This is a genomic window from Delftia sp. NA_296.1 (assembly GCF_052692095.1).
Genome location: NZ_JBQZGF010000007.1, coordinates 225,593 through 281,593, shown reverse-complemented (window position 1 = coordinate 281,593; position 56,001 = coordinate 225,593). Strand labels below are relative to the sequence as shown.

At 64.9% G+C, this 56,001-nt stretch carries 50 protein-coding genes (2 of these 50 only partly in view); 25 read left to right on the top strand and 25 right to left on the bottom strand.

What is annotated here, in order from left to right; genetic code table 11:
• Positions 1–2,037 carry the 5' portion of an elongation factor G gene (gene fusA / locus ACUTR7_RS19090; protein ID WP_244386616.1) on the bottom strand. Its footprint begins 66 nt before the window's first position, so only the first 2,037 of its 2,103 coding nucleotides appear in the window; its start codon is at positions 2,035–2,037; the stop codon falls past the left edge of the window.
• A gap of 350 nt (positions 2,038–2,387) precedes the next feature.
• On the opposite strand from fusA, the gene ACUTR7_RS19085 reads away from it, so the two are divergent.
• A complete protein-coding gene (locus ACUTR7_RS19085; RefSeq protein ID WP_016453857.1) occupies positions 2,388–2,738 on the top strand; it encodes an ArsR/SmtB family transcription factor in 351 nt (116 codons plus the stop codon).
• A gap of 37 nt (positions 2,739–2,775) precedes the next feature.
• On the opposite strand, the gene ACUTR7_RS19080 is transcribed toward ACUTR7_RS19085, so the two are convergent.
• Entirely contained in the window at positions 2,776–3,159 is a 384-nt protein-coding gene (locus ACUTR7_RS19080; RefSeq protein ID WP_445609546.1) for a hypothetical protein, read from the bottom strand.
• Positions 3,160–3,300: 141 nt separating this feature from the next.
• Here ACUTR7_RS19080 and ACUTR7_RS19075 point away from each other — a divergent pair, with 141 nt between their 5' ends.
• The 4 genes from ACUTR7_RS19075 (at position 3,301) to ACUTR7_RS19060 (ending at position 8,290) form a co-directional block, all read left to right on the top strand.
• Positions 3,301–3,612, top strand: coding sequence for a helix-turn-helix domain-containing protein (locus tag ACUTR7_RS19075; RefSeq protein WP_445609593.1), 312 nt, complete (start codon positions 3,301–3,303; stop codon positions 3,610–3,612).
• Between the two features lie 784 nt (positions 3,613–4,396).
• Positions 4,397–5,719: a dsDNA nuclease domain-containing protein gene (locus ACUTR7_RS19070; protein WP_445609545.1), complete on the top strand. Its 1,323-nt coding sequence runs from the start codon at positions 4,397–4,399 to the stop codon at positions 5,717–5,719.
• The gene (locus ACUTR7_RS19065) at positions 5,709–6,263 is read left to right on the top strand and encodes a hypothetical protein (protein ID WP_445609544.1); all 555 of its coding nucleotides are present in this window, start codon (positions 5,709–5,711) and stop codon (positions 6,261–6,263) included. The genes ACUTR7_RS19070 and ACUTR7_RS19065 overlap by 11 nt, the downstream gene beginning before the upstream one ends.
• On the top strand, positions 6,260–8,290 hold the full coding sequence (locus ACUTR7_RS19060; protein WP_445609543.1) for a hypothetical protein: 2,031 nt from the start codon (positions 6,260–6,262) through the stop codon (positions 8,288–8,290). The genes ACUTR7_RS19065 and ACUTR7_RS19060 overlap by 4 nt, the downstream gene beginning before the upstream one ends.
• Positions 8,291–8,671: 381 nt before the next feature.
• Here the strand turns inward: ACUTR7_RS19060 and ACUTR7_RS19055 are convergent, their stop codons facing one another.
• From ACUTR7_RS19055 to ACUTR7_RS19045, 3 genes are read right to left on the bottom strand one after another with little or no spacing between them, the layout of a single operon-like run.
• Complete coding sequence (locus tag ACUTR7_RS19055; RefSeq protein WP_445609542.1) at positions 8,672–10,285, bottom strand: type I restriction-modification system subunit M; 1,614 nt, start codon at positions 10,283–10,285, stop codon at positions 8,672–8,674.
• Positions 10,282–11,502, bottom strand: coding sequence for an AAA family ATPase (locus ACUTR7_RS19050; protein WP_445609541.1), 1,221 nt, complete (start codon positions 11,500–11,502; stop codon positions 10,282–10,284). The genes ACUTR7_RS19055 and ACUTR7_RS19050 overlap by 4 nt, the downstream gene beginning before the upstream one ends.
• Entirely contained in the window at positions 11,499–12,725 is a 1,227-nt protein-coding gene (locus ACUTR7_RS19045; protein WP_445609540.1) for a restriction endonuclease subunit S, read from the bottom strand. Before ACUTR7_RS19045 ends, ACUTR7_RS19050 begins: the two co-directional genes overlap by 4 nt.
• A 419-nt stretch (positions 12,726–13,144) precedes the next feature.
• On the opposite strand from ACUTR7_RS19045, the gene ACUTR7_RS19040 reads away from it, so the two are divergent.
• On the top strand, positions 13,145–14,269 hold the full coding sequence (locus ACUTR7_RS19040) for a sterol desaturase family protein (protein WP_445609539.1): 1,125 nt from the start codon (positions 13,145–13,147) through the stop codon (positions 14,267–14,269).
• Here the strand turns inward: ACUTR7_RS19040 and ACUTR7_RS19035 are convergent.
• From ACUTR7_RS19035 to ACUTR7_RS19025, 3 genes are all read right to left on the bottom strand, one after another.
• Complete coding sequence (locus tag ACUTR7_RS19035; protein WP_099735187.1) at positions 14,223–15,155, bottom strand: LysR family transcriptional regulator; 933 nt, start codon at positions 15,153–15,155, stop codon at positions 14,223–14,225. The two genes, ACUTR7_RS19040 and ACUTR7_RS19035, sit on opposite strands and share 47 nt — an antisense overlap.
• A 40-nt stretch (positions 15,156–15,195) precedes the next feature.
• Positions 15,196–15,969 carry an SDR family oxidoreductase gene (locus ACUTR7_RS19030; RefSeq protein ID WP_445609538.1) on the bottom strand — a complete coding sequence of 258 codons (774 nt, stop codon included), beginning with the start codon at positions 15,967–15,969 and terminating at the stop codon, positions 15,196–15,198.
• Between the two features lie 468 nt (positions 15,970–16,437).
• Complete coding sequence (locus tag ACUTR7_RS19025) at positions 16,438–17,682, bottom strand: class I SAM-dependent methyltransferase (protein WP_445609537.1); 1,245 nt, start codon at positions 17,680–17,682, stop codon at positions 16,438–16,440.
• A gap of 236 nt (positions 17,683–17,918) precedes the next feature.
• Between ACUTR7_RS19025 and ACUTR7_RS19020 the strand changes: the two genes are divergently transcribed.
• The 7 genes from ACUTR7_RS19020 to arsH all read left to right on the top strand — a co-directional run bounded on the left by ACUTR7_RS19020 (position 17,919) and on the right by arsH (position 22,592).
• Complete coding sequence (locus ACUTR7_RS19020) at positions 17,919–18,053, top strand: hypothetical protein (RefSeq protein WP_279613701.1); 135 nt, start codon at positions 17,919–17,921, stop codon at positions 18,051–18,053.
• The gene (locus ACUTR7_RS19015; protein WP_016454708.1) at positions 18,044–18,871 is read left to right on the top strand and encodes a hypothetical protein; all 828 of its coding nucleotides are present in this window, start codon (positions 18,044–18,046) and stop codon (positions 18,869–18,871) included. Before ACUTR7_RS19020 ends, ACUTR7_RS19015 begins: the two co-directional genes overlap by 10 nt.
• A 58-nt stretch (positions 18,872–18,929) precedes the next feature.
• Positions 18,930–19,862, top strand: a complete 933-nt coding sequence (locus ACUTR7_RS19010) for a DUF4349 domain-containing protein (protein ID WP_445609536.1) — start codon at positions 18,930–18,932, stop codon at positions 19,860–19,862.
• A 53-nt stretch (positions 19,863–19,915) separates the two neighbouring features.
• Entirely contained in the window at positions 19,916–21,013 is a 1,098-nt protein-coding gene (locus ACUTR7_RS19005) for a DNA glycosylase AlkZ-like family protein (protein ID WP_445609535.1), read from the top strand.
• An 89-nt stretch (positions 21,014–21,102) separates the two neighbouring features.
• The gene (locus tag ACUTR7_RS19000; protein WP_096915629.1) at positions 21,103–21,432 is read left to right on the top strand and encodes an ArsR/SmtB family transcription factor; all 330 of its coding nucleotides are present in this window, start codon (positions 21,103–21,105) and stop codon (positions 21,430–21,432) included.
• 25 nt (positions 21,433–21,457) lie between these two features.
• On the top strand, positions 21,458–21,889 hold the full coding sequence (gene arsC, locus ACUTR7_RS18995) for an arsenate reductase (glutaredoxin) (RefSeq protein ID WP_096915628.1): 432 nt from the start codon (positions 21,458–21,460) through the stop codon (positions 21,887–21,889).
• The gene (gene arsH / locus ACUTR7_RS18990) at positions 21,876–22,592 is read left to right on the top strand and encodes an arsenical resistance protein ArsH (protein ID WP_082848205.1); all 717 of its coding nucleotides are present in this window, start codon (positions 21,876–21,878) and stop codon (positions 22,590–22,592) included. The genes arsC and arsH overlap by 14 nt, the downstream gene beginning before the upstream one ends.
• 125 nt (positions 22,593–22,717) lie before the next feature.
• Here the strand turns inward: arsH and ACUTR7_RS18985 are convergent, their stop codons facing one another.
• From ACUTR7_RS18985 to ACUTR7_RS18975, 3 genes are all read right to left on the bottom strand, one after another.
• Positions 22,718–22,876 carry a hypothetical protein gene (locus tag ACUTR7_RS18985; protein ID WP_445609534.1) on the bottom strand — a complete coding sequence of 53 codons (159 nt, stop codon included), beginning with the start codon at positions 22,874–22,876 and terminating at the stop codon, positions 22,718–22,720.
• Positions 22,877–23,278: 402 nt separating this feature from the next.
• Complete coding sequence (locus tag ACUTR7_RS18980) at positions 23,279–23,785, bottom strand: BRCT domain-containing protein (protein WP_445609533.1); 507 nt, start codon at positions 23,783–23,785, stop codon at positions 23,279–23,281.
• A gap of 28 nt (positions 23,786–23,813) precedes the next feature.
• Positions 23,814–24,386 carry a helix-turn-helix domain-containing protein gene (locus tag ACUTR7_RS18975; protein WP_445609592.1) on the bottom strand — a complete coding sequence of 191 codons (573 nt, stop codon included), beginning with the start codon at positions 24,384–24,386 and terminating at the stop codon, positions 23,814–23,816.
• A gap of 81 nt (positions 24,387–24,467) precedes the next feature.
• On the opposite strand from ACUTR7_RS18975, the gene ACUTR7_RS18970 reads away from it, so the two are divergent.
• The 5 genes from ACUTR7_RS18970 to ACUTR7_RS18950 all read left to right on the top strand — a co-directional run bounded on the left by ACUTR7_RS18970 (position 24,468) and on the right by ACUTR7_RS18950 (position 30,371).
• Complete coding sequence (locus ACUTR7_RS18970; protein ID WP_198818540.1) at positions 24,468–24,644, top strand: hypothetical protein; 177 nt, start codon at positions 24,468–24,470, stop codon at positions 24,642–24,644.
• A gap of 74 nt (positions 24,645–24,718) precedes the next feature.
• A complete protein-coding gene (locus tag ACUTR7_RS18965) occupies positions 24,719–25,483 on the top strand; it encodes a hypothetical protein (protein WP_445609532.1) in 765 nt (254 codons plus the stop codon).
• 319 nt (positions 25,484–25,802) lie between these two features.
• On the top strand, positions 25,803–28,391 hold the full coding sequence (gene mutS / locus ACUTR7_RS18960) for a DNA mismatch repair protein MutS (protein ID WP_445609591.1): 2,589 nt from the start codon (positions 25,803–25,805) through the stop codon (positions 28,389–28,391).
• A gap of 55 nt (positions 28,392–28,446) precedes the next feature.
• The gene (locus ACUTR7_RS18955; protein WP_096915613.1) at positions 28,447–29,505 is read left to right on the top strand and encodes a proteasome-type protease; all 1,059 of its coding nucleotides are present in this window, start codon (positions 28,447–28,449) and stop codon (positions 29,503–29,505) included.
• Positions 29,502–30,371: an alpha/beta hydrolase gene (locus ACUTR7_RS18950; RefSeq protein ID WP_445609531.1), complete on the top strand. Its 870-nt coding sequence runs from the start codon at positions 29,502–29,504 to the stop codon at positions 30,369–30,371. The genes ACUTR7_RS18955 and ACUTR7_RS18950 overlap by 4 nt, the downstream gene beginning before the upstream one ends.
• 234 nt (positions 30,372–30,605) lie before the next feature.
• Here the strand turns inward: ACUTR7_RS18950 and ACUTR7_RS18945 are convergent, their stop codons facing one another.
• On the bottom strand, positions 30,606–31,433 hold the full coding sequence (locus ACUTR7_RS18945; RefSeq protein ID WP_088166789.1) for an undecaprenyl-diphosphate phosphatase: 828 nt from the start codon (positions 31,431–31,433) through the stop codon (positions 30,606–30,608).
• Between the two features lie 193 nt (positions 31,434–31,626).
• Between ACUTR7_RS18945 and ACUTR7_RS18940 the strand changes: the two genes are divergently transcribed.
• Positions 31,627–31,905 carry a PsiF family protein gene (locus tag ACUTR7_RS18940; RefSeq protein WP_043781210.1) on the top strand — a complete coding sequence of 93 codons (279 nt, stop codon included), beginning with the start codon at positions 31,627–31,629 and terminating at the stop codon, positions 31,903–31,905.
• Positions 31,906–32,081: 176 nt separating this feature from the next.
• Here the strand turns inward: ACUTR7_RS18940 and ACUTR7_RS18935 are convergent, their stop codons facing one another.
• Positions 32,082–33,323, bottom strand: coding sequence for a PepSY-associated TM helix domain-containing protein (locus tag ACUTR7_RS18935; RefSeq protein WP_445609530.1), 1,242 nt, complete (start codon positions 33,321–33,323; stop codon positions 32,082–32,084).
• Positions 33,324–33,341: 18 nt separating this feature from the next.
• Entirely contained in the window at positions 33,342–35,507 is a 2,166-nt protein-coding gene (locus tag ACUTR7_RS18930) for a TonB-dependent receptor (RefSeq protein ID WP_445609529.1), read from the bottom strand.
• A gap of 322 nt (positions 35,508–35,829) precedes the next feature.
• Between ACUTR7_RS18930 and ACUTR7_RS18925 the strand changes: the two genes are divergently transcribed.
• Genes ACUTR7_RS18925 through ACUTR7_RS18910 form a run of 4 tightly spaced genes read left to right on the top strand, consistent with a single transcriptional unit; the run spans position 35,830 to position 38,525 of the window.
• On the top strand, positions 35,830–36,240 hold the full coding sequence (locus tag ACUTR7_RS18925; RefSeq protein WP_013803596.1) for a DUF2306 domain-containing protein: 411 nt from the start codon (positions 35,830–35,832) through the stop codon (positions 36,238–36,240).
• Positions 36,241–36,275: 35 nt separating this feature from the next.
• The gene (locus ACUTR7_RS18920) at positions 36,276–36,593 is read left to right on the top strand and encodes a 2TM domain-containing protein (RefSeq protein ID WP_445609528.1); all 318 of its coding nucleotides are present in this window, start codon (positions 36,276–36,278) and stop codon (positions 36,591–36,593) included.
• Positions 36,594–36,622: 29 nt separating this feature from the next.
• Entirely contained in the window at positions 36,623–37,711 is a 1,089-nt protein-coding gene (locus tag ACUTR7_RS18915) for a sensor histidine kinase (protein WP_445609527.1), read from the top strand.
• A 1-nt stretch (position 37,712) separates the two neighbouring features.
• The gene (locus ACUTR7_RS18910) at positions 37,713–38,525 is read left to right on the top strand and encodes a LytR/AlgR family response regulator transcription factor (protein WP_445609526.1); all 813 of its coding nucleotides are present in this window, start codon (positions 37,713–37,715) and stop codon (positions 38,523–38,525) included.
• A 37-nt stretch (positions 38,526–38,562) separates the two neighbouring features.
• Here the strand turns inward: ACUTR7_RS18910 and ACUTR7_RS18905 are convergent, their stop codons facing one another.
• Positions 38,563–39,249 carry an ABC transporter ATP-binding protein gene (locus ACUTR7_RS18905; protein ID WP_445609525.1) on the bottom strand — a complete coding sequence of 229 codons (687 nt, stop codon included), beginning with the start codon at positions 39,247–39,249 and terminating at the stop codon, positions 38,563–38,565.
• Positions 39,250–39,341: 92 nt separating this feature from the next.
• Between ACUTR7_RS18905 and ACUTR7_RS18900 the strand changes: the two genes are divergently transcribed.
• Positions 39,342–39,707 carry a hypothetical protein gene (locus ACUTR7_RS18900; RefSeq protein WP_012204183.1) on the top strand — a complete coding sequence of 122 codons (366 nt, stop codon included), beginning with the start codon at positions 39,342–39,344 and terminating at the stop codon, positions 39,705–39,707.
• A gap of 3 nt (positions 39,708–39,710) precedes the next feature.
• On the opposite strand, the gene ACUTR7_RS18895 is transcribed toward ACUTR7_RS18900, so the two are convergent.
• The 4 genes from ACUTR7_RS18895 to ACUTR7_RS18880 form a co-directional block, all read right to left on the bottom strand.
• Positions 39,711–41,210 carry an efflux transporter outer membrane subunit gene (locus ACUTR7_RS18895; protein WP_445609524.1) on the bottom strand — a complete coding sequence of 500 codons (1,500 nt, stop codon included), beginning with the start codon at positions 41,208–41,210 and terminating at the stop codon, positions 39,711–39,713.
• A 23-nt stretch (positions 41,211–41,233) separates the two neighbouring features.
• Positions 41,234–44,395 carry a multidrug efflux RND transporter permease subunit gene (locus ACUTR7_RS18890; protein WP_063326866.1) on the bottom strand — a complete coding sequence of 1,054 codons (3,162 nt, stop codon included), beginning with the start codon at positions 44,393–44,395 and terminating at the stop codon, positions 41,234–41,236.
• 348 nt (positions 44,396–44,743) lie between these two features.
• Positions 44,744–47,881, bottom strand: a complete 3,138-nt coding sequence (locus ACUTR7_RS18885) for an MdtB/MuxB family multidrug efflux RND transporter permease subunit (RefSeq protein ID WP_099752847.1) — start codon at positions 47,879–47,881, stop codon at positions 44,744–44,746.
• Positions 47,882–47,927: 46 nt separating this feature from the next.
• A complete protein-coding gene (locus tag ACUTR7_RS18880; protein WP_445609523.1) occupies positions 47,928–49,553 on the bottom strand; it encodes an efflux RND transporter periplasmic adaptor subunit in 1,626 nt (541 codons plus the stop codon).
• Between the two features lie 421 nt (positions 49,554–49,974).
• Here ACUTR7_RS18880 and ACUTR7_RS18875 point away from each other — a divergent pair, with 421 nt between their 5' ends.
• Positions 49,975–50,361, top strand: a complete 387-nt coding sequence (locus ACUTR7_RS18875; protein WP_096915601.1) for a nuclear transport factor 2 family protein — start codon at positions 49,975–49,977, stop codon at positions 50,359–50,361.
• Here the strand turns inward: ACUTR7_RS18875 and ACUTR7_RS18870 are convergent.
• The 6 genes from ACUTR7_RS18870 to ACUTR7_RS18845 form a co-directional block, all read right to left on the bottom strand.
• On the bottom strand, positions 50,358–51,428 hold the full coding sequence (locus tag ACUTR7_RS18870; protein ID WP_445609522.1) for an XdhC family protein: 1,071 nt from the start codon (positions 51,426–51,428) through the stop codon (positions 50,358–50,360). The two genes, ACUTR7_RS18875 and ACUTR7_RS18870, sit on opposite strands and share 4 nt — an antisense overlap.
• Before the next feature lie 129 nt (positions 51,429–51,557).
• Positions 51,558–52,289 (bottom strand): CoxG family protein, encoded by a 732-nt coding sequence (locus ACUTR7_RS18865; protein ID WP_445609521.1) that lies wholly within the window; start codon positions 52,287–52,289, stop codon positions 51,558–51,560.
• Positions 52,290–52,328: 39 nt separating this feature from the next.
• Positions 52,329–53,576 carry a vWA domain-containing protein gene (locus tag ACUTR7_RS18860; protein WP_445609520.1) on the bottom strand — a complete coding sequence of 416 codons (1,248 nt, stop codon included), beginning with the start codon at positions 53,574–53,576 and terminating at the stop codon, positions 52,329–52,331.
• The gene (locus ACUTR7_RS18855; protein WP_445609519.1) at positions 53,573–54,511 is read right to left on the bottom strand and encodes an AAA family ATPase; all 939 of its coding nucleotides are present in this window, start codon (positions 54,509–54,511) and stop codon (positions 53,573–53,575) included. Before ACUTR7_RS18855 ends, ACUTR7_RS18860 begins: the two co-directional genes overlap by 4 nt.
• Positions 54,512–54,519: 8 nt before the next feature.
• A complete protein-coding gene (locus ACUTR7_RS18850) occupies positions 54,520–55,311 on the bottom strand; it encodes an FAD binding domain-containing protein (RefSeq protein WP_034391301.1) in 792 nt (263 codons plus the stop codon).
• A gap of 10 nt (positions 55,312–55,321) precedes the next feature.
• On the bottom strand, positions 55,322–56,001 hold the 3' portion of the coding sequence (locus ACUTR7_RS18845) for a xanthine dehydrogenase family protein molybdopterin-binding subunit (RefSeq protein ID WP_445609518.1). It continues 1,711 nt past the right edge of the window; 680 of the gene's 2,391 nt are visible here — the last part of the coding sequence; the start codon falls outside the window, past its right edge; it ends in the stop codon at positions 55,322–55,324.

Below are 56,001 nucleotides of genomic sequence, written 5' to 3'. Positions count from 1 at the left end.
CTCCATGGAGTAGGTGGCACGGCCTTGCGTTTGCGAGCGCAGGGAGGTGGCGTAGCCGAACATTTCGGACAGGGGCACTTCGGCCTTGATGGACTTGCCGCCGCCGGCCATGTCGTCCATGCCCTGCACCATGCCGCGCCGCGAGGACAGGTCGCCCATGACGGTGCCGGCGTAGTCTTCGGGCGTCTCGACTTCCACGGCCATCATGGGCTCCAGGATGACGGGGCTGGCCTTTCTCGCCGCTTCCTTGAAGCCGAAGATGGCCGCCATCTTGAAGGCCATTTCGTTGGAGTCCACGTCGTGGTACGAGCCGAAGGTCAGCGTGACCTTGACGTCCACCACGGGGTAGCCGGCCAGCACGCCGCTGGTCAACGCCTCGACCACGCCCTTTTCCACCGCAGGGATGTACTCGCGCGGCACCACGCCGCCCTTGATGGCGTCCACAAACTCGAAGCCCTTGCCGGGTTCCTGCGGCTCCACCGTGAAGACCACGTGGCCGTACTGGCCCTTGCCGCCGGACTGGCGCACGAACTTGCCGTCCACATCGGTGACTTTCTTGCGGATGGTCTCGCGGTAGGCCACCTGGGGCTTGCCCACGTTGGCTTCCACGTTGAACTCGCGCTTCATGCGGTCAACGATGATTTCCAGGTGCAGCTCGCCCATGCCGGCAATGATGGTCTGGCCCGATTCCTCATCGGTACGCACGCGGAACGACGGGTCTTCGGCCGCCAGGCGCGACAGGGCAATGCCCATCTTTTCCTGGTCGGCCTTGGACTTGGGCTCCACGGCCTGGGCGATCACGGGCTCGGGGAAGACCATCTTCTCCAGCACGATGGGCGCGGACGGGTCGCACAGGGTCTCGCCCGTGGTCACGTCCTTCAGGCCCACGCAGGCGGCAATGTCGCCGGCGTGGATTTCATCGACCTCCAGGCGTTCATTGGCATGCATCTGCACGATGCGGCCGATGCGCTCCTTCTTGTCCTTGACGGAGTTGAGCACGCTGTCGCCCTTGTTGAGCACGCCCGAGTAGACGCGCACAAAGGTGAGCTGGCCCACGAAGGGGTCGGTCATCAGCTTGAAGGCCAGGGCAGAGAACTTCTCGCTGTCATCGGCATGGCGCACGATGATGGAGCCGTCTTCCGCATGGCCTTCCACGGGCGGCACTTCCAGCGGGGAAGGCATGAGCTCGACCACGGCGTCCAGCAGGCGCTGCACACCCTTGTTCTTGAAGGCCGAGCCGCACAGCATGGGCTGGATCTCGCCCGCAATGGTGCGCAGGCGCAGGCCGCGCAGGATGTCGGCCTCGGGCAGGTCGCCCTCTTCCAGGTAGCGGTTCATCAGGTCTTCGCTGGCCTCGGCAGCCGCCTCCACCATGGACTCGCGCCACTTCCTGGCGTCTGCCACCATGGCTGCGGGAATGTCCTGGTACTCGAACTTCATGCCCTGCGTGGCCTCGTCCCAGATGATGGCCTTCATCTTGAGCAGGTCCACCACGCCGGTGAACTGCTGCTCTGCGCCAATGGGCAGCACGATGGGCACGGGGTTGGCCTTGAGGCGGTCGATCATCATCTGCCGCACGCGCAGAAAATCCGCGCCCGTGCGGTCCATCTTGTTGACGAAGGCCAGGCGCGGCACCTTGTACTTGTTGGCCTGGCGCCAGACCGTCTCGGACTGCGGCTGCACGCCGCCCACGGCGTCATAGACCATGACGGCGCCGTCGAGCACGCGCATGGATCGCTCCACCTCAATCGTGAAGTCCACGTGGCCCGGGGTGTCGATGATGTTGATGCGGTGCTGCTCAAAGCGGCCGTCCATGCCCTTCCAGAAGCAGGTGGTCGCCGCCGAGGTAATGGTGATGCCGCGCTCCTGCTCCTGCTCCATCCAGTCCATGATGGCGGCGCCTTCGTGCACCTCGCCCAGCTTGTGGCTCACCCCGGTGTAGAACAGGATGCGCTCGGTCGTGGTGGTCTTGCCGGCATCGATGTGCGCGGAGATACCAATGTTGCGATAGCGTTCTATGGGGGTATGGCGGGCCATGAAAGGACTCCTGGGTGCTACGAAAGCGTAAGTGCGTGATCTGCCGGTTCGAAGGGTCGGATTCTCGCGGGGGTTGAATGAGGGTTGATGACAATTTGAATGTACGAAGACAATCGTACTATCTTCCGCAACTTCTTGCAGAACGATTCATGTTTTCACCACGCCATGCCCCTGTCTGCCAGATAACTGCCCGCGCCACGCCGCATCAGCGACGTGCGGCATTGCTTCCATGGCACAGTGGCGCCCCATCGACAGGATTGCGACTTGCGCAAGAAGGAACGCAACCAGTGTTCTTCCACAGGGCGCAGCGCGTTGCTGCCACCTGTTTGCACAAGTCCTGAGGACGATTCATGCTTGCCAACCACCCCGACCGCGAACAGATACGCCTGGAAAACCTGCTCAACGCCTTGGGCAACCCCCTGCGCCTGGCCGTGGTGCGCGCGCTGGCCGCAGGCCATGAGCGCGCCTGCGGCTCGCTCTTGCAGGGCCAGTCCAAATCCACCATGACCCACCACTGGCGCGTGCTGCGCGACAGCGGCGTGATCTGGCAGCGCCCCGATGGCCGGGAAAACCTGCTCTCCCTGCGCCGCGAAGACCTGGACGCGCGCTTTCCCGGCCTGCTGGACGCGCTGCTGCAGGCCCTGGCCGAAGACCCGCTCACCGAACAGGTCACGGCAGCCCACCTCAAACCCTGCCCTTGAAGCCCCGCCCCCGCAACGCAGGCGGCAGCCCTGCGCCCTACCCCTTCACGGTAAGCCCCGCCGCCACGCCCTCATCCGCAAACCGCTTGGCCGCCTTGAGCAGATAGCTCACGGCATAGAGGATGGGGTCATCGGCCTCGTCGCCATTCAGATGGTCCACCACCTCGATGGCATAGCCCAGGTCCACCGCCGTGTCGTGCAGCAGGCCCAGCAGCTCCTTGTCCTGCGGCTCAAGCGACTGCGCCTGATCGGCCTTGGCGTAGTAGATGCGCAGCAGGTCGCGGCAGACGCAATTGATGGCTGTGATGTTGTGGCGGGCGTGCAGATCCAGAACGTCCAGCGCGGCGCCAAGGTGCAGGACGGCGTCTATGGCCAGGTCGTCGAGTTTGGGTTCGGAAATGGTGCAGATGTCTTGATCCATCGAAGCCTCCTCTGATGATTGAAGCCTGCGTCTCGGCCTCGTACCAAGCTGTGCCGGATGCAAGGCAGCAGCAGCCCAAGATCAACAAAAGAGTTAAATATAACGTGGTTTAAATTGAATCAAAAACTGACGCTCTTGCCCATGCAAAAGCGTCCTGTCAAACGCGGCCGTCCAGTCGGCGCCACTTCATTTGATGCAGACATCGCCCGGGCTTTCGGCGCGGCCGTGCGCGCCCTTCGCACCGAGCGCGGAATCTCCCAGGAATCACTGGCCAACCTCGCCGATATCGAGCGTTCTCACATGGGCAAGGTGGAGCGTGGGGAGCACATGCCGACCTTGGCTATCGTGTTCAAGATTGCGCGGGGGCTGGGGTGCAGTGCGGCGGAAGTGATGGGGAGGGCGGAAGGGGTGTTGGGGGCGGGGATTCAACCTGCGAAATCAGGAATTCAGTGATTTGCATGAAGCTCGCGATGCTGGCAAGGAGTCAGAAGTTGCCGGTCGCAGCGGACTTCCGAGGGACGGCCTAAGGCAATAGATTCAACCGGTCGGCTGCGCCCCTCGGAGCGCAGCTTAGCGCCCAACGGAGATATCCAGGACGCCGTCTCTGAGTATCGTGACGGTCATTCGGCAACCTCCTACGGTTAATTGTTGGGGCTCGGTAGGTACGCAGCTTGCCATGGGATCCTCAAAAATTTGTAGCGATAACCGCGAAATTCGGTCCGGCCGACCCTATGATTTCGATCCTTATGAGGCCTCTCAGGTATGCGCGCAAAATGCTCAAGAGCCAGCAAATCAACGACGCTCGACCTATGGTTGCTTCGGCTCATCGTGCTCATGAACATCTTTGAGAACGTCGCGGCAGAGCCATACCCGCCCTTGGCTCCAACACATGCAGGCCTCCAGTAGCACCATTCGCAAGCTCATAGCTTCGGCCTCGAGCTTTCTACTGAGTGTTGGGCCACAGATGCCCGGCGGCTCCTCAAATTCTTAGGGCGGCCAATCTTGAGCTGGGCCACCTGTGTCAAGCTTTCGCACTTGCGCCGCCAATGTCGGCCTGGGAAGCGGAGCAGCGCAGTGTTCGGCCCGAGCCCTGCAACCTACAAAAGCAATCGACTATGCTCTGTAAATTGCTTCGTTACGACTGTAGTGTCCCCATCATTCGAGCAGATGGGCACGCAGAGGCCTCGGCGTTGGCCCGAACGAAGAGACGTGTGTTGCCAACCATCGGAGTTCAGCAATGTCGAAAGACGGTAGTACGTCATTCTCCATATTAGTGAAGTCTCATTCTGTACCGCTAGGCCTACCTGGCCAAATACACGGTAGGCCTACCGTTCAGGCCGACAAAGGAGACGACACTCAACTTCAATACTCATACCAGTACATTGCGGGCGTAGTGCTCCTATGTGGAGCGATTGCAGGCAAAAATGACTACAACGCCATATGGATGGAGCATCACGACGACCTGCTGGCCGACTGCGGCGGGGGGCAATATGACGCCATCCAGTCCAAGACGACCCTAAATGCAGGGGCCCGCTGGAAATGCACTCACGAAGGTTTTATCGACGCAGTAAGGAAGCAATGCAAACTAGAGCATGAGTACGGCGACCAAATCCGTCACTACGTTCTTTTCTCGAATATCAAGCCCTACGTACCGACGGCCAACACCAAGAAGCCAGAAACGTTCGCATCCAGCCCAACGCACCTCATCGACGAGTGCAAAAAGAAGTCATCATTCACGCGATTGAATGAGCCGTACAAGACGGTGCTAAAGACGCTGAGCGATGCCGTCGGCTACGCACCTGATGTGGTGTTTCGCGTAATGCAGAAGTTATTGTTCCAGAAGGGACCACAGCTGGAGGCTTTTAGGGACCAGCTTGCAACCATAGTTTCTGAAGTACCGGAATGCGAGAACCTTCCAATTTCTCGGCTTCGCGAGGCCGGTAAGCAAGTTTACCAACGTATGCATTACGCATCTATCAAAGATGCTTCGACGCTATCGCTATTGGCGTGTCCATTAGCTCCTGACGGTCGCGAGCTCGCTTCAATCGAGGCAAAGAAGATTACAGCAGATGAGGTGAGGCAGATTTTGATGCGGCACCCAGGCGAGAACTTCCTCTACGACGCCCAAGGACAGCTAAAGCTCGGAAAACTATCAGGACAAAAGGCAGTGCTTCGCCAGAAGATGGAGCTTGGCGGAGTGGGCGGTCAGTTCAGCAGTATTTGGCTGCAGGCAATTTCTGCGGAAAAGCATCTTATGGAGGAAATGCATCTAGACCCAAAGCGAGGTTTGCAGAAGCTCAATCAGTTAGAAGCAGTGATGATTGTAGAGTGCCAAAACGCCGAGGCTGAGTTCAGTGATGACCCAGAAGAAACTCGAGGTCCAAGAATTTTCAGGCGAATCCTTGCACGAACGGAACAGCTCAGTAGCGGCGATGGCGAACAGGTTTTCAACGTTCGGGTCGAAACGCTGCGAGGTATGGCAGGACTGCTTTCTGGTAGTTGCTACTTTGCATGGGGCAAGTCTCTTCCGTTCGATTTCGGGGTAGTCGATGGCGTTTGAGCTTGTACGTGCGCTCGCCTATACAGAGCTTGATGACCACCTCCATATGGCGAGACTGCTATTGCTGCTAACAGCAATAGGGGGCAAGAACGCAAAACCGCTAGATGGAATTACGAAGCTTGCGAAGCTGGACTTCTTACTTCGCTATCCGACATGTTTAGAGCGCTCGCTTAAAGCCATTGGGGTGAACTCAGACACTGCAATCGTTCAACCTTTTGAGCGTACTACTATCGAAGCGAAGATGGTCAGATTCAGATATGGACCATGGGACCCTTTGTATAGAAGATGGCTTGCTCTACTAGTAGCAAAGCGTTTAGTACATATATCTGCGCATGGCCGCACGGTTATCTTGCATGCTACGGACCTTGGACGGCTCGCAGCCGAAGCATTGGCACACGATGCAGCCCTTGGAGATATGGCGCAGCGTGCGCGATTGATTGCCAACGCGTTCGGCCACCGAAGTGGCAAGGCACTCTCGTTATTTTTTCAGCAGACTTTTCCTGAAATTGAAACCATGAAATGGGGAGACCCCATAGGAATATGAATCTCTATTTAAAGTCACTCCATCTAGTGTTCAGGCATTCAACCGAAACTATTGAGTTCGGCAGATTTAATTTCTATTGGGGCAAAATTGGCGCTGGCAAATCCAGCATTGCACGGCTTATCGATTATTGCTTTGGCGGCAACATTGAGTGGACTTATGCATTGCAAAGTGAGTTTTTAGAAGCGGCGTTGTCCCTTGAGTTGGCCGGCAAAGATTTAACCATTCACCGCCAGAAGGGAAGCACCACGGTCATAGCGACTTGGCAAGAAGGAGAACAAATCGAGCAGGTACTACTCCCTACTCGCCGTCCTGACGGGGTGGTCATTGACGAATCGAAAATTCAGGTTCTATCCGATCTATTGTTCTTTCTAGCCGAAATTCCGCCACCAATGGTTCGTAAGGGACGAGGGAGCGACCGTCAACGGCTGGAAAGATTAAGTTTCCGCGACATTTATCACTTCTGCTATCTCGACCAAGATCACATTGATAGTGATTTTTTCAGACTAGAAGCAACTGCAGATGCTTATCGACGCGCTAAGAGCGTTGACACGATGAGACTGCTTCTTGGGTATCACCAAGACCGTGTTGCGGCGCTAGAAGCACAGATTCAGGGCCTTCATGAGCGACGCCTGGCCGCTAAGCAATCGGCTCATGCGCTCGCGACATTTTTGAAGGATGAAGGATTTGAAACAGAAATCGAGATAGATACACGAGTTGAGGAGCTCAAGGCAGAGGCATACCGAATTAGGGCCGACGCCCTTAAGACTCGGTCCGATGCCAATGCCCTACTGCATCAAGGACAGCACGCTGTCGATACCTTACGGGAGGAAGCGCGCGCGCTTGCACATGAAATTGCAGGCCATGAGGCTCAGCTCGATTCTGTTCACAAGCGTTTGCAGGAAACGGAGTCGCTCATCAGTGAGTTGAAGATGCTGACCATCAGATACAGCCGAACTAAGTCGGCAAGAGCAATATTGGCAGCCGTGGACTTTCAAGACTGTCCACGCTGCAATCAACATTTGCCGTCAAGACCCTCCAGCCATTGCGCCGTTTGCGGCCAAAAAGAATCCGCTGGCACGGGCACACACGAACATCTGGATGAGCAGGTTCTTCAAGTAGACCTTCGGGCTCGTCTCAACGAGCTTATGGAAACTCATGCAGGCTTGGACATCCAAAAAGGTCGTACAACCAGCCGCCTGGAAGATGCTATTCGGAGGAAAGCATCGGTGGACCATGGCCTAAGCCAGCGCATGCGAGAGTACGATTCAGCATACCTGTCCCGCGCCGTCGAAACCGAACGCCGCGCCACAACCGTCGAACAGAAGATCAACACATTGTTGAGGCTTCGAAGGCTGCCTGAAAAGCTAGCGACCTATCTTGAAGATGCCGATGCCCTGGCGAGAGAAGAAGCGGAACTGCAGACTCAGTTGAACGGCCTGAGAGCGGAAGCGTACAAGGACCTGAGGAGCATTGAGCAGTTAGAGACGTTGTTCCATGACTGCCTACTTCGGGCCAGGTTTCCTGGCATCACGCCCACGCATATGGTCAAGATTGACCGGAAGAGCTTCTGGCCAGAGGTTATGCAAGATGGGATTGAGGACATCGCAGTAACGTCCTTCGCCAACATGGGCAGCGGCGGGATGAAATGTATCTTCAAAGCATGCTTTGTCATCGCACTTCATCGTTTCGCAGCAACCCGCGCCACAGCACTTCCGACGCTGCTGATAATCGACTCAGCGATGAAAAATTTGAGCGAACGGGAGAACTGGGAGATATTCCAATCATTCTTCACAATGGTCTATGAACTTGCGAAGACTGAACTCGCAAAGACACAGTTCATCTTTATTGACAAAGAGTTCCCCGAGCCTCCAAATAAATCGCAGTTAAAAGTCAAGAGTCGGCATATGGCTCCGGGTGATACAGAAAATCCACCTCTTATTCCATACTTCCAGATGCCGATTTCTCCGCCAGTATCAGATGGCACGGCAGACTCTTCGTCTGATGACGAAAATCTGCCCATTATCTAAAGAAAATTTATGCGAAGCATATTTACAAAGACACAAGATCAGGATTGAGCAGGTCAAAGATTTAGCTGCCGAACCGGGAGGCAACAGTAGGCTATCGTATTCATTATTGCGCTGGGGATAGGGTTCGGCACGGCGGAGGTGATGGGGACTAATGAGGAGGAGTTGCAGTCCAGGACTGAGTCTGCAGAATCAGGAGTTCGGTGATTTTCCCTAAGCTCGAAACGGATTCATCTCGTCAATGCCGTATCGACTTACGAAGCAAGCAAGCAAGCGAACATTAGTAGACGGTAACAACGATAACTTGGTGCAACACATCGCCTCGGCGTTCTCAGAGCAGGCTGAAGCCGGAACCTGCGCGGAAGACCCAATTAGCTTGAACGACTATGGCAACGGCTTCAAACCAAGTTCTCTCAGGAAAGCATTGTGCTTTTCCTTCGCAGCAGTAATTGCCTTTTCAATCTCCACCAGCTGTCGGTGCGTCTCATCCAGAATAATTTCTGTCTCGTTTACCGTTGTACTGATATAGCGTGAGATATTCAAATTGAAATCGTTCTTTTCAATCTCAGCCATTTCCACCTTGCGTGAGTAGTGCACCTCTTGCTCACGAAACTGGTAGGTCTTGATTATCTTGGCGATGTGCTCTGGCTTGAGCTGGCTCTGCCGCTTGCCTTTTTCAAAGTGCTCAGCGGCGTTGATGAACAACACGTCGTTCAGCTTCTTGTCCTTCTTCAGCACCAAGATGCAGGCGGGGATACCGGTGGAATAAAACAGATTGGCGGGTAGACCGATCACCGTGTCGATGTGCCCGTCCTTCAGCAACTTAGTGCGGATACGTTCTTCCACCCCCCCCCGGAACAGTACCCCGTGAGGTAGGATGATGGCCATCACGCCCTCGTCTTTGAGGTAGTGAAAGCCATGCAACAAGAAGGCGAAGTCAGCAGCGGACTTTGGTGCAAGACCGTAGCTCTTAAAGCGCACGTCGTCGGCCACCGCGTCCGTCGGTTCCCAGCGGTAGCTGAAGGGAGGGTTAGCGACGATGACGTCAAAGCTCGGCTTTTTGGCTGGGCTCTGCTCTCGCATCATGTCCCACTCATTGAGCAAAGTATCGCCGTGGAAGATTTCAAACTCCGTGTCTTTTACCCCGTGCAGAAGCATGTTCATGCGCGCGAGGTTGTAGTTAGTAAGTTTCTTTTCTTGGCCAAAGATCTTGCCAATTGTGCCGCCCGCCTTGGCAACATGCTTGCTCACATTAAGCAATAGTGAGCCTGAGCCGCAAGCAAAGTCCAACACGCTTTCCAACCGCTTCTTGACGCCTTTTCTTGGTTCTTGGCTGTCCATCGTGACGATAGCGGCAAGAATTTCGGAAATCTGCTGTGGAGTATAGAACTCGCCCGCCTTTTTTCCGGCCCCAGCAGCAAACTCTCCAATAAAATGCTCATAGGCATCAACCAGTGCGTCGCCGCTAACCGAGAAATTGGCCAGACCTTCGTCAATCTTCTGGATGAAGACGCAGAGTTTAGCATTACGATCGATATAAGTTTTTCCAATTTTTGAGGAGCTCAGATCGACCGCGGAAAATAAGCCCTTAAAAGTGCTCGCGAAAGATTTGGTTTCGATATACTCAAAGCTGGCATACAGCGTGTTGAGCAGCTCTGCATTTTTTGCGCGAGCAAGGTTCGCGATGCTACTCCAAAGGTACTCGGGCTTGATAATATAGTGCACCGTGCGGCGCATTTTCTTTTCGAACGCTTGGATGTCGTCCAAATTTCTCCTATACCACAATACCAACGGCAAAATACATATATCACTTTCCATCTCGGAGTAACCCTCGCCCAATTCCTCCTTGGCCGCCTTCTCGTAGTTGTCAGACAGGTAGCGCAGGAACAGCAAGGAGAGAATGTAGTCGCGAAAATCGTCTATATCCATCGCGCCACGCAGTTGGTCAGCGATGCTCCAAAGGGCTTGGTTGAGCTGTTTTTGGTTGAATTCGCTCATGGTATCTGCGGCAATCCCGGATTATTTACAATAATATTTGATGCAGCTACAGCCTCCAGACGAAATGAATAACGATCCAAAAAGACCTTGAGAATCTCTCGGAACATTTTCTTGTCATTAGTGGTGAGCAACTCGGATTCAAAGACGGAATATTTTGCGTGACTCCTAACATTCAAAAAACGCGAGTATAGGCTCTTTTTTGCATGCCCGTCAAAGCATGTAGATATATGTTGACGGCCAAAAAAAATAGCCGTCTTTTCAAGGATACTTCGAAGCGAGTTGAAATGATATTGCGAAATATCCCCCGATCTCGCCACCTTTCGCAGTTCATCCAAAGCCGCGACATGATGCAAAAATGGAGATTCCCCTGTATCTTCGAGAGTGTATGTCTGCGCTTCATTGAGCCGATGCAAAATATATGCTTTTTTCTTGATATTGTCTTTTCCCCCAATAGTCCGCTTACCCGTCAGCTCGTTGAACATCACGTTGAAAAACAAGCCATGGTGCGTAGAAATTACTACCTTCAACTTATTGCTTTCATTTTTCAACAATGAACCAAGCCCTGCCGCAACGGCAATTGTATTTTGCTCATCCAATGAAGAAATAGGGTCATCAATGTAAACATACTTTACCCAATCGTAAGGCGATCCCTTTTCAGCCTCAATAGTGAGCTGGAGAATGGCCAAAAAGAAGCACCAGATAAAAATATTCTCCTCACCTCGAGAAATTTTTATATCCTCAAGCCGTTTTCTATTTCCTGCCACGACCACATTACGATTGAAGCGAATCTCTGCTTCAGAGTAATTGATCCGAAAATCAAAATCAGCATATTGATGAAGAATCGGTCGAATTAGGTCTTCGATACCTATCCCATCAAGGCCATCAAAGAAGCGAGACTCTGCCTTAAATTTGATTTTTCGATCTCTATCCTCATGAAGATCGTTATCCCAATCAAACAGATCTTCAGTGAACGCATTGAAATACAGCGTATCTCGCCTATCTTCCCTCTTACCGAGATCTTTAAATTGCATCGAAAGGCGTGTTTTCCCCACACCATTGTGCGCAAATATCAGAATAAAATCATTTCCTGAAACTGGCGTGGTGCCCTTTCTATTGGCAGTTTTCTTGCGCTTACTCACTCCCTTCAAATCCCTGCGAAGCTTTTTTGTCAAGGACTCCAGCGACCTAAATTTCGCAATGCTTGTTGCTTTACTCATAACTTAATTACATCAAGAGATGGGAATATCTGCCGCATCAAACCTTCCTTATGGATCTTGAGGGCATCAACCTTTTTAATTTCAGCAGAGATAGAATCTTCGAGGCTTGCGAGACACCCGACTATCTTTTTCTGCTCTGCTATAGTCGGAAATGTGCTTATCCATTTTTCCACCCCACCTTTATTGATGCGCATGACGCCAAGACCACTTGTAGTCTTAGCTCTCATATTTTCTGTTTCTTTTTCAAGGATATTGAAAATAAATTGCTTATCGATTCCAAATTCCTCAATAACTTTACAAATTTGATAGTGATAGATAGATTTTTTTCCGCGCCAAATGCGAGGACCAAAGGGCATGGACAACGCATAAAGAAGATCGCCACTCTCACAATACTTATCATCATCCAACTCAAGGTTTGAGTAATACCATATGTCGCTGCCAGAAAAATTTCCGACGCGAAGAACTGGGTATTTTCCAGATTCAAGAAGTTCTTCTTGTTTATAGGCTCGACCACTATAAAATTTAGCAGCCTCACCTAATGTCATCTTCCTCCATTCCCCGGCGCTTTGGAATTCCGAAAACCTTAGACTGGGCTTGTCTTTGCTTTCTCTGGGAAAAATCTCCGATACAAGACCTTTTTTGAAGTTCCTGAGAGCAGAAATTTTATGCAATTGTGCAACAATGATAGCGTCAATAGAGCCAAGGCAATCGGCAATGCTTTTTTGCTCAGAGAGGCTTGGATAAGGAATAGGAATTCTATCCAGCATTGCCTTTTTCAACTTCGGCTGCGCTACTCCTGAAATGAAGTCATCGAGCTTGATCGAGTTCAGATATAGTTCGACGAACCTCAGGGTGCACTCATTTTCAAACCCCAACACATGGGCATGGTTACTCACCCAAGCTTTCCCCTTAATTGCAAATGCAATAGGATAATTTCTTGTAACCAAGTTGGGACTATCCTCCGAAACACAGAGAAGGTCTTCATCAAATATAAAGCCTTTCACATAATCGACTATACCAGAAGCTCCATAATATGGAATATCACCAGGTATTCGGTCGCTTGACTTAATAGAAATACGCCGATTATCGAGATTCACCGCAATTTGACCAAGTTGCTTTACTTCCCAATTTCGCGAAAATTTAGAGCCAGAAAACCGCAACTTCGGCGCCAGCGCAAGCTTTACATCGTCCTTAGTCGCAGCAGTTTTGTTTTTACTACTCATACATGCTGAGTCTGAAAATGTGGTGACCACCAGCGTGGAGGGGGCGAAGGTCTTCCATCTGGGCGAGTTCGACTGGGGTTGGAGGCCTTACAGCCAAAGTCGAGAGGAGGCATGAGATCATGAAGCTATTTACCACCGAAGATCATACGGCCGAGGATCTCTATTCACAAAGCTCTGAAGTAAGGCGTGGTTGAGACCGAGCTTCGCAGCGAAGTTGGCAAGTCCGTTGGCGTTGCTCTCTGCCGAATCAGGGACATTTGAGTAGGCACTGGCAGGTGACCGTGCGAGTGGCAGCAACGGGCTGTGAATTCAACCGGTCTATGCATCACCATTCCCCCACACACTCCCTCCACACCCCCACCCCATAATCCTGCCCGCAACCCCCAGCCCTCCCCCGGCCCTTCTTGCAGGCACAAGACATGACTTCACTGACCGAGCTGTGGCAGGCAGCCATCACCTGGCTCGCCACCCACGCCGTAACCCCCACCGTTCACTGGCTGGACATCGCCCAGGCGGCCGGCGACCCGCGCGAGATTGCCGAGGCGGTGCTGATTGCCGCACTGCAGCTGTTCCTGATTGCAGGGGTGATGCGGCCGCTGGAGAGTTTGTTTCCGGCCGAGCGCTGGAGCGACCGGCGGCTGACGACGGTGGACCGCAACTACACGCTGCTGATGCTGCTGGGGCTGTTTCCGCTGTTCAGTTTTCTGGTGCTGATGCCGTTTGCCAGCATGCTGGGCGGCGGGCCGGCGGCCGAGGAGGCCACGGGGCTCAAGCATTGGGTGCCGTGGTTTGCGGACCATCCGGTGGCGCTGCTCCTGGTGTACTACGTGGTCTACGACCTGGTGTATTACTGGATGCACCGCGCCCAGCACGTGATTCCCTGGTGGTGGGCCATGCACAGCATGCACCACAGCCAGCGCCAGATGAGCTGCTGGAGCAATGACCGCAGCCATTACCTGGACGGCATGCTGCAGTCCTTCATCCTGGCCACGGTGGGGCTGGCGATGGGGGTGGAGCCTTCGGAGTTTGCGCTGCTGGGGCTGCTCAGCGAGCTGGTGCAGAACTTCTCGCACGCCAATGTGCGGCTGCGCCTGGGCTGGCTGGGCCGCGTGGGTGAGCGGGTACTGGTGGGCCCGCTGTTCCACCGCCACCACCACATGCTGCGCGACCCGGATCGGCCCACGCGCCACAACTGCAATTTTGGGCAGGTGCTGCCCTGGTGGGACATGCTGTTTGGCACGGCGCTGTACACCGACGAGCCCGTGCGCCCCACGGGCGTGAGCGACCCCGAGGTGGATGCCGACAACGAGCGCGGGCTGGTGGCCATGCAGTGGCATACGCTCAAGCGGTTCTGGGGAGCGTTTCGCCGGCGCGAGGGCTGGCGGCTGGGCGATGTGTCCTTCGGGCCGGGCTACCGGCCCATTCATGACGACGATGGGGCCCAGCCCCATCCTGCGGCCGGGGCGGCTGCGGTGACTGGGGCGGCCGGGGTTGCGCCTACGGCTCCAGGTTCGGCCGCATCAGCGCCTCGAACCAGTCGATGAAAACCGCCAGCCGGCGCGAGCGCTGGCGGCGGTGCGGGTACAGCAGCGCCACGGGCATGGGCGCTGCGCGGTGGGCGGGCAGCACTTCCACCAGCTCCCCCGTGTCCAGCAGGTGCTGCACGTCATAGCGCGGGATCTGGATCAGCCCCAGGCCAGCGCGGCAGCAGGCGATATAGCTTTCTGCGTTGTTGGTGACCACGCGGCTGGGCACGGCCAGGGTCTGCGGCCCGTCTGCCCCATCCACCCCGTCCACATCGCTCACCCCACTCCATTCCCAGGGCAGTTCCCGCCCCGTGCGCGGCGAGGCATAGCCCACGCTCCAGTGGCCGTGCAGCAGGTCCTGCGGCTGCTCGGGCAGGCCGTGCTCACGCAGGTAGGCGGGGCTGGCGCAGTTGATGAGGGCAATGCAGCCCTGCGGGCGCACGACCAGGCTGCTGTCATGCAAGGTGCCCACGCGCACGGCGCAGTCCACGCCTTCCTGCACCAGGTCGATGGCGCGGTCTGACGAGCCCAGCACCAGCTGCAGCCCCGGGTGGCGGCGCATGAGCCCCGGCAGCGCAGGCGCCAGCAGGCGGCGGGCGATGCGGCTGGGCACGTCCACATGCAGCCGGCCCGTGGCCTGGCGCGTGCGGGCCTGGAACATCTGCTCCACGTCCTCGGCCTCTGACAGCAGCGGGCGCACACGCTCCAGCAACTGGGCTCCATCGGCCGTCAGGCTGACCTGGCGCGTGGTGCGGTGCAAGAGCCTTGCGCCCACCTGCTCCTCCAGCTGCTGCACGGCGGCAGACACCGTGGCGCGCGGCAGGTCCAGGGCATGGGCGGCCTTGATGAAGCTGCCCATCTCGGCCACCTGCATGAAGATCCGGTATCGGTCGAGTCGGTCCATGGGACGCAGCATAGTCCGTGCAGCAGTCCTTCTACTTGGCCTACTTGGTGGTGTAGCCGCCGTTGATCAGGATGGTCTGCCCGGTGATCCACCAGCCGTCGCTGACCAGGTGGCGGATGAAGGGCACCACGTCTTCGATATGCGTCAGCCCCGAGGGCGAGAACGGCGACAGCGCCGCCGCGCTCTTGTGATACGCCACGGCGTCCGCGCCTTCCTGGCCGTAGAAGAACGGCGTGTCCATGGGCCCCGGCCCCACGGCCGTGACCGAAATGCCCCGCGCCCCGAACTCCTTGGCCGCCGCCCGCGTGAAATGCTCCACCGGCGCCTTGGTGCCCGCGTAGGAGGAATAGAACGGCGTGAACGCGCCCAGCAGCGAGGTCACCAGGGTCACGATCTTGCCGTGGTCGTTGACATGGCGCCCCGCCTCCTTGAGGAAGAAAAACGCCGACTTGCCGTTGACGGCAGCCATCTCGTCGTACTCCGCCTCGCTGATCTCCATCAGCGGCTTCTTGAGCACCTTGCCCACCGTGTTGATGGCAATGTCCGGCCGGCCCACGGCGTCCACAGCCTCCGCAAAAAGCTGCTCCACAGCGCCAGCGCGCGTGAGGTCGCCCTGCAGCGCCACGGCCTCTGCGCCCAGCGCACGCACTGCGGCCACCGTGGTCTCGGCCTCGGCCCGGGAAGACTCTCTGTTGTAGTGCACCACCACGGCCCGCGCGCCGTGCCCCGCCAGATCACGGGCAATCAGCCCGCCCAGATTCTTGGCGCCGCCTGCAATCAGCGCCACCTTGCCGCGAATGGAATGGTCTGCCATGGAAACGCTCCTTGTGCTTGGATGAAGCACCCAGCTTAGGCAGCCAGCCCCCCGCGATAAACCGGCGCAGCCGGGATGGATCATCCAGAAAACCAGAACAATCAGCCGCGCCCAGCGGCTCCTGCCCCGGGGCAGTCCGCTCCGCTCCCCCGTATGCCCGCGCCTGCGTCGTGGCGCTTGCGGGGTTGCAAGCCTGCCGAAGGACAGGCTTGCTTCGTGATCTGACTTGCCGCAGTTGTCTGAGCGGAGCGCGAAGCGCGCAGAGAGTTCTGCGGCAAACCCCGCAAGCGCCACGACGCAGGTTGCCCGCAGCGCAGCGGAGGGTCGCGGGCATTCGGGTCGCCTTCTTTGGCCCGGTTTCTTGGCGAGACAAGAAAGCGGGTCGGCCGCCGGGCCGAGACCCGGCCTCGAAAAAACACCCCCCGGCAGGGTCAAGAACAAGCTACACACCGCCCGTGTCCCAAGACATCAGGACAGCTCGCGCTCGTACATATACCTCCGCGACCAAGGCAACGAAGCAGCCCCCTGCCCCGCCCTCCGACAAACAACCTGAAAGATAGACACGTCATCGTGTTCAAACGCATAAGCACACCCCGCCAAATACACCCTCCAAATCCGAAACCTCTCCTCCTCCACCAGCCCCCGTATCTGCACAGCATTCGCCTCAAACCGCTCCAGCCACAACTGCAACGTGCGCACGTAATGCCGCCGCAGCCCCTCCACATCCAGCACCTCCAGCCCCCCACGCTGCATGCACTCCAGCGCCAGGCTCAGGTGCGGCAGCTCGCCATCAGGAAACACATAGCGGTCGATGAACGCACCGCCACCCAGGGCCGTGGCGCCCACGTCGGCATCGGTGGAGGTGATGCCGTGGTTCAGCGCCAGGCCGTCATCGGCCAGCAGCTCGCGCATGTGCGCAAAGTACATGGGCAGGTTGCGGCGGCCCACATGCTCGAACATGCCGACGCTGGTGATGCGGTCAAAGCGCCCCTGCACGTCGCGGTAGTCCTGCAGGCGGATCTCGATGCGGTCGGCCAGGCCTGCGGCGCGCACGCGCTCGGTGGCCGCTTCGAACTGGTTGCGCGACAGGGTCACGCCCACGCAGTGCGCGCCAAAGTGCTGGGCCGCGCGCAGCACCAGGGCGCCCCAGCCGCAGCCGATGTCCAGCAGGCGCTGGCCGGGCTGCAGGCGGATCTTGGTGAGGATGTGGTCCAGCTTCTTGCGCTGGGCGGTGGCCAGGTCCTCGTCGCCGTTCTCGAAGTAGGCGCAGGAATAGACCATGCCCTCGTCCAGCCAGAGCCGGTAGAAGTCGTCGGAGACGTCGTAGTGGTACTGGATGGATTCGCGGTCCGTGCTGCGGCTGTGCCTGAAGCGCCTGGCCGCGCGCGCCGCAAGCGCCAGCCGCCCCGGCCCCTTGCCCGCGCCCTGGGTCTTGGACATGCGGCGAGCCAGCGCATAGCCGAAGTCGATGATGTCGGGCAGGCGCCCATCGATGTCGATCTGGCCCTTCACATAGGCCTGGCCCAGGTGGTCCAGGCTGGGGTCCAGCAGCAGCGGCAGGGCCGAGGCGCTGCGCACGGTGAGCGTGACGCGCGGCTGCTCGAAGCGGCCGAAGTCGAACTGCTCGCCATTCCACAGCACCAGCCGCGCCGGCAGGTCGGCCCGCGCACGCACGGCCTCGGCCCAGCGCCTGAGCTTCTTGTCCCAGAACATCGTGCATCTCCCCGGGGCTGGCGGCGCCCCCTTTTTGACATGACCCGCATGAACCGCATGAAAAGCAAATGACGAGTCTTGCCGCTTCATGTGACGGCAAGACGTCAGCACGACAGCCCGCGCCGGTAGCGGATCGATACAGACCCGATGGCGCCCACACCCCGCCAGCGGCCCGGCTTGGGGCACACTGGCCGGCGTTCCAACTGCCCCGGCGCGAAAGCGCCTGCGACAGACCCATGCAAGCCCATGACCTGAGCATCGAACACTGCGTCGAGCACCGCAACGAACAACGCAGCACCGGCGGCTATGGCCTGCCGGCCGGATTTCAGGAACCTGCCATCGAACTGGAGCCAGTGACGCCATGGCCATGACCCATACCCAGGCGCTGTCCAAGCTGGCAGCCGATACCCTGGTGCAGACCCTGGAGGAAGACGTGGCGCGCGTGATGGCGCGCACGTTTGCGCTGGGCCGGCACGATGCCGCTATCGCGGCCAACTACGGCGGTCATGCCCTGCCGCCCCTGCTGCGGCGCTGGAGCTGCGTGCTGCAGGCCGGTGACGCCAAGGCAACGGCGCTGTACCGGCACAAGACGGCGCTGGCCCTGGCCATCGTGCTGCACAGGAACGGCCTGGCCGACGCGGGCCTGAACGCGGCCGCGCGCACGGCCATCGATGTGCTCAATGCCGAGGTGGCGCTCAGCGATGACTTCTTTCGCAAGTCGGCGCAGATCCGCCAGGACTTCCTGGACACGCCGCCCGCGCCGCCCAAACGCTCGCCGGGCCTGCCCGACAGCCTGACCTTCTACCGCGCGGCCGACGTGGTGGCCATGGAGCTGGACGGGCGCTTCCACGCGCTGTACGTGCACGGCTGCGCCAGGACCAACCAGAGCCCCATCGTCGAGTTCTACGACGCGGTGTTCGACCATGTGCCGCAGATGGCGGAGCTGGCCGACGTGCGCGCCCGGGGCCGGCGCTACAACGATGGTGTGGGGCGGGTGGCGCGGTTTTCCATATCGGGCCTGAAGTTCCTGCCCGACCCGGCCGGCCAGTTCACCCTGGTCAAGGCCTGCGTGGAGACGCCGCCGGACCCCGGCCATCTGCAAAAGGGCGACTGGCTCTACACGGTGTCCGACATCTTCGAGCTGCAGTCCGAGGTGGACACCATGTTCGGCCCCGGCGGCAAGCCCTGAGCCTTGAGCTTTGAGTCCTGACAGCGGCCTGTTCTTGCCTGTCTTCAAGAGGAAATTCATGACGCATCCCCGGCCTTCCACTCTGCCCTCCCGCATGGCCTTGCCGGCCGTGCTGGCACTGGCTGCCACACTGGCCCTTGCGGGCTGCAACCAGCGGCATGACACAGCAGCCCTGGAATCGGCACCCGCCCCCGCGCCCATGGCGGGCGGCGCCGGCATGAAGCAAGGCCGCGCCGCCACCGTGCAGGCCGAGGATGCGGCAGCAGCCGCACCAGAGACATCGGCACAGGACGAGATGGCCCAGCGCTTCCTGGCCATGCGCCAGGAGCTGAACGTGGAAGTGCCGCAGGCGCAGCTGGCCGATGCCTGGGGCCAGGTGCGCGACCTGTGTGCCACGCTGCGCTGCGAGCTGCTGTCGGCATCCCTTCTGCGCGAGACGCCCCAGCAGCCCGGCAACGCCATGCTGGAGATGCGCGTGGCGCCGGCCGATGTGCAGCGGCTGCTGGGCACGCTGGCCGGCGTGGCCACCATCGTGTCGCAGAACACCATCAGCGAGGACAAGACCGCCGAGGTGATCGACGTGGAGGCGCGCATCAGGAACCGCACCGAATTCCGCGACAGCCTGCGCCTGATGCTGCGCGACACCACGACCAAGCGCACCATGTCCGACCTGCTGGAGATACAGCGCACGCTGTCGGACACGCAGGCCGAGCTGGACGCCATGGCCGCCCAGCGCAAGGTGCTGGAGCAGCAGACCAGCAAGCAGCACATACAGATCCAGTTCACGCCCACCCGCGCCCTGGTGCAGGGCGGCACCAGCTACAGCCCCATAGGCCGCGCGCTGCGCGATGCCGGCCATGTGCTGGGCGAGAGCATGGCCGCGCTGATCACCTTCGTGGCGGCCGTGCTGCCCTGGCTGGTGCTGGTGGTGCTGCCGCTGGGCTGGGTGCTGCGCGCGCTGTGGCGGCGCAGGCGTGCCAGGAAGGCCTGAGCGGCACGGCAGGATCAGGAAGTAAGGCGGCACGGCCGTGCTCCAATCAAGCCATGCCCACCGAACCGAGCCTTGACGACCTGCGCCGCCATGCCATGGCGCGCACCCTGTTCACACCGACCACCCTGCCTGCGGCCATACAGCGCCTGGGTTTTGTGCAGGCAGACCCGATCCGCGCCCCGGCCCGGGCACAGGACCTGACGCTGCGCCACCGCGTCAAGGACTACCGCGCCGGCGACCTGGAGCGCCGCTACGCGCGCCTGGCGATCGACGAGGACTGCCTGGTCAACTACGGCTTTCTGCCCAGTGAGCACCTGGCGCTGATGCACCCGCGCCAGGCCCGCAAGGCCTGGGATGCCGAGACGCAGCGCAAGGCTGCCGAGGTGCTGGCGTTTGTGCGCGAGCGCGGCGCCGCGCATCCGCGCGAGGTGGAGCAGCATTTCTCGCACGGAAGCGTGAAGAACTACTGGGGCGGCTCGGGCAGCGCCAGCACGCAGTTGCTCGACGGCATGCACTACCGGGGCCTGCTGCGCGTCAAGCGCCGCGACAGCGGCACGCGCGTCTACGAGGCAGTCGCCCACCCGCCTGCCGACGACAGCCCCGCCGCCAGCGCCCGGCGCGCCGCCGCGCTGATCGACCTGGTGGTGCGCAAGTACGCACCGCTGCCGGCCCCCAGCCTGACCTACCTGGTGCGCCTGCTGGGCTATGGCGCCCCCCATCTGGCGCAGCAGACCCAGGCGGCGCTGCGGCTGGCGCGCGAGCAACTGGCCAGCTGCCGCATCGACGGAACCACCTGGTACTGGCCCGCAGACGAGAACCCACGCTCGCGCCGCCATGCCTTCGACGAGCGGCTGCGCCTGCTCGCGCCCTTCGATCCCGTAGTCTGGGACCGGCGCCGCTTCACGCTGCTCTGGGGCTGGACCTATAAGTTCGAGGCCTATACGCCACCAGCTCAGCGCCAGCTGGGCTACTACGCCCTGCCCATGCTCTGGCAGGGCCATGTGATCGGCTGGGCCAACCTCCAGGCGCGCGACGGCCGGCTGGAGCCGTCATTCGGCTATGTGGCCGGCGCGGCGCCCGGCGATGCCGCCTTTCGCAGCGCGCTGGATGAGGAGCTGCAGCGCATGGAGCTGTTCCTGGCGCCGCGCTGAGATGCCCGCCCTGCGCGCCCTTCGGCTCAGGGCCGGCGGGAATGCGCTCAATCAATTCAATATTTCAACATTTCTTGTATCATTGATGCATGCAGGAAACCCAAGCCATCCGCTCCCTTTCCGCCCTCGCGCATGAAGCGCGGCTGCGCGTGTTCCGCGCACTGGTCGTTGCCGGTCCCGAGGGCCTGACGCCCAGCGCGCTGGCCGAGCAGCTGTGCATCGCGCCCAATGCGCTGTCGTTTCATCTGAAGGAGCTGTCCCATGCGCAACTGGTGAGCCAGGAGCGCCAGGGCCGCAATGTGCTGTACCGGGCGGCCTTTGCCGCCATGAACGACCTGCTCGCCTATCTCACCGAAAACTGCTGCCAGGGTGCCCCCTGCGCTGTGGCCGATACGCCCGCCTGCGGCGGCGCCGCCTGACATCCACACGGTTACGGAGACCGCCATGAGCACCATCACCATCTATCACAACCCGGCCTGCGGCACGTCCCGCAACGTGCTGGCCCTGATCCGCAACAGCGGCGAAGAGCCCACCGTCATCGAGTACCTGAAGACACCGCCCGACCGCGCCACGCTGCAGCGGTTGCTGGCCGCCCTGGCCCTGCCCGTGCGCGATGTCCTGCGGCAAAAGGGCACGCCCTTCGACGAACTGGGCCTGGGCGAGCCGTCATGGACCGATGCCCAACTGATCGACTTCATGCTCCAGCACCCCATCCTCATCAACCGCCCCATCGTGGTGACGCCGCTGGGCACGCGCCTGTGCCGTCCGTCCGAGACCGTGCTGGACATCCTGCCTGGCGCACAGCAAGGGGCTTTCTCCAAGGAAGACGGCCAGGCCGTCATCGACGCGAAAGGACAACGTGTTGCCAATCACTGAGCTGCCGAACCTGGACCCGCAATCGTTTGACGCCCCCAGCCTGCAGCGGCTGCTGCCGCAGGCACGGGCCACGCACGCGCCCCGCATCCTGCTGCTGTATGGCTCGGTGCGCGAGCGCTCCTACAGCCGCCTGCTCACCGAAGAAGCTGCCCGGCTGCTGCGCCACATGGGCGCCGAGCCCCGCATCTTCGATCCGCACGGCCTGCCCCTTCCCGATGCGGCGCCCGACAGCGACCCCAAGGTCCGCGAACTGCATGGGCTGGCCCGCTGGGCTGAAGGCATGGTGTGGACCTCGCCTGAACGCCACGGCGCCATGACCAGCATCCTCAAGGCCCAGATCGACTGGATTCCCCTGTCCTTCGGCGCCGTGCGTCCCACCCAGGGCAAGACCCTGGCCGTGATGCAGGTCTCGGGCGGCTCGCAATCCTTCAACGCTGTCAACCAGATGCGCGTGCTGGGCCGCTGGATGCGCATGCTCACCATCCCCAACCAGTCGTCGGTGGCCAAGGCCTACCAGGAGTTCGACGACGCAGGCCGCATGAAGCCCTCGCCCTACTACGAGCGCGTGGTGGACGTGATGGAGGAACTGGTCAAGTTCACCCTGCTGACGCGCGACTGCACCGGCTACCTGGTAGACCGGTACAGCGAACGCAGGGAGAGCGCCGAGGCGCTGTCGCGGCGGGTCAACCAGGGCAGCATCTAGCAAAGCGCACGCGGGCACTGGCGCGGGCACGGGTCCTCCCCTGCCGACGAGCAGCCCTTCATGATCTTTCGGCACATGCTGCAGCAGTACCCGTGCATCAAGGCCGGCAGGCAGCCGGACCGCCCTCAGTTCATGCGCGGCAGATTCGCCGCCTTGATGGCCGCGCCCATGGACTCATGGCCCTGGACCAGCTTCCTGCGGTATTCGGCGCCGGTGAGCGGCGCCGGGTCCACGCCGGCTGACTCGAAGATGCGCGCCGCCTGCGGCCCCTCGGCGGCTGCCATGGCGACGCGCTCCAGCCTGTCGCGCAGGGCCGGGGGCACGCCCTTGGGGTAGGCCAGGCCGATCGGCTACTAGCGCAAATAGCTCTTCTTTCCAGAATCCGATATGCAGTACTTCCCACCCCGTGGCCCAGTGCAAACGCCACCGGACCGGCATGAGCAATCACCTGAAGATGCCCCGGCCCGGCTGGGGGCCACCAACGCACGCGGTGATGACTGTCCAAGCTCGGCGCTGCAATGGCGCTTGCTGCCGCTGACCGAGCCGTCATTGCACACAAACTGCGCGCCAGAGCAATGCGCCACGCCGCCCTTGCTGCCGCTGCAGGGGTAGTTTGCAGACCATGCCGGCATGGCAGACGTCAGGCATGCCGCGAATGCAATCGCAAAATTAAGGCTGCGCATTCCTCAGGCGACCACGCCCAACTCGGCTACCGTTTCGTCGGGCAGCTCACCTGTTTCCAGCAGCGTGGTGAAATGCTCCGGAGCCACTACAAAAGCCCCTCCGGCTCGGGCCTTCTCGATCTTGAGCGCACCAGCACGGGGGCCACAAACGAGGAAAGTGATGCCGTTTGCCATGGTCTGCATGACCTGTAGGCCAGCTGCGTCGGCTTGGCTCTGCATGGCATCGCGTGTTGCTGAGGCGAAGCCTGTGAAATGGATGCGGGGGCGAGCATCGACCGGAGCGCCACGCACAGGCCGCGGTGGAGGCGAGCTGCGGGGAGTACCCAGCAGCGCATCGCTACCGTTCAGGTACTCGCTCACGCGGTCTTTGCGGAACGTGAGCACGCTACCCTTGGTAGTGCAATGCCCTTTGGTGTAGTGGCCGATCTCGGCCCAATTCAGCAGCATGCGCTCGGAAACCTCCCCGGCGCCATTGCGGTAAACAAACCGCATCTCAGGCTGTGCAGCCATGCTCGTTCCTCCCTGTTGAAAGCCCTCTCTATGCGCGTGCGGCAATGGCCGCCAGCGTGCGCAGTGCAGCCTGTGCCTCTGCGGGCGCCTTGTCGTAGTGCCGCAGCAGCTGCTGTGACTCAGAACTGACTGAGACCGCCGCGCCGGCATCACCGCCCGCCGCGCCTGCGCGCAGCGACAGCAGCACATAGCCAACATCCACACCCACGGCGTGCAGCTGCTGCAGCGCCTTGGCGTCGGGCGCGAACTCGCCCTCTTCAAATTTCAGCAGGGCCAGGCGATCCACGCCCGACTTGGCGGCCAGTTGGCCCACGGTCAGCTCCAGCCGCTTGCGCTCTTGCACCAGGCGGTCCGCAAGCGTGGCAGCGGGCTGTGCATGCTCTATCGCGCTGGGGTCAAAAGTACGTATGCCCGTGAGCACATAGCCGGAGTCCACCCCGAACCCGCGAATGGTGTTGAGGTAGCCAACATCAGGCAGATTTGCCCCCGTCTCGTAGTTCGATTGAGTGTTCTTGGACACCCCGCCCAGGGATGCAAACGCCTCTTGGCTTAGGCCAAGCCGTTTGCGCTCCTCACGCAACCTTTGGGAGAATTCATCCATTTTTTTGGTAAATCTGTTGACTTTCCCAAAAAATTGGGCAAAATCCACCACGTCTTGTAACAACCTATCTCCAGATACTACATGACCACCCCAGCGCACCACACCCGCCACCGCTCGGCCACGGTCGAGCCCCTGATGTACTCCAAACGCATTCCCCTGGGGATGACCGGCGAAGAGCTGGAACGCGCATGGGACGGCGCCCAGCACGAGGGCCGCATCGTGCTGGGTCAAACCGACACCGCCGCCGAGCGGCGCTGAATCGAGTGCGGCCAAACATTCAGCGCCACGATAGAAATCACGCGCACCCTGAGCCCCAACGCCACGCCCCATGCATGGCCCGAGCCTCTCTTGCCGATGCCCACCAAGCAGTCCTGTTCGCTGCGGGAGTGCTCAAGTACACAGTGAAACGCATCCTGTACGACGGGGCACAGGAGCGCTACTCCTGCCCCCACCTCAGCCGGGCATTTGCAGCGCTCAACCAACTTCCTGCTCCCGGCTGCTGCCCGGCAAGCCGTCCGCATGACCCGGCGCAGGTGGACCTGCTTTCACTGCTCGCCCTCATCAGCTCGGAACTGGAGTTCGCTCGCGACACATTCCGAGAGAACCGGCTCAGTGCAGCAGGTGAAGCTGCCTTTGTTCATGGACTGCTGGAACACGCCTTTGAATTCGCAGACAGGCTGTTCGGGGCCTACAACGAGCTTCCCCACTCCTTGGACGACCTGCGTTTCCTGGCCAGCTTTGCTGCGGCCAAGGAAGCTGGCAACGGTGTCAATACATTCGGCAGCCAGGCAGATACAGCATCACCAGTCACAGCAGCATCGCCGTTGCTTGGAAGCGGCCACCGGGCCAGTGAGTTGCTCATTCGTTGCTCGTTCGACATCGAGGCAGCAGCCCACGCCGTGACAGCGCTGGGAGATCAGATCACGGAACCGGAGCAGATTCAGATCGCCTCGCTGATTCGCTGCTATGGCGCACGCATCGCGAAACTCAACAGTGTTCTGATGAGCCATCTCACCGGGGACGAAGTGATCACCCTGGCGGATGCGCAGCACGCCCTGTACCAAGGAGCCAAGCAGTTGCCAGAAGGAGCCCTGTGACGACGTACGGCGGAAATGGTCCCTTGGATTGAGCGCAGCGCATTTGTGTGCCGCGATCTACGCCCCCTTGGCGCGGCGTCCAACCCCGCGTAGTCAATAATGTGACCTTTGTCCGCCACCACGCCCCACGCGATGGATACGGCTCGAGGCGGGCAGCACGACACAAGAACATTTGCGCCTTCCTGCGGCCCCGCGCCTCCCAGGCAGGCCCTGCCCGGCACCTGCATGCCGCCGCAACCTGTTGATTCCCAAGCCAATGAGCGACCTTTCGCAAAGCACACAGCCCTCTCCGGCCCCTGATCTTTCGATGCACACGCCAATGATGGCGCAGTACCTGGGCATCAAGTTCAACTACCCCGACACGCTGGTTTTCTACCGCATGGGGGATTTCTACGAGCTGTTCTTCGGGGATGCGGAGAAGGTGGCGCGGCTGCTGGACATCACGCTGACCACGCGCGGGCAGACGGCGGGGCAGCCGATTCCGATGGCGGGCGTGCCCTTCCATGCGCTGGAGAACTACCTGGGCCGGCTGATCAAGCTGGGCGAGTCGGTGGCGATCTGCGAGCAGGTGGGCGAGGTGGGCGCCGCCAAGGGCCCGGTGGAGCGCAAGGTGGTGCGCGTGGTGACGCCGGGCACGCTGACCGACAGTGAGCTGCTGTCGGACAAGAGCGAGGCGATCTTGCTGTCCCTGCACACGGCCGGGCGCCAGCGCTGCGGCCTGGCCTGGATGGCGGTGACGCAGGGGCGCATCCACCTGGCCGAGTGCTCCCACGATGAGCTGGGCGCCTGGATTTCACGCATTGCGCCCAGCGAGCTGATCTACAGCGCAGGCGTGACCGAGCGTTTCGAGCAGAGCCTGTTCGCGCTGCGCCATGGCGGCTCCATTGCCTGCCCGCTGTCGCCGCGCCCTGACTGGCAGTTCGACGGCGGCCTGGGCGAGCGCAAGCTGCTGGAGCTGCTGGGCGCGGCCAGCCTCAAGGCCTGGGAGGCCGAGGACCTGCCGCTGGCCCATGGCGCCAGCGCCGCGCTGCTGTCGTATGCCGAGCACACGCAGGGCCGCAGCCTGTCGCACATCCACGCTCTGCAGGTGCAGCGCGACGATGAGCTGATTGCGCTGCCGCTGGCCACGCGCCGCAACCTGGAGCTGGTCAAGACGCTGCGCGGCGAGGATTCGCCCACATTGTTCTCTCTGCTGGACACCTGCATGACGGGCATGGGCAGCCGCCTGCTCAAGGCCTGGCTGCTGGAGCCGCGACGCGACCGCACGCAGGCCGTGGCGCGGCTGGAGGCCACGCGGGCGCTGCAGGGCGCCAGCGCAGGCGGCATGGCCGCGCCCTGGCAGCAGTTGCGCGAGCAGCTCAAGGGCGTGAGCGATGTGGAGCGCATCACCGCGCGCACCGCGCTGCGCCAGGTGCGCCCGCGCGAGCTGGTGGGACTGGGCCGCACGCTGCACAAGGCCGCCGTGCTGGCCCAGGCCGGGCAGACGCCCTCGGCCCACCTGACCCAGCTGTTTGCCGACCTGCAGCCGCCCGAGGGCTGCGCCGAGCTGCTGGTGCGCGCCATCATGGAAGAGCCGGCCGCCCTGGTGCGCGACGGCGGCGTGTTTGCCACGGGCTACGACGCCGAGCTGGACGAGCTGCGCGCCATCCAGAACAACTGCGACGACTTCCTGCTGGAGCTGGAGGCCAAGGAAAAGCTGCTGACCGGCATTCCCAACCTGCGCGTGCAGTTCAACAAGGTGCACGGCTTCTATATAGAGATCACCAACAGCTACAAGGACGCGGTGCCCGAGCGCTACCGCCGCCGCCAGACGCTGAAGAACGCCGAGCGCTACATCACGCCCGAGCTCAAGGCCTTCGAGGACAAGGCCCTGTCCGCGCAGGAGCGGGCGCTGCAGCGCGAGAAATTCCTCTACGAGCAGCTGCTGGACCAACTGCAGCCCCATGTGCCGGCGCTCACGCGCGTGGCCGGTGCCATTGCCGCCATCGACGTGCTGTGCACGCTGGCCGAGCGCTCGCTGACGCTGAACTGGTGCGCGCCCGAGTTCGTGAACCATCCCTGCATCGAGATCGAGGCCGGCCGCCACCCGGTGGTGGAAGCGCGCATGGCCGAGACCTCCAGCGGCAGCTTCATCGCCAACCACACGCGCATGAACGCCAACACGCGCATGCAGATCATCACCGGCCCCAACATGGGCGGCAAATCGACCTATATGCGCCAGGTGGCGCTGATCGTGCTGCTGGCCAGCATGGGCTCGCATGTGCCGGCGTCCAGCTGCCGGCTGGGGCCCATCGACGCCATCCACACGCGCATCGGCGCGGCCGACGACCTGGCCAATGCCCAGTCCACCTTCATGATGGAGATGACCGAGGCCGCGCAGATCCTGCACTCGGCCACGCCGCACAGCCTGGTGCTGATGGACGAGATCGGCCGGGGCACCAGCACCTTCGACGGCCTGGCGCTGGCCAGCGGCATCGCCACCCAGCTGCACGACAGGACGCGCGCCTTCACGCTGTTTGCCACGCACTACTTCGAGCTGACCGAGCTGCCGGCCAAGGCACGCGCGGCCGTGAACATGCATGTGAGTGCGGCGGAGTCGGGCCAGGACATCGTCTTCCTGCACGAGATCCAGCCCGGCCCGGCCAGCCGCAGCTACGGTATCCAGGTGGCCAAGCTGGCGGGCATGCCGGCCGGCGTGCTGCACCACGCGCGCCATGCGCTGGAGGCACTTGAGGCCCATGCCGACGAGGGCCGCCTGCAGGTGGACCTGTTCGATGCGCCCGACATGCCCGAGCCCGAAAGCCGCCACGATCCGCTGGCCCAGGCGCTGGCCGCCATCAATCCCGACGCACTGAGCCCGCGCGAGGCGCTGGAAGCCCTTTACCAGCTCAAGAAGATCGCCGCCTGAACGCGGTCAATCGCCTCGCACTAAACTTGCCATTTCCGCAGATTCGGACGCTTCCATGACTTATTGCGTTGCCATCAAGCTCAACGCCGGCCTGGTTTTCCTGGCCGACTCGCGCACCAATGCCGGCCTGGACCAGATCAGCTCGTTCCGCAAGCTCATGGTCTACGAGAACCCCGGCGACCGCTTCATGGTGCTGCTGTCGGCCGGCAACCTGTCCATCACCCAGTCCGTTCGCGAGCTGCTGGAAAGCCAGCAACTGCGCGACGAGGCCACGGGCGACATGCTGACCATCTGGAACGTGCGCAGCATGTTCGACGCGGCCCGCGTGCTGGGCGCGGCCGTGCGCCATGTGTTCGAGCGCGACGGCGTGGCACTGTCCCGGTCGGGCGTGGACTTCAATATCTCGCTGGTGCTGGGCGGCCAGATCCAGGGCGAGAACATGCGGCTGTTCCAGGTCTACTCGGCGGGCAACTTCATCGAGGCCACGAGCGAGACGCCCTACTTCCAGATCGGCGAGTCCAAGTACGGCAAGCCCGTGCTGGACCGCGTGATCACGCCGCGCACGCCGCTGGACGAGGCCGCCAAGTGCGCCCTGGTGTCCATGGACAGCACGCTCAAGTCCAACCTCTCGGTGGGCCTGCCGCTGGACCTGATCGTGTACGAGAAGGACCGCTTTGCCTCCGACAAGATCGTCAGCATCGACGAGAGCAATCCGTATTTCCGCATGCTGCACGACAGCTGGGGCGAGCGCCTGCGCCATGTCTTCGACAGCATCGAAGACCCGGCCTGGGAGGGCAGCGATTCCGCGGTGCCCATTCGCGTGCACAGCCGCCAGGCCCAGCCGCTGACCAAGGTCACCGCGCCGGCCGGCGCCCTGCGCTCGTCGGCGCGCAGCATGGGCCGCCTGCCGCCTGCGGCGCTGCGCCAGCCCTATCACAGCGGCACGGGCGCGGGCCTGGGCACCTCCACGGCCGACGGGCTGGCCACCTCGCCCATGACGCCCCTGCAGCCGGGCCCGGCATCGCCCATGCGGCCGGACGCCGGGCAACCCTCCGGCCACCAGCAAGGCATGCCGGATGCTCCGGACCGAACCGGCCAGGAGCCCCAGCCGTGAACGCGGCCCGGCCCGCGCTGCGGGCCGACAGCGACGCGGGCACGGAATCGGCACCGCTGCCCGTGGTCTTCTCGCATGCCAACAGCTTTGCGCTGCCCACCTACCGGCTGCTGTTCTCGCTGCTGGCCGAGCGCGGCATCGCGGCGCAGGGCGTGGAGCGCTTCGGGCATGACCCGCGCTTTCCCGTCACCAACAACTGGCCGCACCTGGTCGAGCAACTGGCCGAATTCACGCGCGCCGAGGTCGAGCGCGTGGGCGGTCCGGTCTTTCTGGTCGGGCATTCGCTGGGCGGTTTCCTGAGCGTGATGACGGCTGCACGCCACCCCGAACTGGCGCGCGGCGTGCTGCTGATCGACTCGCCATTGCTCAGCGGCTGGCGTGCCAATGCCGTGGGCGTGGCCAAGCGCACGCAGCTGGTGGGCTCGGTCTCGCCGGGCAAGATCAGCGCCCGCCGCCGCAATGCCTGGGACAGCGATGACGAGGCGCTGGCCTATTTCCGCGCCAAGAAGGTGTTTGCGCAATGGCATCCGCAGGTGCTCCAGGACTATGTGCAGGGCGGCCTGGCCGACCTGGACGGCCGGCGCACGCTGCACTTCACGCGCGAGGTGGAGACCGCCATCTACAACACCTTGCCGCACAACCTGGCCTCGCTGCTGCACCACCATCCGCTGCGCTGCCCGGCGGCCTTCATCGGCGGGCGTGCCTCGGTGGAGATGCGCCAGGTGGGCATGGACCTTACGCGCCGCATCACGCGCGGGCGCGTGATGATGCTGGACGGCAGCCACCTGTTCCCCATGGAGCGGCCCCACGCCACGGCCGCCGCCATCGAGGCCTCGCTGCTGAACCTGCTGGGCTCCGAGGCCTGAACCGGTCCTTCAGGCACAAAAAAGACCCCCACGCTCCCCTTGCTGCGCAAGGTCCGCTGCCCCCCGGGGGGGCCGCTTTTTGTCTTGGGGCGGCCCGGCGACAAAAAAGACCCCCACGCTCCCCTTGCTGCGCAAGTTCCGCTGCCCCCCGGGGGGCCGCTTTTTGTCTTGGGGCGGCCCGGCGACAAAAAAAGCCACCCTTGGGGTGGCTTTTTGCATGGGCGGCGCAGGCTGTCAGGCCTCGCTCCAGGATACGACCCCGGTGAAGGCCGTCACCAGCACGATGATGCCGAAGGCGATGCGGTACCAGGCAAACGGCACGAAGCTGTTGGTGGAGATGTAGCGCAGCAGCCAGCGCACGCACAGCCAGGCGCTGATGAAGGAGAACACCAGGCCCACGGCGAACATGGGGATGTCGGCCGCCGACAGCAGTGCGCGCTCCTTGTAGAGGCTGTAGACGCCGGCGCCGATCAGCGTGGGAATGGCCAGGAAGAACGAAAAGTCGGTCGCCGCCTTGCGCGACAGGCCCATGAGCATGCCGCCGATGATGGTGGCACCGCTGCGGCTGGTGCCGGGGATCATGGCTAGGCACTGCACCAGGCCGACCTTGAGGGCATCGAGCGGCGTCATCTCGTCCACGGTCTGCACGCGCATGGCCGAGGCCGGCCGGCGCTCGGCCCACAGGATGACGAAGCCGCCCAGGATGAAGGTGGTGGCCACCACGGTGGGCGTGAACAGGTGCGCCTTGATGAACTTGCCGAAGATCAGCGCCAGCACCACGGCCGGCAGGAAGCCGATGATGACGTTCAGCGTGAGCCGCTGCGCCTGGCGGCTGGTGGGCAGGTCGACCACGGTGGAGCGGATCTTCTGCCAGTACACCAGTACCACAGCGAAGATGGCGCCGGTCTGGATGGCGATGTCGAAGACCTTGGCCTTGGCATCGTCGAAGCCCAGCAGCGAACCGGCCAGGATGAGGTGGCCGGTGGAGGAGATGGGAAGGAACTCCGTCAGCCCTTCCACGATGCCCATGATGGCGGCCTTGACCAGCAAAAGAATGTCCACGGCAAGCGTCCTGTCGCAATGCAAAAGTGGGCCATTATCTGCGCTGGCCATGGCCTGCCGGTGTCCGCCTGCCCGCCTGTCAGCGGCAATCGCAAACTTTTACAACGCCGGGCGCGCGACGTTGCTGCGCGCCCGGCACTGTGCTGCAATGTGGGTGCGCTGGACTTCAGCGCGCCTTCAAAACCATTCCATCATGAAAAAAATCGTTGTTCTGGCAGTTGTCTCCCTGGCCTGCAGCATGGGCATGGCCGCAGGGGACAAGGCTCCCACGGCCCAGCAAAAGCTGATGGGCACCTGCAACACCGAAGCCACCGGCAAGAAAGGCGATGAACGCAAGGAGTTCATGAAGTCCTGCCTGTCCGACGGCAAGAAGCGCCAGCAGGAACGCATGAAGACCTGCAACGTGGACGCCACGGGCAAGAAGGGTGATGAGCGCAAGGCGTTCATGAGTGAATGCTTGAAAAAGGATTGACCCCCTGAGCGGCTGCGCCGCTTCCCCCTTCTCGCTTCGCGGAGGGGGACGACACCCTCGGTGCGGGGCGGCCCTTCCTCGGTGTCCCTCGTTTTGGAGGGCGCCAGTCGGATGGGTCTGGGGCCTGCCAAGCATTGCAAAAAGCCACCGTTTCGGTGGCTTTGCTGTTTGTGGGGTCAGTTGGCCGCTGTCGCGACCATTTTTCTTGCCCTGCGTTTGCGCCACCAGATGATGACGCCCGTGATCGACAGGACGGCGACGAGCACGCCGACGAAGGACATGAGCACGCGGCCGGGGGTGCCGAGGATGCGGCCGCTGTGCAGGGGCAGTTGCAGCTGGACGAAGACGTCGGCTGCGGTGCCGTGCCAGGGGCGGTAGGTGCCCAGGACTTCGCCGTTGTCCGAGCTGACGTAGATGTTGGACAGGCCCATGCCCATGGCGCCGGTTTCGTCGTGCGGGTCGAAGAAGGAGATGTTGTAGAACGGGAAGTCGCCGCCCCACCAGATGCCGCCTGCGGGCTGGGCGAAGCCCAGGCGCTTGGCCTCGCTCTGGGCGATGGCGATGGCCTGGGCGAACGAGACCTGGGGCACGAGGAGCGTGCCCTGGGGCGCGGGCTTGAGGGTTTCGTAGGGGCCGGGCGTGGTGGTGGAGACGGTGCTCATCACCGGGTAGAAGACTTCGCGGTACAGGTTCAGCGAGAACGAGGTGAAGGCCACGATGACGATGACGGCCCAGACCCACAGGCCGCCCGCGCGGTGCAGGTCGAAGTTGAGCTTGTAGGCGCCGCCGCCCCAGCGCACGCGCCATGAGGGCAGCCAGCGCCGCCACCACGATCCCACGGCCGCCGTCAGGCGCGGGGCGCTTTTCCTGAGCTTGACGGGAAAGGTCAGCAGCAGCGCGACAAAGCTGTCGGCCACCCACAGCAGGGCCAGGCTGCCCATGAACCAGTAGCCCCAGCGGTCCGTGCCCCAAAAGCGCGGGGCCAGCAGGCTTTCGTGCAGGTGGCGCAGCCAGGGCATGAGGTTGCGCTGGCTGAGCGCAAAGCTGCGCCCGTTGCGCTGGCCCGTGATGTGGCCGCTGACCGGGTCGACGAAGACCGTGTCATAGCCCAGCGCAGGCGCCTGGCCCGTGGCCGGGTCGGGCCGGGGGCGCACCATGAACATGGCGGCTTCGCCCTCGACCAGGCCCAGGGTCATGTAGCTGATCTCGGCGCGCGGCTCGCTGGCCTGCACGGCGGCGGCCAGCTCCAGCGGGGTCTTCAGCGGGCCGCGTGCCGGGGTCTCCAGCATGTCGGCGTTGAGCCATTCGTCGATTTCATGGTCCCAGGACAGCACGGCCCCGGTGAGGCCGGCCATGGTGAGGAAACCGGCCAGCACCAGGCCTATCCAGCGGTGCACCACCGTCCACAACGCGCGCATGCTTCAGATCGCTCCGGCTCAGAAGTCCACCGATGCGCTCAGCGAGAAGGTGCGCGGCATGGACTGCACCAGGTAGTTGGCGCCCGGGTAGCCGCCCACCGACGACCAGTAGCCCTTGTCGAACAGGTTGTCGATGCGCGCGCGCAGGGTCAGCAGGCGGTTGTTGCCGATGTCCATGAGATAACGCGCGCCGATGTCGGTGCGCGTCCACGAGGCCACCTTCAGCGTGTTGGCGCCGTTGGCGTACTGGCTGGAGGTGTGCATTACGCGCGCATTGAGGGCCAGGCCCGAGACGCCGGGCACATCCCAGTCCACGCCCAGGTTGAGCAGGCGCTTGGGCACGCCGATGGCGTAGTTGCCGATGGTGGTGGCATCGGCGGCCTCGCGGATCTTGGCTTCGCTGAAGGTCACGCCGCCCAGCACGCGCAGGCCCTTGACGGGTTCGCCGAAGACCGTGGCCTCCAGGCCGCTGTTGCGCTGCTTGCCGTACTGGCCGAAGACCTGGTTGGCCACATAGGCCGAAGGCATGTCCGTGGTGTACAGCGCCACCGTGGCGCCCAGCTGCTGGCCCTGCCACTTGAAGCCGATTTCCTTCTGGCGCGACTTGTAGGGCGCGAACACCTGGCCACCGTTGGACACGGGCAGGTCGTTGGCCGTCTGCGGCGCCACGGCGCCCTTGGTCAGGCCTTCGATGTAGTTGGCGTAGACCGAGGTGTTCTCGCTGGTCTTGAACACCAGGCCCAGCATGGGCGTGGTGGCCGACTTCTTGTAGTTGTCGGTCTGCGCGCCCGTGTTGTAGTCGTAGCTGCTTTGCTCGATGCTCTGGCGGCGCACGCCCACGGTCAGGCGCAGGCGCTCGTCCAGCATCGTCAGCGTGTCGCCGATGGCGAAGCTGTTGAGTTGGGTTTCGCCCACGCGCGTGGGATCGGCCAGGTTGCCGCCGAACAGCGTCATCGCCGGGCGTGCGCTGCTCCAGGGGTTGTAGATGTTGTTGACCACGCCAAAGCCCATGCCCCAGGCATTGCGCTCGGTGGCCGAGTAGGTGCTGGCCGTGGCCACCAGCTCGTGGCCCACGCTGCCCGTGGCCAGGCGCGTGCGTATGCCGACCTCGCCCGTGCCCACGCTGTCCTTGCGCTTGTTGTCGAAGCGCGTGCCCGTGGTGTCGCCAGCCGCATTGCTCACGGTCACGCCGCTGAGGGAGTTGTCTTCCTTGCCGCGGCGCAGGCCGCCTGCGGCCCAGGCCGTGGTGGTGTCGTTGATGTCCCATTCGGCGCGCAGCGTGGCGAACAGGTCGCGCTCGGTGGAGTACGACCAGTTCTGGCCGTAGTTGGTCTTGTTGTCGGGCACCGCCGGGATGAAGTTGCCCGGCGTCACGCTGGGGCGGCCGCCGTTGTAGCTGTTGCGCTGGTAGCCCACGTCGCCCGACAGGCGCACGTTGCGGCTGCGCCAGTCCAGGCCCACGCCCAGGGCGGTGAGCGAGCGGTCTTCGCCATCCACGCCCGTGCCGCCGTCGCGGCGCACGGCGTTCAGACGGATGCCGGTGCTCTGGTCAGGGCCGAAGCGGCGCGAGATGTCGGTGGAGACAAAGGCCTGGCCACCCGTCTGTATGCCGGCGCCCACGCGCGTCAGCGCTTCGTTGCCGGCGCGCTTGGGCAGCAGGCTGATGGTGCCGCCAATGCCGCTGCCGCCCGGTGCCGCGCCATTGAGGAAGGCGTTGGCGCCGCGCAGCACCTCCACGCGCTCGAAGAACTCCGAGGCAATGTACTGGCGCGGCAGCAGGCCGTACAGGCCGTTGTAGGCGATGTCGTCCGAGTACACCGGGAAGCCGCGCAGCACATACAGCTCCTGGAAGTTACCGAAGCCGCGCGCCTGGCGCACGCCCGGGTCGTTGAGCAGCACGTCGCCCACGCTCTTGGACTGGGTGTCTTCGATCAGCTGCTGCGTGTAGCTGGTGGTGGAGAAGGAGGAGTTCTTCCAGTCCAGCGTGCCCAGCACGCCGTTGCGCGCGCCCGTGGCCACCTGGCCGCCTGCGAAGGGCTTGGACAGGCCCTGGGCCGATGCGTCGGCACTGGCCTCCACCGTCACGGCCTCCAGCACGGTGTCGCCGCCCCGGGTCTGGGCAATCAGGGCCTGCTGGCTGCACAGGCAGAGAACGGCCAGGGAAATCGGGCGGATGGAGGGCATGAGGATGATATTGAGAATGATTTACAGAATCCGTTAGCTTACCAACCACGTTAGGGCGCTGCTATGAATTTTCTCAATCTGTTGCATCGAAGCAATCCTCCAAGTGATTGAATTCAAAGGCCCTTCGCAATAGTTTGTGCGCACTCCCCATAGCCACAATCTTCCAACGACCACGGAGATCCCTGCAGCTCGCGGCGCCCCGATGCATCTGGCGCCCTGCCGGCGCCCGTCCGTCGCATGGCGCTGGCCCGGCCCGCGTCCGGCAGCGACAGTCCTGTCCCATACAGGCCCGCAGAACCGGGCCGCACGCCAGGACACCGCCATGCAAATGACACCGCTGATCGCCATCCACATGAGTGCCGCCCTCGGGGCCACGGCCACGGGTGCCATCGCCTTGCTGGCACGCCGCCAGGCCGCCGTCCATCCTCGACTGCACCGCGCGGCCGGTTACGCCTTCGTCACGCTCATGGTCTGCGCGGCGGTGTCCGCCTGCTTCATCCGCGACTACCGCCTGCCCAACTGGGCCGGCTACACGCCCGTCCACCTGCTGGTGCCGCTGACCTTTGCCGGCCTGGGCCGCTCGTTCTGGCACCTGTACCACGGCAACATCGCCGGCCACCGCAAGATCATGCGCAGCGTCTACATCGGCGCCTGCGTCGTGGCGGGCCTGTTCACCCTGCTGCCCGGCCGCTACCTGGGCGACCTGCTGTGGCAGCAGCTGGGCCTGGCCTGACGCCGCTTTCCTTCCCCCCTGACGGAGAACTTCCCATGCGCACCCTCGATCCCCTCGATCCCTCTGCCCGCCACGACGACGATGCCCTGGAGCGCATGGCGCGCCGCCGCGCAGGCGCCAAGATGGGCTGGATGATCCACGCCAGCGTCTATGTGCTGGTCAACCTCGGGCTGGCGGCGCTGTCGCTGTCCCAGGGCAGGCACTGGGCCATCTTCCCGGCCCTGGGCTGGGGCCTGGGGCTGGCCATCCACGGGGCCGTGGTCTGGCTGGCCCTGCCGGGCAACGGCTGGCACGGGCGCATGGTGGAGCGTGAGCGGCAGGCGCTGCAGTCACGCCAGGACCGCGCCCGCTGAACGACGCCATGGGACTACCATTGCTCTCCATGCCCGACCTCGCATCCAACGCCCCATCCCAGCGGGCCGCACAGGGCCACATCGTGGAACGGACCACGCTGCTGCGCCACGGCATCGCAACGACCTCGGCCTGCGCCCTGATTGCCGCCGCATTCAGCCTGAGCAACCACGGCCGCTGGGATGTGAACCTCATCTACTCGCTGTCGATCGGCCTGACCAGCTGGCTCACCATCGAACTGGGCCGCTGGCGCCTGACGCGGGGCCAGGACATTCCCTGGCCCGGCGGCTGGCGCGGCGCCGCGCTGGTGGTGGCGGGCATCGTGACGGGCTTTGTGATCGGGTCGCTGATCGGCACGGCCTACAGGCAATGGGCCGATCCCGACGCCAGCACGGCCCTGATGCACCGGCTGTGGATACCGCTGGCCGTCACCATCGTCGCCAGCACGGTGATGTCGCTGGCCTTCTTCCTGCTGGGCTACTCGCGCCACCTGCAGATGCAGGCCGAGCAGGCCCGCCGCCAAGCGGCCGAGGCCAAACTCACCCTGCTGCAGGCCCAGCTGGAGCCGCACATGCTGTTCAACACCCTGGCCAACCTGCGCGTGCTGGTGGCCAGCGACCCGCAGCGCGCCCAGGCCATGCTGGACCATCTGATCGCCTACCTGCGCGCCACGCTGGGCGGCTCGCGCAGCACCGAGCATGCGCTGGGCGAAGAGTTTGCACGCCTGCGCGACTACCTGGCGCTGATGTCCATCCGCATGGGCCCGCGCCTGCAGTACACGCTGGACCTGCCCGAGGACTTGGCCCAGGTGCCCGTGCCGCCGCTGCTGCTGCAGCCCCTGGTGGAAAACTGCATACGCCACGGACTGGAGCCCAAGCTGGAAGGCGGGCATATCGCCGTGCGCGCGCGCCGCATGGACGGCGGCCCGTTGGAGCTGACCGTGGCCGACAACGGCATGGGCCTGGACACCGGAGCGCCCGCCCTGCCCGGCAGCCGCTTCGGCACGGCCCAGCTGCGCGAACGCCTGGCCAGCCGCTACGGCGACGCCGCACACTTCGAACTGGCCGCCCTGCCGGAAGGCGGCACTCTGGCACGCATCACCATTGCCAACGCTGATTGAAATGCACCTCTCCCCACGCGCCCTGATCGCCGAAGACGAACCCCTGCTGGCCGAGGACCTGCGCCAGGCCCTGGCCCGCGCCTGGCCCGAGTTGCAGATTGCCGCCATGGTGGGCGACGGCCTGAGTGCTGCCCGGCAGGCGCTGGCGCTGCAGCCCGATGTGCTGTTCTTCGACATCCGCATGCCGGGCCAAAGCGGCCTGGAGGCCGCCGCCGAACTGGCCGACGCCTGGCCAGAGGCGCAGCCGTTTCCCATCCTGGTCTTCGTGACCGCCTATGACCAGTACGCCATGGACGCCTTCGAGGCGCAGGCCGTGGACTACCTGCTCAAGCCCGTGCAGCCCGAGCGGCTGGCGCGCAGCGTGCAGCGCCTGCGCGAGCTGCTGGCCCAGCGCACGGTGGCCCCGGCCGGCGCTGCACTGGCGCAGGCGCTGGAGCAATTGCGGCACCTGGCCGGCGCCACGGCCCCCGCCGCCACCGCTACCGAGCCGCCGCTGCAGATGATCCAGGCCGGCGTGGGCACGCAGATCCAGATGGTGCCCGTGCACGACGTCGTCTACTTCGAGGCGGCCGACAAGTACGTGCGCGTGCTCACGGCCTCGCATGAGTACCTGGTGCGCACGCCGCTCAAGGAGCTGCTGCCCCGGCTGGACGCCGAGGAATTCTGGCAGGTGCACCGCGGCACGGTGGTGCGTGCGGCGGCCATTGCCAACGCCCAGCGCGACGAGGCCGGCCGGCTGTGGCTGCAGCTGCGCGAGCGAGCGGAAAAACTGGCCGTCAGCCGCCTCTACGCGCAGCGGTTCAAGGCGATGTAGGTGGCGATGTAGGTGGCGATGTAGACGCCGGCTCCGGTCAGCGCAGCGGCGGCTGATCGGGCAGGTCCAGCACGTCGTCCCAGGCCACGCCCTGCATCTCGTCCCAATGGGCGACGATCACGCAGCGGGGGCCATGCCCGGCCACGGGTGCAGATTGCTGGCCGGCCCGGTTCAGCCCCGCCAGCGTGCGCTGCACATGGTCGATCGATCCCCGGTCCAGCGCGGCCAGTGGCTCGTCGATCAGCAGCAGCGGCACGCCGCTGGCCCAGCCTGCCGCCATCCACAGCTTGCGCAGGCTGCCCGTGGACAGGGCCAGCAGGGGCTTGTGCAGGTGGGGCTCCAGCCCCAGGCCGTCGGCATGGGCCTGCCATGCCGCCTCGCTCCAGGCCGGGTACAACTGCCGCTGGGCCTGCACCCATTCCTGCGCGGGCCGGGCGCGCTCGGCATTGGACAGTTCGGCGCGCGGGTCGCGCCAGAACAGTGCGGGGCGCTGCGACGGGTCCGGCTGCTGTGGATACACCAGGCGCCCGGCCTGCAAGGGCAACTGGCCGGCCAGCATTTGCAGCAGGCTGGTCTTGCCGCAGCCCTCGCCGCCGCGCACCAGGCACAGGCCCACGGGCCAGTCGTGCGAGGCGCCATCCCACAGCAGCAGGCCCGGCTGCCCGAAGCGCAGGGCCTGCGCGCTCACCATCGGCGGCGCCATCGTTTGCTGTGCGGTGTCCATCTGAATGTCTTTCCGGTTCTGCGATGCGGACGATTGTGCACGCGGCACAATGCCGGGCTTTCCCTTTTCCCATCACGCAGGCGGACCCCAACATGACCCTCGACTACCTGGATTTCGACTACAGCGAAGACGACGAAGGCACGGGCTGCTGGGACGCCATGGCCAGCGTGCCCGCCACGCGCGTGCCGGCGCTGGCGGCCGAGGTGGAGCAATTGCTGGCCTGGGCACACCGCCGCTTCAAGGGCCGGCGCGGCCCCATCGAGGAAGGCGGCGACTGGGACTACGAGCTGCAGGCCCAGGACGACGGCGGCCAGCCGCTGGCCTGGCGCTTTGACGCAGCCACGGCGCGCCTGCAATCCGTGGCGGCGGGGGATGGCCGCACCACGGTGAACCTTTCGATCAGCGGCAGCGCGGCCTTCGGCGAAGCATTGCGCCAGGCCTTCGAGCTGCAGGACTGAACATCAGCGCGCGACAGCCTGCGGCCCCTGCACGGAGGCCGGCCCCAGCGGCTCCCAGCGCCCGGCCACGTTCTTGAGCAAGGTGTTGACGGCGGCCAGCCGCCGGTTGCGCACATCGATCAGGCTGCGCCGCGCAGACAGCACCGTGGTCTGGGCGCTGAGCACATTCAGATAGGCCACCGTGCCCGCGCGGTACTGGTTGTTGACGACATCCAGCGCCTTCTGCGCGGCGGCCACGGCCTCCACCTGCACCTGCTGCTCGCGCGCCAGGGCGGATGCGGTGACCAGGTTGTCCTCCACCTCCTGCAACGCCGTGAGCACGGTCTGGCGGTAGGTGGCAGCGGCCAGGTCCAGCGAGGCACGCGCCGACTCCACGGCCGCCGTGCGCGCGCCGCCGTCGAACAGCGCCAGCGCCAGCGACGGGCCCAGCGACCAGAACAGGTTGGGCGCACTCACCAGGTTGGACAGCGATGCACCCCGGTAGCCCGCCGTGGCCGACAACGTGAGCGCCGGGAAGAAGGCCGCGCGCGCCACGCCCACCTGGGCATTGGCGGCGGCCACGCGGCGTTCGGCCGCAGCAATGTCGGGGCGCTGCTCCAGCAGTTGGGACGACAGCATGGCCGGCACCTCGGGCGGCGGCGGCAGCTCGGCGCCGGCCTCCAGGCTGAAGGCCGCAGGCGGCAGGCCCAGCAGCGCGGCCAGGGCGTGCTCCAGCTGGGCGCGGCTGGTCTGCGCCTCGATGAGCTGGGCCTGGGTGCTTTTGTACTGCGCCTCGGCCTGGGCCACGTCGGCCGACGAGGCCACGCCCGCGCGGTAGCGGTTGTTGGTGAGCTTGAGGCTCTGCTCGTAGCCCTGCAGTGTTTCCTGCAGCAGCCGCACGCTGGCATCGGCCGCGCGCAGCGAGAAATAGGTCTGCGTGATCGATGCCTGGGCCGACAGGCGCGCGGCGGCCAGGTCGTCGCTGCTGGCCTGGGCGCTGGCCTGGCTGGCGCTGACCGTGCCCGACACGCGGCCCCACAGGTCCAGCTCCCAGCTGGCGTTCAGGCCCAGCGAGTAGTTGGTCGAGATGTTGCCGCTACTGCCGCTACTGCCGGTGTTGCCGCCCGTGCCTGATGCACCGGAGGCCCCGCCGCTGCGCGAGCGCGTGGCGCCGGCCGTGCTGCCCAGCGTGGGGAACAGCCCGGCCTGGCTGCTGGCCACGGCCGCCTGCGCGGCACGCAGGCGCGCGGCGGCCTGGGCAATGCTCTGGTTGCCGGTGGCGGCCTGCTGCTGCAGGCGGTTGAGCTGCTCGTCGCCGAACAGCTCCCACCAGTTGTCGGGCACTTGCGCACGCGACGGATCTGCGGGCCGCCAGATGCCGGCCTCGGCCGCCTCGGGCGTGGCTTCCTTGAACTGGGCCGGCACATCGAGTGCGGGGCGCTGGTAGGCGCTCTGCGTGGAGCAGCCGGCCAGCAGCGCGGCGGCCAGCCAGATCGCCGGGGTTTGGAGTGTCTTCAGCTGCATGGCCTTGGGCTTTCGGATTCGGTTCACTGGGGTGATGCGGCTGGCACAGGGGTGCCACGGTCCTTGCCCTGCACGCGGCCACGCAGGCCCATGACACGCTGGCGCAGCCTGTCCAGCAGCACATAGACCACGGGCGTGGTGTAGAGCGTGAGCAGCTGGCTCAGCATCAGGCCGCCCACGATGGCAATGCCCAGCGGCTGGCGCAGCTCGGCGCCATCGCCCCGGCCCAGGGCCAGCGGCAGTGCGCCGCAGATGGCCGCCAGGCTGGTCATGAGGATGGGGCGCAGCCGCAGCTCGCAGGCGCGGTAGATGGCCTGGGCCGCCGTGGCATGGCCGGCGCGCTGCCGCTCCAGCGCGAAGTCGATCATCATGATCGCGTTCTTCTTGACGATGCCGATCAGCAAAATCACCCCGATCAGCGCGATCAGCGAGAACTCCGTCTTGAACAGCATCAGCGCCATCAGCGCGCCCACGCCGGCCGAGGGCAGCGTGGACAGGATGGTCAGCGGGTGCACCAGGCTCTCATAGAGCACGCCCAGCACCAGGTAGATGGTGATGATGGCCGCCAGGATCAGCAGCGGCTGCCCCGACAGCGCCTGCTGGAAGGCCCCGGCCGTGCCGCTGAAGCTGCCGCGCACCGACACGGGCACGCCCAGCTCGGCCACGGCCGCGCGTATGGCGTCGCTGGCGTCCGACAGCGCCACGCCCTCGGCCAGGCTGAAGCTGATGGTGCTGGCCGGCGTGCCCCGGTCGTGGTTCACGGCCAGCGGCGTGTTGGTGGTGGTGATGCGCGCAAACGAGGTCAGCGGCACCTGCACGCCCTGGTTGTTCACGAAGAAGAAGCCGCGCAGCGTCTCGGGGCTTTGCAGGTAGCGGGGCGCGGCCTCCATCACCACGCGGTACTGGTTGAGCGGGTTGTAGATCACGCCCACCTGGCGCTGGCCGAAGGCGTTGTTGAGCGTGCCGTCGATCTGCGACACCGTCAGCCCCAGGCGCGTGGCCGCGTCGCGGTCGATCACCAGCGAGGTCTGCAGGCCGAAGTCAGAGACATCGCTGTTCACGTCCGTGAGCTGGGGCAGCTGCGACAGCACCTGGCGGATGCGCGGCTCCCAGGTGCGCAGGTCCTGGATGTCGTCGGCCTGCAATGTGTAGTCGTACGAGCCCGAGCTTTGCCGCCCGCCGATGCGGATATCGCTTTGCGTGACCATGAACAGCCGCGCCCCGGGCTCGTTCTTGAGCTTGTCGCGCAGGCGGTTGATCACCTCGTCGGAAGACACCTTGCGCTCGGCCAGCGGCTTGAGCGACATGAACATGTTGGCCGCATTGCGCTGGCCGCCGCCCGTGAAGCCCGTCACGTACTCCACGGCCGGGTCTTCCTGCACGATGGACAGGAAGCGCTTGAGCCGCTGCTCCATGGCCTGGTAGGAGGTGGACTGGTCGGCCCGGATGAAGCCCATCACGCGGCCCGTGTCCTGGCTGGGCATGAAACCCTTGTCGATGGCCATGTACAGGTGCACGTTCAGCGCCACCACGCCGGCCAGCACCAGCAGCACCAGCGGCTGGTGGCGCAGGCACCAGGCCAGGCTTGCGCGGTAGCCGGACATGGCACGCCGCTCGGCCCGGCCCACCCAGGCGCCGAAGCGGTCCCAGGCGCGCTGCAGGCCGTTGCGCGGCCGGCCCGGCTGCGGCACGCGCTGCGGCCGCAGCAGCGCCGCGCACATCATGGGCGTGGTGGTCAGCGACACCACCATCGAGATCAGAATGGCCGCCGACATCACCACCGCGAACTCGCGGAAGAACCGCCCCACGATGCCGCCCATGAACAGGATGGGCACGAACACCGCGATCAGCGACAGGCTCATGGACACCACGGTGAACCCGATCTCGCGCGCCCCGTCCAGCGCCGCGCGCAGCGCGGTCTTGCCGCGCTCCATGTGGCGCATCACGTTCTCCAGCACCACGATGGCATCGTCCACCACAAAGCCCGTGGCCACGGTCAGCGCCATCAGCGACAGGTTGTCCAGCGTATAGCCGGCCAGGTACATCACGCCGAACGTGCCCGCCAGCGACACCGGCACGGCCACGGCCGGAATCAGCGTGGCCCGGCCATTGCGCAGGAACAGGAACACCACCAGGATCACCAGCGCCACGGCGATCAACAGCGCCCGCTCCACCTCCACCACCGAGGCACGCAGCGTGGGCGTGCGGTCGGACACGATGGTCAGATCGATGGCCTCCGGAATGGACGCCTTGAGCTGCGGCAGCAAAGAGCGCACGCGCGCCACGGCCTCCAGGATGTTGGCATCGGGCTGCTTGAAGATCTGCAGCAGGATGGCGGGCTTGCCATTGGCCACGCCGTAGTTGCGCACGTCCTGCACCGAATCCGTGACATCGGCCACGTCCTGCAGCCGGATCGCATTGCCATTGCTCCAGCGCAGCACCAGCGGCGCATAGTCGGCCGCCACGCGCGCCTGGTCATTGGCGGTCACCTGCCAGTAATGGTCCTCGCGCTCCACCGCGCCCAGCGGCCGGTTGGCATTCGTGGCCGAAATGGCGGTACGCACCTGGTCCAGCGACACGCCATTGGCCGCCAGCTTCACCGGGTCCAGCTCCACGCGCACGGCCGGCAGCGCCCCGCCGCTGATGGACGCCTGGCCCACGCCCTCCACCTGCGAGAGCTTCTGCGCCAGCACGGTGGACGCCGCGTCATACATCTGCCCGCGCGTCAGCGCGCTGGACGTCAGCGCCAGGATCATGATCGGCGCATCGGCCGGATTCACCTTGCGATACGTCGGATTGCCCGGCATGCCCGAAGGCAGCAGCGTGCGCGCCGCATTGATGGCGGCCTGCACATCGCGCGCAGCGCTGTCCACCGTGCGCGACAGATCGAACTGCAGCGTGATGCGCGTACTGCCCAGGCTGGAGCTGGACGTGATCTCATTGACCCCCGCAATCGCCCCCAGCGCCCGCTCCAGCGGCGTCGCCACCGTCGCCGCCATCGTGTCGGGGCTTGCACCCGGCAGGCTGGCCGACACCGAAATCGTCGGATAGTCCACCTGCGGCAGCGGCGCCACCGGCAGCAGGAAATACGAAACCGCCCCCGCCAGCGCCAGGCCGATGGTCATCAGCATGGTGGCAATGGGCCGGAAGATGAACGGCGCCGAGAGATTGGAAAGCTGGCTCATGACCCACCCCCAAAAACCCCAGGCCGAGCGAAGCGATGGCCCGTCCCCCGGCCTTCCCCCCTCTGCCCACGCCTGCGTTGGGCGCGATGCGGGGTGGCAGCCCTGCCGAAGGACAGGGCTGCTTCGTCATCTGACTTGCCGCAGTTGTCTGAGCGGCGCGCGAAGCGCAAAGCGAGTTCTGCGGCACACCCCGCATCGTGCCCAACGCAGGTTGCCCGCAGCGAAGCGAAGGGTCGTGGGCAGTGGGGGCGCATTTCTTTGCCTACTTTCTTGCTGCGAGGCAAGAAAGTAGGTCGGCTGCCGGGCCGAGACCCGGCCAGCGGCGCCAGCCAAAAGCGCAGATCAAGCTCAAGCATGGGCCTGCTCCGAAGAAGCACCGCGACGATCCCGCCACCTCTGCGCCCACCCTTCAAAAGTCAGATAGATCACCGGCGTAGTGAACAGAGTCAGCAACTGACTCACCAGCAAGCCCCCCACCAACGTCACCCCCAACGGATGCCGCAACTCACTGCCCACCCCCGTCCCCAGCATCAACGGCAAGGCCCCCAGCAAAGCCGCCAGGGTCGTCATAAGAATAGGCCGGAACCGCAGCAGGCAGGCCTGGTAGATGGCCTCGCGCGGCGTGTGCCCCTCCTCGCGCTGCGCCTCCAGCGCGAAGTCGATCATCATGATCGCGTTCTTCTTGACGATGCCGATCAGCAGCACGATGCCGATGATGGCGATGATGTCCAGGTCCAGCCCCGCCAGCAGCAGGGCCAGCAGCGCGCCCACGCCGGCCGAGGGCAGCGTGGACAGGATGGTCACCGGGTGGATGGTGCTCTCATAGAGCACGCCCAGCACGATGTACATGGTGATCACCGCCGCCAGCACCAGCAGCAGCGTGTTGGACAGCGAGGCCTGGAAGGCCAGGGCCGCGCCCTGGAAGGCGGCATCCACCGACAGCGGCATATGGCCCTCGGTGCGCAACTGGGCCATCAGGTCCTGCACGGCCTTGACCGCATGGCCCAGCGACACGCCGGGCGCGGTGTTGAACGAGATGGTGGCGGCAGGCAGCTGGCCCACATGGTTCACGGCCAGGGCCATGGGCCGCTCGCTGACCGTGGCCACCGAAGACAGCGGCACGGGCGCGCCCGCGCTGGAGGCCACATAGATGGCCTGCAGCGACTCGGGCCCGATCTTGAACTGCGGCGCCACTTCCAGCACCACGCGGTACTGGTTGGACTGCGTGAAGATGGTGGAGATCAGCCGCTGGCCGAAGGCGTTGTACAGCGCCGTGTCGATGGCCGAGACCGTCACGCCCAGCCGGCTGGCCTGGGCCCGGTCGATCTGCACGAAGGCCTGCAGGCCCTGGTTCTGCAGGTCGCTGCCCACGTCCACCAGCTCGGGCAGGTCGTGCATGCGCTCGACCAGGGCCTGGGTGCTGGTGGTCAGCTGCGCCATGTCGGGCGAGGACATCAGCAGCTGGTACTGGGTGCGCGCCACGCGGTCCTCGATGGTCAGGTCCTGCACGGGCTGGGCGTACAGGCGTATGCCCGGGATCTGCAGCGCATCGTCGGACAGGCGGCGCAGCACGGCGGGCACGCCATCGCGCTGGCCGTGGGGCTTGAGGTCGATCAGCAGCCGGCCCGTGTTCAGCGTGGTGTTGCTGCCGTCGACGCCGATGAAGGACGAGATGCTCTGCACGGCCGGGTCCTTGAGCAGCAGCTCGGCCAGGGCCTGCTGGCGCTCGGCCATGGCGGCAAACGAGATGGACTGGTCGGCCTCGGTCGTAGCCTGGATGGTGCCCGTATCCTGGTCGGGGAAGAAGCCCTTGGGCACGGCAAAGTACAGCAGCACGGTCACGGCCAGCGTGGCCAGGAAGACGATCCAGGTCAGGCCCCGGCGGTCCAGCACCCAGGTGAGGATGCGGCCGTAGCCGGCAATGGTGCGGTCGAAGAAACGGCCCGTGGCGTGGTACAGGCGGCCATGCCGCTCTTCCTCGGCCCCTTCGGGCTGGTGGCGCAGCAGCCGCGCGCACAGCATGGGCGTGAGCGTCAGCGAGACCACGGCCGAGATCAGGATGGCCACCGCCATGGTGATGGCGAACTCGTGGAACAGCCGCCCCACCACGTCGCCCATGAACAGCAGCGGGATCAGCACGGCGATCAGCGAAATCGTCAGCGAGATGATGGTGAAGCCGATCTGCTTGGCGCCCTTGAGCGCGGCCTGCATGGGCGGCTCGCCCTTTTCCACGAAGCGCGCGATGTTCTCGATCATCACGATGGCATCGTCCACCACGAAGCCGGTGGAGATCGTCAGCGCCATCAGCGTGAGGTTGTTGATGGAAAAACCGGCCAGGTACATCACGCCGAAGGTGCCGATCAGCGACAGCGGCACGGCAAAGCTCGGTATCAGCGTGGCCGAGGCGCTGCGCAGGAAGACGAAGATCACCGCCACCACCAGGGCGATGGCCAGCATCAGTTCCAGCTGCATGTCGTTGACCGAGGCGCGGATGGTCACCGTGCGGTCGGTCAGCACCTGCACGTCCAGCGAGGCCGGCAGCGTCTCCTTGAGCTGGGGCAGCAGCGCCTTGATGCGGTCCACCGTCTCGATCACGTTGGCGCCGGGCTGGCGCCGGATGTTGAGGATCACGCCTGCGCGCGAGCCGCCCTCGGGCGTGCCGGCCCAGGCGGCCAGGCGCGTGTTCTCTGCATCGTCCACGGTCTGGGCGATGTCGGACAGGCGCACGGGCAGGCCGTTCTTGAAGGCGATGATGAGGTTGCGGTACTCGGCCGCCGACTGCAGCTGGTCGTTGGCATCGATGGTGGAGGCGCGCGCCGGGCCGTCGAAGCCGCCCTTGGCCTGCTTGACGTTGGCGGCGGCAATGGCGGTGCGCACATCGTCCAGCGTCATGCCCAGGCCGGCCAGCGCCGTCGGGTTGGCCTGGATGCGCACGGCAGGTCGGCGCCCGCCGGCAATCGCCACCAGGCCCACGCCGTTGACCTGCGAGAGCTTGGGCGCCAGGCGGTTTTCCACCAGGTCGTTGACGCGGATCACCGGCAGCGAGGGCGAGGTGATGGCCAGCGTGAGGATGGGCGCATCCGCCGGGTTGACCTTGCTGTACAGCGGGGGCATGGGCAGGTCGCTGGGCAACAGGTTGGAGCCCGCGTTGATGGCGGCCTGCACCTGCTGCTCGGCCACGTCCATGGCCATGTCCAGCGCAAAGCGCAGCGTGATCACCGAGGCGCCGCCCGAACTGGTGGACGACATCTGCGACAGCCCCGGCATCTGGCCGAGCTGGCGCTCCAGCGGCGCGGTGACGTTGGAGGTCATCACATCCGGGCTGGCGCCCGGGTACAGCGTGGTGACCTGGATGGTGGGGTAGTCCACCTCGGGCAGGGCCGAAATCGGCAACAGCCGGTAGGCCAGCAGGCCGGCGATCAGCACCGCCACCATCAGCAGCGATGTGGCGACGGGTCGCAGGATGAAGATGCGGGAAAGATTCATGGGGCCGCCTGGAAGGGCTTGCAGTCTTCAGGTGCCGGGGCGCTGCTCAGCGCCCGGCCGGAGCGGGAGCCGCCGGGGCAGCAGGCGCAGAGGGCGCGGCAGGCGTCGGGCCGGGCGAAGGCTGGGGCGATCCGGGCGACGGTGCCGGCGACCGGCCTGCGGGCGCGGAGCCTTCGGCCGCCGGCGCGGTCACGTTGCCGCCGTTGCCGCCACTGCCGCCACTGCCGCCACTGCCACCGTTACCCCCATTGCGCTGCCCACCGCGCTCGGCACGCAGCTTCTGCAGGTAGGCCTTGCGCTCGTCGGGGTTCATGGTCGCCAGCTTGGCGCGCACATCGGGTGGCAGGTTGCGCATGCCGCGCGGCTGGCCGGAGGCATCCTGCACGGCCTGGTCCACCTTCTGCACCTTGTCGGGCTCGATCACCGTGACCTTGGCGCCTTCGCGCAGGCGGTCAATGCCATCGACCACCACCTGCTCGCCGGGCTTGAGTTCGCCCTTCACGCTCACCCGGTCGCCATCAGTCACGCCCACGGCAATGCGCCGCTGCGTCACCGTGCCATCCTCCTGGACCAGGTAGACGTAGTTGTTCTGCACGGCCGTGGTCGGCACGGTCAGTGCCTGCTCCAGCCGGTCCACTTCCAGCTTGACGTTGACGAACTGGTTGGCGAACAGCCGGCCCTCGGCATTGTCGAAAGCGGCCTTGGCCTTGATGGTGCCGGTGGCGATGTCGATGCTGTTGTCCACCGCATTGAGGCGGCCGCGCCCCAGTTGCTGCTTCAGGTCACGGTCCCACAGTTCCACGGGCAGCTCGCGCCCCTCGGCCAGGCGCCGTGCCAGCGTGCCCACATGGGCCTCGGGCACGGAGAACACCGCATCGATGGGCTTGACCTGGGTGATGGTGACGATGCCGTTGGCATCCGAAGGATTGACCACATTGCCCCGGTCGGCCTGGCGCAGGCCCAGCCGGCCCGCAATGGGCGCCGTGATGCGCGTGTAGCTCAGTTGCAGCTTGGCCGCATCGGCCTGGGCCTGGTCGGCGGCCACCGTGCCCTGGTACTGGCGCACCAGCGCAGCCTGGGTATCGACCTGCTGGCCGGCAATGGAATCCTGGGCCTGCAGCTCCTTGTAGCGCTGCAGGTCCAGCTGGGCGTTCTTGAGCAGCGCCTGGTCGCGCTGCAGCGTGCCCTGGATCTGGTTGAAGCTGGCCTGGAAGCTGCGCGGATCGATCTCGGCCAGCAGCTGGCCGGCCTTGACCTCGTCGCCTTCCTTGAAATGCAGGCGCAGCAACTCGCCCGACACCTTGGCGCGCACCACGGCCGTGGCGCGCGGGTTCATGGTGCCGATGGCGCTGATCAGCACGCGCATGTCGCGCCGCTCCACCACGCCCACGGACACCGGCTGCGCCTGGGCACCCATGGCGCCGGGGCCGCCAGGCCCACCCGGCCCGCCGGGGCCGCGCCGGCCGCCTCCCGCACGCCCGCCACCCGGGCCGGGTGCACCGGCCGAGGCCTGCTCGCCCTGCGCCGGCGCCCGCTTGTTCCACCACCACAGCCCGCCCCCCGCCACCAGGGCCAGTGCCACCACGCCCCACATCAGGGCGGGCCGTACCCGGCCGCGCTGGCGTACGCCGTGGGCATCTGCAACAAAGGGGCTGCTTGACAGGCGTTTCATGGTCACTGCGGGAAGTCGTGGGAGGAAACCGTGGGTCCGGCCCCAGAACAGGGAACGGCGGCGGATGCGGCTATGGTAGCCAGTCCCATGCTCTCCAAAACGAGGCAGATCGCCGTTTTACGCAGGCATTACCCCCGCTTTACCCCGGCTTTACCCGCTCTGACATGGTCGTTTTCGGAACAGGTCGAGCACCCGTCGGCAGGGTCTCAGACAGGGCACGGCGCTCAAAACACTGTTGACCCAGGCACGGCCAATGCGGGGCGCATCAGCCCGAAAGTCCATTGAAAACAAGGCATTGCACCGCACCCCGGCGCGGCCCGCGCCTCGCCCCCCGTTGGACTGCCCCCCGCGCTTGTGGCTACGATGCGCGGCCGCAGGCCTGCAAGCGCAGGCCGCCATCCATCCGTCCCAGGAGAACACCATGACGACTGCCAACCCACGCCTGACCGACCACCCCGAAGAAGCCGCCGTGCGCGTGCCGCTGGAGCTGTACATGCGCGGCCATGCCGAGGACGACAGCGCCCACATGCGCGCCGCCTTCATGCCCACCGCCCGCATCGAAAGCGTGCGCGAAGGCCCGCTGACCTCCTGGGACATCGACACCTACTGCGCCCGCTTCAAGGGCCAGCCCGCCGCCGACGAGGCCACGCGCCGCCGCAGCATCGACGCCATCGACATCGGCGGCACGGCGGCCAGCGCCAAGATCACCCTGGTGCACGGTGCCATCACCTTCATCGACTACTTCGTGCTGCTCAAGACCGAGGCCGGCTGGAAGATTGCCAACAAGGCCTTCCATGCGGTGGTCTAACCCACCCCGCACACCAGCGGCGTGATGCCCTCGGGCCCGTCATCCTCCAGCGGCTGCGGGGGCTGGGCTGCGGCGAGCTTGCCTTCTTCCACGGTCATGCCGCGCGGCAGGGCCACGCCGTTCTTGGCGGCCAGGACCTCGGCCATGATGCTGACGGCGATTTCGGGAGGCGTCTTGCTGCCTATGTACAGGCCGATGGGGCCGCGCAGGCGCGCCAGTTGCGCGTCGCCCAGGCCGAAGTGCTCGCTCAGGCGCTGCAGGCGCAGGGCGGTGTTGCGGCGCGAGCCGATGGCGCCGACGTAGAAGGCCGGGGACTCCAGGGCTTCCATGAGGGCCAGGTCGTCGAGCTTGGGGTCGTGCGTGAGGCCAATGATGCAGGTGCGCGCATCGGCGCGCATGGTGCGCACGAGGTCGTCGGGCATCTCGCGCGACAGCTGCACGCCGGCCACGCTCCAGTGACGGCTGTATTCCTCGCGCGGGTCGCAGACGGTGACCGCAAAGCCGTTGAACAGCGCCATGGTGGCCAGGTATTCGGACAGTTGGCCTGCGCCGATGAGCAGCATGCGGTACTCGGGCCCGAAGCTGTTGGCGACCTGCTGCCCGGCATGCACCAGCGGCTCGGGCGCGTCGCTGACCTGCTGGGCGACCTGGCCCGTGGCCTTGTCCACGGTGCGCCGCACCATGCGGCCTTCGTCCAGCCATTGCACGAGTTGCTGCAGCGCAGCAGCGTCGGGATTGAATTCGAGCAGCAGCTCCAGCGTACCGCCGCAGGGCAGGCCGAAGCGGTGGGCCTCGTCGGCGCTGACGCCGTAGCGCAGCAGCCGGGGCGCGCCGTCGTGCAGGGCGTCGGCGTCCGAGGCATGGCTGTAGCGGGCGATCAGGTCGTCCTCGATGCAGCCGCCGGACACGGAGCCGACCACGGCGCCCGAGGCTCCCAGCGCCATGATGGAGCCGATGGGCCGGGGCGACGAGCCCCAGGTACGCACCACCGTGGCCAGCAGCGCGCGCTCGCCCTGAGCGCGCCATTGCGCGAGGTGGCGCAGAACATGAACATCCAGGTTTTCCATTGCAAATCTCCACGCCGGCACCTGGCTTGCCTGTGCAGCTGGGCGCCTGGCGTTTTTCGGCGGCTATTGTGCTGCGCCAGCGCGCATCGTTCAGGGTGGGTGGAAAAAGCCGTGGGTCGGCGCAAGGACTCAGTACCGAGAGAGCAGCCAGCCAGCCCCGAGGACGACGACGATGGCCAGCCCCCAGCACCACAGCGGGATGGCGCGGCGCGAGCGTTCCTCGGCCTCGGTGGCCGGTGCCGCATCCAGCGGAGTGGCCACGCCGGCTGCGGCGTCGTGCTCCCAGGCCTGGGCGTCCACGGTGGGCTCGATGTGACCGGTTTCATCGGCCAGGCCGGCAGGCAGGTGGGACAGGTCGGCGGTGTCGCCTGCATCGGCAGGCGCTGCCGGCGCGCGCGGGTGGCGCTGCTGCATCAGCGTGTCGAAGCGCGCGAAGAAGTCGTCGGCCATGTTGCGCGCGGCGCCGTCGATCAGCCGCTGGCCCAGCTGGGCGATCTTGCCGCCGACCTGGGCCTGCACGCTGTAGCTGAGCAGGCAACGCGGCTGGCCTGCGGCGTCATCGGGTTCGGGGGTGAGGGAGACGTCGGCCTCGCCCTTGCCGAAGCCGGCCACGCCGCCCTGGCCTTCAAAGGCGATGCGGTAGCGCTCGGGCGGCGTGATGTCGGACAGCGTGACCTTGCCGCTGAACTTGGCCGATACCGGCCCCACCTTGACCGCCATGCCCACGGCGTACTGGTCATCGCCCAGGGGTTCGAAGCGGTCGCAGCCGGCCAGGCAGGCCTTGAGCGTTTCGGGATCGTTGAGCGCCTCCCAGGCCTGCTGCTGGCTGACGGCAAGGGAACGGCTGGCTTGCATTTCCATGGCAATTCCTTTCTGCGATGGGGGGTGGCCGCAAGCGGCTCAGCGGCCTGGCGCCGCCAGCAGCCGCGCCAGGTGACCGGCCAGTTGCTGCAGCGATTCCAGGTTGTGTACCGCAAGCATGGCATGGGCATGACGATGCAGCACGGCCGCCCCCTGGGCCAGTGGGGCATACCCGTCAAAGCGCAGCAGCGGGTTGAGCCACAGCAGCCGCGCGCTATGGCGGCGCAGCCAGGCCAGTTCGCGGTCCAGCTCGGCGGCATCGCCGGTGTCCAGGCCGTCGCTGATGATGAGCACCAGGGTGCGCCGGCCCACCAGGCCTGAAACCCGGTGGCGCGCATGCAGGCGGCGCAGTTCGCCCAGGCTGCTGCCCAGGCGCGTGCCGCCGCCAAAGTCGGCAATGGTGGCGTTGGCGCGCTCGAGCATGGCGTCGGTATCGGCCTGGGCAAAGGCCGGGCCCAGGTCGCGCAGCTCGGTGCCGAAGCTGAAGACCTGGCGGCGCAGGCCCGCATGGCGCTGCGTGCTGGTGGCCGCGTGCAGGAAAGCCAGCAGCAGCCGCGCATAGCGCTCCATGGAGCCCGAGACATCGACCAGGGCCAGCCAGGGCAGCGGCAGGCGCCGCCGTTCGCGCCGCAGCAGCTGCAGCATTTCGCCGCCGTGGTGCGATGCCGCACGCAGGCTGGCAGCCCAGTCGGGCACCGCGCCGCGCTGGCCCGTGCGCGTGCGGCGGCTGCAGTAGCGGGGCAAGGGAAGGGCAATGTCCCGGGCCAGGCGCTGCACCAGCAGGTATTCGCTGGCGCTGAGCTGGTTGAAGTCGGCATGGCGCAGGCGGTGGCGCTCGCTGGCCGTCATGGCGGCGTCCAGCTTCAGCTCTTCATCGACGGCGGCCCTGCCCTCGCCTGCCTGGCGGGGCGACAGGGCTTCCTGCACGCGCGGGCGGTGGCGCGGCGCGGACGGCCGGGGCGCCTGCGGCAGCAACTGGGCCAGCAGTTGCCTGGCCACATCGGGATTGCGGAAGTAGGCGTCGAACAGTTCGCGGAACACGGCGCGGTCCTGGGCGTTGCTCACAAATACGGCCTCCAGCGCGGCGGCCATGTCCTCGCGCGCCAGGCCGACCAGGGACAGGGCCTGCTGGGCCAGCGCCATGCGCCCGCCATCCACAGGCACGCCCGCGCGGCGCAGCGCACGCGCAAAGCCGACCAGGTTGCCTGCCAGCTTGCCGCTGCGCGCATCGCCCAGCCAGCTGGTGCGCTCGCCCCCGTCGGCGGCACCGGCTGCCCCAGCCGTCACGGCGCGGGCTCCGGCGCCAGCAGTTGCTGCAGCCGCTCGGGCGTGAGCGCGGCCACGTCCTCGCGCTGCTTGAAGAGGATGCCGGCCGTGTCGTGCACGACTTCGGGATCGACCACCAGGGTGTCCAGCGCCACCAGGGCCTTGGCCCATTCCACGCTTTCGGCAATGCCGGGCACGCGCTGGAAGGCGTCGGCAAAGGGCTGGCTGCGCAGCCGTCCCACGAAGCTCGCCACCTGGGCGGTCAGGGCCTGCCCGGCCCCGGGCACCAGGGCGCGCACGATGGCCAGCTCGCGCTCGCGCCCGGGATAGTCCAGCCAGTGGTAGAGGCAGCGGCGCTTGACGGCGTCGTGCAGGTCGCGCGTGCGGTTGCTGGTGAGCACGGTCACGGGCGGCACGCGTGCCGCCACCGTGCCCAGCTCGGGAATGCTGACCTGGTACTCGCCCAGGTATTCGAGCAGGAAGGCCTCGAAGGGCTCGTCGGCGCGGTCGATCTCGTCGATCAGCAGCACGGCGCCGGGCTCGGGCTGCTGCAGGGCCTGCAGCAGCGGGCGGCTTACCAGGTAGCGCTCCTGGTACACCTCCTGCTCGGCGCGCTGCATGCGGTCCCGCTCCGGTGCAGCCGCGGGCTGCGCCGAGGCCAGCTCGGCCGCACGCAGGTGCAGCAGCTGGGCCGCGTAGTTCCATTCATACAGCGCCTCGCGCTGCTCCATGCCGTCATAGCACTGCAGCCGGATCAGGCGGCGCGCCAGCACGCGTGCCAGCGCCTGGGCCAGCGCGGTCTTGCCCACGCCGGGCTCGCCCTCCAGCAGCAGCGGCCGCTGCAGCCGCAGGGCCAGGAAGACGGCCGTGGCCAGGCGCCGGTCGGCGAAATAGCCTTCGGCCTGCAGCGCGGCGACCAGGGCGTCTATGGAGGCAATGGCTTGCTCGGAAGGCATCCGCCGTGTCACCCCAGCATCTGCGATACCGCACGCTGCGTCTGCACGCTGATCAACTGCGCCCGGTAGCGCGCGCTGGCATGCAGGTCGCTGTTGAGGTCGGCATGGTCGATCAGCACCTGGGCGGCCGCGTCGGGCGTGAAGCTCTGGTTGAGCGCGGCCTCCAGCCCCGCATGGCGGAACACGCTGAGCCCGGCGCCCGTGATGGCCACGCGCACGCCGCCGTCGGTCTGGGCGACGAAGACGCCCACCAGGGCGAAGCGCGAGGCGGGCTGCTTGAACTTGAGGTAGGCGGCCTTCTTCGGCACGGGAAAGCGCACGGCCGTGATCAGCTCGCCGCTGCCCAGCGCCGTGGTGTACATGCCCTGGAAGAAGTCGTCGGCCGCGATCTCGCGCCGGTCGGTGACGACGGTGGCGCCCAGGCCCAGCACGGCGCTGGGGTAGCAGGCAGCGGGGTCGTTGTTGGCCAGCGAACCGCCGATGGTGCCGCGCGCACGCACTTGGCGGTCGCCGATGCCGCCGGCCAGCTCGGCCAGGGCCGGGATGGCGGCCTGGACCTGCGGGTTGGCGGCCACGTCGGCATGGCGCGTCATGGCGCGGATTTCCACGGTCTGGCCGTTGACGGCAATGCCGGCCAGGCCCTGGACGCGGTTCAGGTCCACGATCTGTTCGGGCCGCGCCAGGCGCAGGCGCATCGATGGCAGCAGGCTCTGGCCTCCGGCCAGGTACTGGCCTCCCTGCGCGGCCAGCGCGGCGGCGTCGGCCGTGGTGCCAGGGGCTTCATAGGTGAATGCGTACATGGCGCTCTCCTCAGGAAGTGGCTGCGGCGTCGATGGCCGACCAGACACGGTGCGGGCTGGCCGGCATGTCCAGGTCCCTGACACCCAGGGGATGCAGTGCGTCGAGCACGGCATTGATGACGGCGGGCGGCGAGCCTATGGCCCCCGCCTCGCCGCAGCCCTTGGTGCCCAGCGGGTTGTGCGTGCAGGGCGTGCAGACGGTGCCGAGCTTGAACTCGGGGAAATCGTCGGCGCGCGGCATGGCGTAGTCCATGAAGCTGCCGGTGAGCAGCTGGCCGGTCTCGCGGTCGTAGACGCAGTTTTCCAGCAGCGCCTGGCCTATGCCCTGGGCCACGCCGCCGTGCACCTGGCCTTCGACGATCATGGGATTGATGATGGTGCCGAAGTCGTCCACGGCGCTGAAGCGGTCCACGCGCACCACGCCCGTGGCCGGGTCCACCTCGACCTCGCAGATGTAGGTGCCTGCGGGGAAGGTGAAGTTGGTGGGGTCGTAGAAGGCGGTTTCATTGAGGCCGGGCTCCAGCTTGTCCAGCGGATAGTTGTGCGGCACATAGGCGGTGAGCGCGATATGGGCGAAGGGGATTTTCTTGTCCGTGCCGCGCACCGTGAACTCGCCGCCCGCGAAGTCGATGTCGGCGTCGCTGGCTTCCATCAGGTGGGCCGCGATCTTTTTGGCCTTGGCCTCGATCT

Bases quoted from the DNA above. Each gene is read 5' to 3' on its own strand.
- ACUTR7_RS18965 (WP_445609532.1), top strand. From the start codon at position 24,719: ATGGCCCGAGCCTCTCTTGCCGATGCCCACCAAGCAGTCCTGTTCGCT.
- ACUTR7_RS19015 (WP_016454708.1), top strand. From the start codon at position 18,044: ATGGCCATGACCCATACCCAGGCGCTGTCCAAGCTGGCAGCCGATACC.
- arsC (WP_096915628.1), top strand. From the start codon at position 21,458: ATGAGCACCATCACCATCTATCACAACCCGGCCTGCGGCACGTCCCGC.
- ACUTR7_RS18870 (WP_445609522.1), bottom strand. From the start codon at position 51,428: ATGGAAAACCTGGATGTTCATGTTCTGCGCCACCTCGCGCAATGGCGC.
- ACUTR7_RS19060 (WP_445609543.1), top strand. From the start codon at position 6,260: ATGAATCTCTATTTAAAGTCACTCCATCTAGTGTTCAGGCATTCAACC.
- ACUTR7_RS18955 (WP_096915613.1), top strand. From the start codon at position 28,447: ATGACTTATTGCGTTGCCATCAAGCTCAACGCCGGCCTGGTTTTCCTG.
- ACUTR7_RS19065 (WP_445609544.1), top strand. From the start codon at position 5,709: ATGGCGTTTGAGCTTGTACGTGCGCTCGCCTATACAGAGCTTGATGAC.
- ACUTR7_RS19035 (WP_099735187.1), bottom strand. From the start codon at position 15,155: ATGGACCGACTCGACCGATACCGGATCTTCATGCAGGTGGCCGAGATG.
- ACUTR7_RS18970 (WP_198818540.1), top strand. From the start codon at position 24,468: ATGACCACCCCAGCGCACCACACCCGCCACCGCTCGGCCACGGTCGAG.
- ACUTR7_RS18890 (WP_063326866.1), bottom strand. From the start codon at position 44,395: ATGAGCCAGCTTTCCAATCTCTCGGCGCCGTTCATCTTCCGGCCCATT.
- ACUTR7_RS19025 (WP_445609537.1), bottom strand. From the start codon at position 17,682: ATGTTCTGGGACAAGAAGCTCAGGCGCTGGGCCGAGGCCGTGCGTGCG.
- ACUTR7_RS19045 (WP_445609540.1), bottom strand. From the start codon at position 12,725: ATGAGTAGTAAAAACAAAACTGCTGCGACTAAGGACGATGTAAAGCTT.
- ACUTR7_RS18865 (WP_445609521.1), bottom strand. From the start codon at position 52,289: ATGGAAATGCAAGCCAGCCGTTCCCTTGCCGTCAGCCAGCAGCAGGCC.
- ACUTR7_RS19075 (WP_445609593.1), top strand. From the start codon at position 3,301: ATGCAAAAGCGTCCTGTCAAACGCGGCCGTCCAGTCGGCGCCACTTCA.
- ACUTR7_RS18935 (WP_445609530.1), bottom strand. From the start codon at position 33,323: ATGCGCGCGTTGTGGACGGTGGTGCACCGCTGGATAGGCCTGGTGCTG.
- ACUTR7_RS18975 (WP_445609592.1), bottom strand. From the start codon at position 24,386: ATGGATGAATTCTCCCAAAGGTTGCGTGAGGAGCGCAAACGGCTTGGC.
- ACUTR7_RS18855 (WP_445609519.1), bottom strand. From the start codon at position 54,511: ATGCCTTCCGAGCAAGCCATTGCCTCCATAGACGCCCTGGTCGCCGCG.
- ACUTR7_RS19055 (WP_445609542.1), bottom strand. From the start codon at position 10,285: ATGAGCGAATTCAACCAAAAACAGCTCAACCAAGCCCTTTGGAGCATC.
- ACUTR7_RS19010 (WP_445609536.1), top strand. From the start codon at position 18,930: ATGACGCATCCCCGGCCTTCCACTCTGCCCTCCCGCATGGCCTTGCCG.
- ACUTR7_RS18920 (WP_445609528.1), top strand. From the start codon at position 36,276: ATGCGCACCCTCGATCCCCTCGATCCCTCTGCCCGCCACGACGACGAT.
- ACUTR7_RS18910 (WP_445609526.1), top strand. From the start codon at position 37,713: ATGCACCTCTCCCCACGCGCCCTGATCGCCGAAGACGAACCCCTGCTG.
- mutS (WP_445609591.1), top strand. From the start codon at position 25,803: ATGATGGCGCAGTACCTGGGCATCAAGTTCAACTACCCCGACACGCTG.
- ACUTR7_RS19020 (WP_279613701.1), top strand. From the start codon at position 17,919: ATGCAAGCCCATGACCTGAGCATCGAACACTGCGTCGAGCACCGCAAC.
- ACUTR7_RS19030 (WP_445609538.1), bottom strand. From the start codon at position 15,969: ATGGCAGACCATTCCATTCGCGGCAAGGTGGCGCTGATTGCAGGCGGC.
- ACUTR7_RS18915 (WP_445609527.1), top strand. From the start codon at position 36,623: ATGCCCGACCTCGCATCCAACGCCCCATCCCAGCGGGCCGCACAGGGC.
- ACUTR7_RS18925 (WP_013803596.1), top strand. From the start codon at position 35,830: ATGCAAATGACACCGCTGATCGCCATCCACATGAGTGCCGCCCTCGGG.
- ACUTR7_RS19050 (WP_445609541.1), bottom strand. From the start codon at position 11,502: ATGAGTAAAGCAACAAGCATTGCGAAATTTAGGTCGCTGGAGTCCTTG.
- ACUTR7_RS18850 (WP_034391301.1), bottom strand. From the start codon at position 55,311: ATGTACGCATTCACCTATGAAGCCCCTGGCACCACGGCCGACGCCGCC.
- ACUTR7_RS18895 (WP_445609524.1), bottom strand. From the start codon at position 41,210: ATGCAGCTGAAGACACTCCAAACCCCGGCGATCTGGCTGGCCGCCGCG.
- ACUTR7_RS18885 (WP_099752847.1), bottom strand. From the start codon at position 47,881: ATGAATCTTTCCCGCATCTTCATCCTGCGACCCGTCGCCACATCGCTG.
- ACUTR7_RS18985 (WP_445609534.1), bottom strand. From the start codon at position 22,876: ATGGCAGCCGCCGAGGGGCCGCAGGCGGCGCGCATCTTCGAGTCAGCC.
- ACUTR7_RS18940 (WP_043781210.1), top strand. From the start codon at position 31,627: ATGAAAAAAATCGTTGTTCTGGCAGTTGTCTCCCTGGCCTGCAGCATG.
- ACUTR7_RS19080 (WP_445609546.1), bottom strand. From the start codon at position 3,159: ATGGATCAAGACATCTGCACCATTTCCGAACCCAAACTCGACGACCTG.
- ACUTR7_RS18905 (WP_445609525.1), bottom strand. From the start codon at position 39,249: ATGGACACCGCACAGCAAACGATGGCGCCGCCGATGGTGAGCGCGCAG.
- ACUTR7_RS18900 (WP_012204183.1), top strand. From the start codon at position 39,342: ATGACCCTCGACTACCTGGATTTCGACTACAGCGAAGACGACGAAGGC.
- ACUTR7_RS18875 (WP_096915601.1), top strand. From the start codon at position 49,975: ATGACGACTGCCAACCCACGCCTGACCGACCACCCCGAAGAAGCCGCC.
- ACUTR7_RS19005 (WP_445609535.1), top strand. From the start codon at position 19,916: ATGCCCACCGAACCGAGCCTTGACGACCTGCGCCGCCATGCCATGGCG.
- ACUTR7_RS18880 (WP_445609523.1), bottom strand. From the start codon at position 49,553: ATGAAACGCCTGTCAAGCAGCCCCTTTGTTGCAGATGCCCACGGCGTA.
- ACUTR7_RS18980 (WP_445609533.1), bottom strand. From the start codon at position 23,785: ATGGCTGCACAGCCTGAGATGCGGTTTGTTTACCGCAATGGCGCCGGG.
- ACUTR7_RS19000 (WP_096915629.1), top strand. From the start codon at position 21,103: ATGCAGGAAACCCAAGCCATCCGCTCCCTTTCCGCCCTCGCGCATGAA.
- ACUTR7_RS19070 (WP_445609545.1), top strand. From the start codon at position 4,397: ATGTCGAAAGACGGTAGTACGTCATTCTCCATATTAGTGAAGTCTCAT.
- ACUTR7_RS19040 (WP_445609539.1), top strand. From the start codon at position 13,145: ATGACTTCACTGACCGAGCTGTGGCAGGCAGCCATCACCTGGCTCGCC.
- ACUTR7_RS19085 (WP_016453857.1), top strand. From the start codon at position 2,388: ATGCTTGCCAACCACCCCGACCGCGAACAGATACGCCTGGAAAACCTG.
- ACUTR7_RS18930 (WP_445609529.1), bottom strand. From the start codon at position 35,507: ATGCCCTCCATCCGCCCGATTTCCCTGGCCGTTCTCTGCCTGTGCAGC.